This window comes from Pseudomonas sp. LBUM1643 (assembly GCF_059716215.1).
Window position 1 is genome coordinate 3,902,144 of the sequence record NZ_CP166813.1, and the last position, 56,636, is coordinate 3,958,779.

Consider the following 56,636-nt stretch of genomic DNA (forward strand, 5'->3'; position numbering starts at 1 on the left):
GGCATTCAGGTTATGAACCACCTTTCAAACAACACGAATCCACCTTTCAGCATCGTTCTGGTCAATTACAAAACACTCGACATCACCAAAGCCTGCCTCGAGCTTTTACACAAACACGTAGGTCACAGAAACATCCCGGTCTGGGTCGTTGATAACGACTCTGCGGATGAGAGCATTGAATACCTGCGCTCGCTGGCCTGGATCAACCTGATCGAACGCAAGCCGGCCGGTAAGGAAGCGGGTCACATGGCGCACGGCAGAGCGCTCGACATGGCACTGGCGCGCGTCTCGACCGACTACCTTTTCCTGCTGCACACCGACACCTTCATCTACGATGAATCCGTGTTCGACATGATGTTGAGCAAATGCATCAACGATCCGCAGGTAGCGGCCGTTGGCTGTGTCGAGCAACTGGATCGCGGGGTGATCAGGTCTTCCTGGCGTTACGCTTCGCGGCTGTTCAAGCACCATTACCGCCGTGTGAAACAGACCATGGGGCTGCGCTCCAAAGACCCGAAACCCTGGCGTGAAGTCCACCTGAAGAGTTTTTGCACCCTGTGGAACTGTGGGCTGATGAAGCAACACGACCTGCATTTCCAGCTGGATGATCGTGTGCCTGGGTACACGCTGCAAGACCGCATGGTGGGAATGGGATACAGCGTCGAATTCATTTCTCCCGGAACGATATTCAAGTACCTGGACCACATCCAGGCCGGCACAGTCTCTGCCGCCGGCGGCTACGAAAACACTCATCGCCGCAGCAAAATGTATAACGACATGCTCAAACGCATCGGTAAAACCGGCTATGCGCAATAAGCGCAGACCGACCTCATCAACGTACGCACTTCGGGATGATCCGACTCAAGTCGCCCACTCAAGCTCGCGGGTCACTTGGGAAACAGAAACGTCACCGCTGCTCGTACGCCCCAGCCCCGGGCGCCGTCTTCCGGGCTGTCGGCCCAGTAACGTGGGCCGACCTGAATCGTCAGCGGCTGGCCCGCGATCTTCAACAGTTGAGTGACCGTCGCATTCACCGGCACGGCCCATTCCTTTGACTGCCAGTTATAAACCGACTCGGTGTTGATCCCGAAGGTGGTGTAGGTGGAAGTGGTGTACGACAGGAACGGTTGCAGGAACGTCTGGTTGACCTTTTGCGCACCATTGGAGCCCTCTCCATCCAGACTCCAGATGTGATTGGCCAGGATCCCTCGGGTCCAGCCGTTGGATTGCTTCAACGCCACAACCGTGGGGCCCAATCCCCATTGGCGACTGCTCAGCAGTGCATCGCTTCCGGTGGGGATCAGCAGCGCCGGCCCGCCTCCGAGAATCCAGCCACTGGCCGTAGGCGCCTTGGGCGAAAAGAAGAAGCTCTGGGTAACGTCGCCGATGCCGGATTTATCCGCGACGCCATTCGGCGCCAGGCCATGCTGATCGATCACGGGCAAAATCGTCCGTGAAATGAGGTTCCACTCATTGTTCAATTCGAAAGGCAACACCGGTTGAATGTTGGTCACGCTGTGCATGCCCTCCCCCGTCGGCCCCATCTTCTGGTCCCAGGTGTACTGGATCGGCAGGCTGTACATTGCGGCAATCGGGTTGAGCGCCTTTTTCGCCAGCTCAGCGGAATCCTCGGCGAGGGCCAGTCCCGACGGAGCAAGGCACAGCGTGCAACTGAGCAACAGGTATTGAGGTGGATGCCTCGACATGCTTCAACTCCCGATGGAATCGACGCCAGCAATCGGTGCCCTCCGCGTGAGTGAAGGCACCTTGCGTTCACCGCTCAACCAGCGATGTCAATGCTGGCTGGTGACTTCAAGAATATCGGTGTAGGTAACCCGGATACTCTGACCTACTTTCAGATCCTTCAACTTCGCCTGGATTTCAGGTCTTTCGATGTCAATGACCTTGGACTGACCGGCAGGGTTTTCGAAGGTCAACTGTTTGTTCTCCAGGTCGATGTTAGTGATCTTCAACTGGACCCGCACCTGACGGTAAGCCTCGCCTTCGGGATTCGGATTGTTTGGGGTGGCGCGAACATCGCCGATGGTTTCGCTGTTCTCCGGCAGCCCCTGGTCCACGTCTGTGTCGAGGTAGGCCGCCACCGAATGCGTGACTTCGACGTTGACGCTGTCACCGACCTTGAGGTTGCCCAGGTCTTTGGCCCGATCGGTCAATTGCACATGGACCCGTCTACCGGCGGGGCCTTCAAGGACGACCTGATGTTTGGCGGCATCGACCGCCAGGACCTTGGTCACCATCTGATCGTCCAGCACCTCGGCGGCCAACGGAATTTGCGCGGCAATCACGCTGAAGCTGGCGACCGACAGCAAGGCAGTCAGCGTGATTGCTTTAGTCAGTAAATGTAGTTTCACCGCCTTTCCCCTCTCTATTAAAGTCCAAGCGGATTGCACAATTGCAATCCATGTCGCTGGAGTCTCCACAAACAAACCGAGCGTGCTTCCGCGCCGTCATACATCAAGGCTCGAACGCGAAGACACGCTTCCAGTCAGTCTTCATTTTTATGATCGTCCAACCCTGCTTTTCTGCCTGGTCATACAGGGACTGGGGGAAGGTGCCGACTTTGCTGTCTGGCAATCCTTGGGCGGGCCCGTAGGCGTACTCACGCTCCTTATCGTCGTGCAACAGCAACATGGCCAGGTGAGCCCCCTTACCCGCACTGGCGTACTCCAGCATTTGCTGATCACCTGTGGAGTTGCCGAAGGCCGCCTGAGGGCGGCGACCGATCATCAATTGGATGCCTTCGGGTTTGCCGGCGTCATTGTTGTTGAGCAACAACTTGGGCTCCTTGATCAGCTGGGGTCTGCCATCCGCGTCGTACCCGTAGGACGTAGTGCCCGCCGTGCCGATAACCTGTTCTGGGGGAATGCCGTAAACCTGCTCCGAGTAGACGCGAGTGAAATCCTGACCGCCTCCGGTCACGATGTAGGTTTTGTAGCCGTTCTCGCGTAAATAACTCAGTACTTCCTGCATGGGCAGGTAAGTCAGATCGGTGTATGGACGTTTCCAGCGGGGATCATGCGCTTTCGCCAACCATGCCTTGACCTGCGCCTGAAACGTTTCTTCCGACATTCCCGTCAGCGCGGCGGCGGCAATTTTGACGATGTCGGGCAGGGTGAGTTTGGTAAGCGCTTCACGGTTGCCGGACATGACTGTTTTGAAAGGCTCCACCTCTGCAAGCGCAGGCTTGGCCTTGACCAGCGCGGGCACCTGTTCGAGGCAATACATCAACAATGAGTAAACCGGTTGTTCTACCCACAAGGTGCCATCCTGATCGAACGTCGCTATGCGTTCTGAGACTGGCACGAACTCAGCTCCACCTTCGGTGGTTGTGGCCTTCACGAAATGGATGATCGCCTGCTTGGCCGCCCCCTCATTCCAGGAAGGCAACGGTTCGGCATGCACACCAGCCGCCGACAACAGCAGCACACCGATGAGACAGGTGCGGCGCAAGTGCACAAACACTGAAGCAACAGTCATGTTGAGCCCTCTCATGGAGGTAAAGGAACAATAGCGCCGTATCCGGCTGCTCTTACGGCGTTGGCACCACGGTGTAGTACACACCGTTGGCACCGTAGGCAGGTTTTACCCACGAATTTCCGCATTCATAGTAAGTACGGCTCGACACGGTTCTGAGCCCGCATCCCGTGGGAAGACTGACAAAGGTGGTGCCCATGGGCATTGTCGACGGCGCGGATGCTGTCATCCCTGCGTTGTAACCTGCGCCGTAGGCATTGTTGGCGGCATTGTTTGCGGCATTGTTACTGGCTGCTGTCGCGATAGCGGCACCGGCTACCATCCCTACAGCGGCTGCAGCGGCGGGATTCACGTCATTGTTATAACCACAGTTGTAGCAGCCGCTGCTGGCATAAACGGCAGTCGGCGGATGGTAGTAACTGGTGCCGTACGTCGCTGGATGGTAGGCGGTGGTGCCATACCCGTCCGCGTGATAGCCGCTGGCGGTTGCGCCATATTCGCCTTGGGCGTGCCACGCCCCTTCCCCGCCGGAAGCCGTGCCACCTTCGGCGCCTGTGCCATGCCACGAGCCCTCGCCACCCGAGGCTGTTCCGCCGTTTTCATCCTTGCCACTCCAGCTACCACCGCCACCGGAAGCCGAGCCGCCGCGATAGCCAGAACCGCTCCAGCTGCCGCCACCGCCAGAAGCCGATCCGCCACGGTTGCTTTCACCACTCCAACTGCCGCCACCGCCTGAAGCAGAGCCGTATTCGCCGGAATGGCTCCACGAGCCACCACCGCCAGATGAGCGCCCGAAGCTGGAAGCATGCGACCACGCCGCCGCTTGATTACAACCGAGCAACGCGACCAACAGGCCCGCGAACGTCACGATAGATCTGTTCATGGTTCAGCCTCCTCGCTCAGGGTTTTGTCACCGGATCTTTAACCCCATCCGGGGCTTGCAGTTCTGGCGGCGGAGCAAACTCGATGCGGTGCGCCGTCTCGGCATGTTCGGGTTTGAAGAAGTCTGCAGGTAACGCCGATTCGAGCTTCCAGTCATTGAATGCAACCTGATGCCGGGCTTGGGTCGGGTCATCACGGAAGACAGCACGCAACATGCGCGGCAACTTGTCCTGTGCGCCGACCCAGGCCTGGACGAACACGACATCGTTGGCGTACGCAATCACGTCCGTCGTCGTATTGCCGACCACCGTGGACTGACCAATGTAAAACGCCAGTCGCATGTCCCGCGCCAGATCCTTGTAGGGGTCGGCGACGATCACATCGGTGAAGGGAAAGTAGATAGCGGCACGCTGGTACGCGGCCTCAAGGGTTGCATCGATGGTAGGCGGTGCATCTGCCTGCGCCAGCAGGTTTTGCTTGGGCTCGAAGGCATAGGCTTGCTTGCCGTCATAGTAAAATTCGGTCGCCGGGCCATCGCCCGAGGTCAACACGCGCAGACGGTTTGGTCTCTGCACATTGACCAGCGCTACGGTGTTATAGGCCAAGGGTGGGCCGAGTCGACTGGGTTTTTCGTAGGTGGTGATGGCGGTGAAGCTCATGCCCTGGGCGCCGGCCAACGTGGTGCTCATGGTCTTCAGAATCTCCAGCGCCTTGGGCTCCAACTGGTTTTTTGGCGCATCAACAGCAGCGGGCTCGGCCGCCTGTAATGGAACAGCCACCACTCCCACGATCACACTGAGAGAGAACAATCGGACACGCTGCAACAGGTGCGACATCATTTGTTCTCCGTAGAGAGCCGGTCAGGTTTTAAAGCGTAGCAACGGATTCAGCAGTAACGCGGATTAATTACGCCGCACATTCCAATTTTATGACGCTCAACATTTGAATCGCTAACGCCTCTGTAAACCCTGTGAAACAACGGACACCCGCCGGCCAACTAATTACTGGATATTTCATAATTCATACCTACGCTCTTCCGCGGGGGATCCAATTTTCTGGGTGGCCGGGGGGCTGTCCTAATGGTGCTAACGCCAGTACGCAGGATGTCGACATGAACCGGACGAAGCTCTCCATGATGTTCGCTGTTCCCTTACTGTTGTCTGCAATGGCCGTCGTGGCACAGGCCGCCGACAAGCCCCCCCCAAACATTGTCGTGATCATGGGCGATGACATTGGCTGGTCCAATATCGGGGTCTATAACCAGGGGATGATGGCGGGTCGCACGCCCAATCTCGATCAGCTCGCCGCTGAGGGCATGCGCTTCACCGACTACTACGCTGAGGCCAGTTGTACCGCCGGGCGCGCCAACTTCATCACCGGCGAACTGCCGATTCGTACCGGCATGACTACGGTCGGCCAGGCGGGCTCGCCCATCGGGATCCCCAAAGAAGCGGTCACCATCGCCACCGCCCTCAAATCCATGGGGTACGCCACCGGCCAGTTCGGCAAAAATCACCTTGGCGACCTCAATCAGTTCCTGCCCACCGTTCATGGTTTTGACGAGTTCTTTGGCTACCTCTATCACCTCGATGCCATGGAAGACCCTGCGCACCCGAATTACCCGCAGGAGCTGCTCGCCACCGTAGGTCCGCGCAACATGGTGCACAGCTGGGCGACGACTACCGACGACACCACCGAAATGCCACGTTGGGGCAAGGTCGGAAAACAGAAGATCGAAGACGCTGGCACGCTCTATCCAGAACGGATGAAAACTGTCGACGACGAGATTCGCGACAAGGCATTCGCTTTCGTCGACAAGGCCAAGCAGGACAACAAACCCTTCTTCCTGTGGCTGAACCCAACCCGGATGCACATTGTCACTCACCTTTCCGATAAGTACGAGAAGATGCGCAATTCTGAAAATGGCTGGTCGGAACAGGAAGCGGGCATGGCGCAACTGGACGATATCGTCGGCGACGTCATGGCCAAGCTGAAAAAAGAGGGCATGGATGACAACACCATTGTGGTGTTCACCACCGACAACGGCGCGGAAAACTTCACTTGGCCAGATGGCGGTACCACCCCATTTGCCATGGGTAAAGGCACCATAATGGAAGGCGGCTTCCGGGTTCCGGCGATCGTTCGCTGGCCTGGCAAAGTACCGGCCAACACGATCGGTAACGGCATCATGTCCGGCATGGACTGGTTCCCGACCTTTGTTGCCGCGGCGGGTAACCCAAACATCACCCAAGAACTGCTCAAGGGCAAACAACTGGGTGATACCACCTACAAGGTTCACCTCGACGGCTACGACCAGACTCCGATGATCACCGGCACAGGTCCATCCAATCGCCATGAAATTTTTTACTTCGGCGAAAGTGCTTTGGGTGCGGTGCGCATTGACGACTACAAATATCGCTTTATTGACCAGCCAGGCGGCTGGATGGGTGCAAAAGTAGCCATGGATGTTCCGATCCTGACCAACTTGCGTCTCGACCCGTTCGAGCGCATGGGCTGGCCGGAAAATCAATCTGCTCAAGGTTCGCAGCAGTATTTTGACTGGTTCAAGTATCAATTCTGGCGCTTCGTGTTCGTGCAACAGCAGGTGGCCAAGCTGGCTGAAACCGCGATTGAATATCCGCCGATGCAAAAAGGCGCGAGCTTCAACCTCGACTCTGTCAAAGCCAAAATCGCAGCGGCTCGTGCAGAGATGGCCAAGTAGGTTCAGCGAATTACGGGTGGCTGAAACGGCCACCCGCTTTCGTCACGGACGATTTGCTGAGGTAACCATATGTTGAAAAAAACAGCGTCTTTGCCCGCCCTGACCCTGCTCGCACTTTGCTCGCAGCAGGCTCACGCCGGCGGCATCATGCTCTACGAAATCGGTACCGATAACGCCGGCCTGGCCAACGCCGGGGCTGCGGCCAGGGCTCAAGGCCCCTCGACCATTGCCAGCAACCCGGCGGGCATGAGTTACCTGCCCGGCACGCAAATCACTGGCGGCTTGCAGGTGCTGTACGGCAACCTCAAATTCAATCGAGACGACGACACCAACGTGGCCGGCAGCGGCAGTGGCAGTGCCCTGGACCCGACACCCGGAGGCAGCTTTTTCATCACCCATGAACTGGACGATCACTGGAGCGTCGGCTTCGGTCAGTACGGCGACTTCGGTCTGGCGGTCAATTACGACAACGACTGGTCGGGGCGTTACTTCGCGCAAAACTCGAGTCTGCTCGGTTTGTCGATGGTGCCCAGCGTGGCGTATCGCTTCGACGAGCAATGGTCGGTGGGTGTCGGCGTCAAAGCCATGTACGGCAAGATTCAAGCCCAGACCGCCATCGACCGCTCGCCGTTGGGCCTCACCGATCGCGCTGACGGTCAGTTCAAGTACAAGGACGAAGATTGGGGCTTCGGCGCCAACGTGGGGGTGATCTACGCCCCGCAGCCTGGCACGCGCATTGGCATGACCTACACCAGCAAAGTGGATCTGAAGTTTGAAGACGGGTTGGATGTCAAAGGCAACGGCCTCGTCCTCGATCGCTTGAATGGTCTCAATACCCAACTCGACATGACGGTGCCACAAACGGTCACCCTGAGCCTGTTCCAGCAACTTGACCGACAGTGGGCCGTGCTTGCCTCGGTCAATTGGCAGGACTGGTCGGAATTCGGCGATGTCGGGGTCCAGGTCGATACGGCGGCAGCCGGCGCGCAATCAACCACCATCGACGCCAATTACAAGGACACCTGGCAACTGGCGCTCGGCGCGCAATACCAGGCCACCCAGCAATTGTTATGGAATTTCGGCGTGGCTTACGACAGCAGCGCGGTCTCGGATAACGACCGCACCGTGACCGTGCCCATGGCCGAATCCTGGCGCCTGGCGACGGGGGCCACCTATGCGCTGAACAAGGACACCGACATCAATGTCAGTTGGGCCCTGGTGTGGCTGGGCGACATGCCGGCGGACCAGACCAAATCCCTCTCAGGCGATCGAATTTCCGGTCAATTCGACAGTGCCTGGATTCAAGCCGTGACCGGAAACATGACCTGGCGTTTCTGATGGTCTGCGAACAAAAAACGACTTAATCCAAGGAGCACACAGCACTATGAACCTGTCCCGAAATTTGCTGGTCGGCGCCGCGCTGACCGGGCTGCTGCTCGGTGGCTGTACCTCTAAAGTCACCGACAAGGAGCAGTACTCCGGCTTCCTGTCCAACTACAACAACCTGCAGGAAGTCTCCACGCCAAGCGGCGGCACGGCGATGCGCTGGGTGAGCCCGTCGTGGAATGCCAATGCGTATGACACCGTGGCCTTCAACAGGCTGGAACTGTATCCGGCCCCCCAACCCAACGAGCGGGTCAACCAGCAGACGCTTGATGACCTTCAAAACTACATGACCACCAAGGCCAAAGGCGTGCTGGGCCAGAAATACCGCGTGGTCTCAAGTCCGTCCGCGGCACCGGCCGGCTCGAAAACCCTGATCCTGCGCTCGGCCATCACCGGTGTGAACGCCTCCAACGAGGGCATGAAATGGTATGAAGTCGTGCCTGTCGCGGCGGTAGTCGGGGCTGCACAAGCGGCCAGCGGGCACCGGGATCAGGACACCAACCTGTTCATCGAAGCCGAGCTGATAGACGCCAAAACCAATCAGACCGTGGTCAAAGTGGTGCGCAAACTGTTCGGCAGCCAGTTGTCCAACGACAGCCAGAAGATCACCACCGCCGACTTCAAGGCTGCGATCGACAAACTCAACGCCGATATCTGGGCGTTCATCCGAAGCTGAGCCTCGCTTCAATCGCCAGCACTTGCCGGCGATTGAACACTCTTCAAGAAGAGGACATCCGACATGCAGATTTATTCTTCGAAATTACTGCGACCATTGATGGGCGCGGCGTTCGTGGCAAGCGTACTGGCGCTGACCGCGTGCGCAACGGTTGATGCACAGACAACCGCCTACGTCGGGGTTGAACACCCGGCACCTACATTGGCCAGCCAGGTCCAGGTATTACGGGTGGAACCCACGCGACCCAATGTGCGGCTGGGCGAAATCCTGATCGATGCCAGCATCGACCCTGCGCCCCCCATCACGGAAGTCGAACAGAAACTGCGCGAACAAGCCGCCACGCTCGGCGCCGATGCAGTGGTCGTCGTTTACGACCACATACAACCCGTCGCTGCCTACGTGACAGGCCCGCTGTGGAGTCGCGACATCGAAACGATCCAGGGCCGCAAGCTCAAAGGCATCGCCATTCGCTATCAATAAATGAGGTGCACAGAATGAAAACAATCCTGTCCTGGCTGACGCTTGTGTCGATGGCTGTGGTGATCAGTGCCTGCTCCGCGGTAGGCGCCAACAATGGCGGTGCCGGTGAAAGCGAGATTCGCGCGGGCAAGATCGAGCAGATATCGCTGACGCAGATGCAGACCAATCACGACAGCGGCGTCGGCGCGGTACTCGGCGGCCTTGGCGGCTTGGGTATCGGCAGCCTGATCGGTCGCGGCACCGGGCGCGATGTCGCCATGGTCGCCGGTGCGCTAGCGGGTGCCGCTGGCGGCAATTACATGGAAAAGAAAAAGTACGACCAGCCGGTGGAAGCGCAACAAGTCATCGTGCGGGTACACAGCGGTGTGCTGGTATCGGTGACCCAGCCGATCAATCCATCCTTGAGCAAAGGCATGAATGTTTACATCGAAGGCTCCGGTAATGAAGCCCGAGTGGTGCCGCAAGGCAGTTGAGCTTCGCCTGTGTCCCAAAGATTGGAGCTGCCGCCTGCTGTGATCTTTTGACTTGGCGTTTTCGATTATCTGACTACGCTTACGCAACTTACTCAAGGAGTACACCGCACCATGAACCTGTCCCGAAAACTGTTTATCGGCGTTGCATTGGCTACCCTGGTGCTCAGCGGTTGCACCTCAAAAGTTACCGAGCGCCAGCAGTACTCAGGCTTCCTGCCCAACTACAACAACCTGGAGGAAGTGACCACCACCAGCGGCGAAAAAGCCATGCGCTGGGTAAGTCCTTCGTGGAACCCGAATGCCTACGACACGGTGGTTTTCAACAAGCTGGAACTGTATCCGGCGCCGCAGCCGAGCGAGCGGGTCAACCGCCAGACACTGGATGACTTGCAGAACTACATGACCAATCAGGCCAAGGGCGTGCTCGGGCAGAAGTATCGTGTGGTGACGAACCCTGCTGCAGCCGCCGGTTCGAAGACCTTGATCCTGCGAGCCGCGATTACCGGAGTGAATGCCGAGAACGAGGGCATGAAGTGGTATGAAATAGTTCCGGTCGCGGCAGTGGTGGGCGGTGTTCAAGCGATAACGGGGCACCGTGATCAAGACACGGAACTGTTCATCGAGGCAGAGCTCATCGACGCCAGCAATAACCAGACCGTGGCGAAGGTGGTGCGCAAGGTGTTCGGCACCCAGCTGAAAAACGCCAGCCAAAACATCACCGCGAATGACTTCAAGGCGGCGATCAATAAATTGACCAGTGATCTGCAGGCATTTATCAGGTAGTTCGCCTTAAAGGAACGGCGAAGTGTTCGAGATCGCGCGCTGTGTAAACGTCCTTTTCCCCACGGGAGTGACGTATTCAATCGCACTGCGCGCGGCCTTGACGCCTTCCAGAGGAGCGAGCGGCAACCCTACTCCTTGAGCCGGGTTTTAACGGTCTTTTTATGCCCCTTGGAAACGACCTCTTTGTAGTTACCGGCATCGGGCTCTTTCGCGGAGCTTGCGAGCGCAGAGCTGCTGCGAACGCCATAACTGGAAGGGGTTTTCTTGACTGAGGAGCGAGCGGTTTCGATGTGAGCCGCCTCGGTCGGCGCCGAGGACACGAAAGCGCCCGGCTCCATCGCAAATCGATGAGCCAGGGCATAGGCCATCTTGTGACTGATGGGCCGATCCCCGTTCAGCACCTTGGATACCGCTGTTTTATCCCCTATTTCAGGGAGGTCAGAACCGGTGAGCCCAAGTGTCTCCATCAGATCCCTGATCAGTTGCACCGGCGAACACGTCGATTCAAAAGCGGCACTTGATTCACGAAACTGTTCGGAGTTTCGCTGGTAGGCGAGCATCTCGTCCTCGAGCTCAACGAGGATTTTCTCCTCCACCTTGCTCAGTTCGCGCCCGTCGGTGAGTTCATCGAGCAGGTCGGTCGCGCGCTTAAAGTCGGCGGGGGTCTTGATGCCGTGCACGAACTCGCTGCGCAGGCGCTCCAGCACCGCGGTCAACTCGCCAAGCGTGGCGATCACTGTTGGTATATCGGTGCGGCCTGCGCTCATCGTTTCATCCCTTTATTGCTTGCATACCAAACGTTGGCGGCGTCGTAATCAGCGTGCGTGTAAATGTGTTTGACGTAGAACTTCTGCCGGAAATAGTTAACGCCACCTATCACCCGCAGACTATTGCCGCCTACGTCAATCACGACCCAATTGGCCGCAGCTCTCGGCTTGAACAAGTCAATACCGCGCAGGCCGAACAGCTTTTGCAGGTCCGCGAACGATGTCGGCCGGGCCATCCTCAACAATCGCCGGCAACGTTCAAGGCCAGCCCTTTCGTTCGGGTATAAGATCGCCGCGTCGTCAAAACGCGATGGCGTGAGTATGTCCATGGGCTTCCTTGTCTATGGGTCGATGCTACTCTAGTTGTGTTTTTTGACAACCCCCTGTTTGTCGGTAGCATCGTTCAAAGATCATAGGTGAGCGTCAGGGCATGGATGGTGGTTGGCAACAGCCGCACATACGTTCCACATCCTCGGCGGGCCTGCCGGCGGGTTCGTCTGCTGTATCAAGCGGTGCGCAAAAAAGGCCACGGCCGCTGACGGCATGAGCGCGGCGCAAGCCTGATCATCGCCATGGACTGCCGGCAGAGGGATCGCGCAGCACGCCGATTCCTCTTTCGTTTTTGCTTGCCGGCGCGGGGACAAATCCCGCGTTTGTTACGGGTCGACTTGCAGCTCATGCAGCAAAAATTCAAGTGACTCCACGGCGGCGCAGTCACCTTTTTCAGAACGCAGTCCATCCCAGGGCATCGCATCGTCGGTGCAAAAATCGCCAATGCATTCCATGCTCAACGCGTCATCGAGCAGCCCGAGCGGTATCCAGAAATACGGCGACTGGCGAAGCACATTCGGCACGGTCGAGCCGCATTGGGAGCAAAAGTCATTTCGGTAGCCACTGGTTTTTTGCCAACTGCTGATCACGCCCTGCCCTGCTTCCCATCGAAAATCCCTCGCCCTGATCAGCGTGGCGAGATTGTGGCCGACACCCGTCTGCTTGCGGCACAGGGAGCAATGGCAGCGATAGAAAAATCGCGGTTCCACCTTCAGCGAAAAACGTACAGCGCCACAAAGACATTGCCCTGATGCCATGAATCTCTCCTTGAATGTTCACCGACATAAACCCTCCCCTGTGGGAGCGGGCTTGCCCGCGATGGACGTCAACGATACCGCGGATTGTCTGAATAACCACATCGCCCAGACATGTTTTGCCAAGGCGTAATGTCAGTCAGCGCAACAGGACTCCGGTCGGAAAAATCTTGCTTCAAACATATGGACATCCGTATATTCGACTATCCATATGCAATAGGTACCCGGGATGCTTACACCTCCAGAAGTCTTCAAATGCCTGGCTGACGAGACCCGCGCCCGCGCCACCTTGCTGATCGCCCACCAGGGAGAGCTGTGCGTCTGCGAATTGATGTGTGCCCTCGACGACAGCCAACCGAAGATCAGCCGCCACCTTGCCCAGTTGCGCAACAGTGGGCTGTTGCTGGACCGCCGTCAGGGACAGTGGGTCTATTACCGCCTCAATCCACAACTTCCCGCCTGGGTACACGAAATCCTGCAGGTGACGTTGCTGGCCAACGCCGACTGGCTGCAACACAACGCTGCACGTCTGCAGTCCATGGACGCACGGCCTGTCCGCGAAGTGGCCTGCTGCTGATTTTCTGTTGACCCCCTCTCGGCGCAAAAGCGAAGGAGCACCCCATGCGAGTCCTGTTCATGTGCACGGCCAATAGCTGCCGTAGCATCCTTTCAGAAGCCATGTTCAATCACCTGGCACCGCCGGGATTCGAAGCAGTGAGTTCCGGCAGCTTCCCCAAAGGGCACGTGCTGCCGCGTAGCCTGACCACACTGCAACAAGCCGGCATTTCCATCGAGGGTTTGAGCAGCAAAGGCAATGACGCGTTCGAGGACAACCTGCCGGACATCGTCATTACCGTGTGCGACAAGGCGGCCGGCGAAACCTGCCCGGTGTATTTCGGCCCGGCACTGAAAGCCCATTGGGGGCTGGAAGATCCCTCCGACGTGACGGGCGACGAAGCCGTGGTTGACGCCGCGTTCCGCGCCACGCTGGCGCACATCGAGCAACGCTGCATGGCGTTACTCGCCCTCCCCTTTAACAGCCTCAGCCGCGATGAGCTCAAGCACGAGCTGGATCGCATCGGCGCTCTCTAAGCAGGAAAAATAGATGTCAGAGCAACTGCCCCACCTTGATCTCTCCCTGTTCGATAACACACAGACCGCAGTGCGCCCGGACGGTCACAAGCCGCGCATCCTGTTGCTCTACGGGTCGACCCGAGAACGCTCGTTCAGCCGCCTGCTGGTCGAAGAAGCCGCGCGCCTGCTTGAGCAGTTCGGCGCAGAAACCCGCGTCTTCAATCCTTGCGGGCTGCCACTGCCCGACGAGGTACCGGTGGATCACCCAAAGGTGCAGGAACTGCGTGATCTGGTGGTGTGGTCGGAAGGTCAGGTCTGGTGTTCGCCGGAGCGCCACGGTGCGATGTCGGCCGTGTTCAAGGCGCAGATCGACTGGATTCCTTTGGAGCTGGGTGCGGTTCGTCCCACGCAAGGTAAAACGCTGGCGGTGATGCAGGTCTGCGGCGGCTCCCAGTCGTTCAACGTGGTCAATCAATTGCGCGTCTTGGGACGCTGGATGCGCATGTTCACCATCCCCAATCAGTCTTCGGTGCCGAAAGCCTACCTGGAGTTTGATGAAGCCGGCCGGATGAAACCGTCGCCGTTTTACGACCGCGTCGTCGACGTGATGGAAGAGTTGGTGAAGTTCACGGTACTGCTGCGCGACCGCCAGGGGTTTCTGACGGATCGCTATTCCGAGCGTAAAGAAACCGCCGAGCAACTGATGGCGCGTGTCAATCAGCGTTCAATTTGAGGCCCTGCATCCCCCCAACAACGAGCCAGATAATCTGGTTTTCTGTTGTTGGGTATATTCCCACTGATCTCCCTGGCGTCCGCCGTAGAACCCCTGCGCATGGCCAATCAATTATCGGGGCGGGCACTTGATGGAGAGCCTGTCTGGGCCAGTGACGGCGTGCGGATAACGCCGGATGCCTCGTGGAAAAACCCATCGGTGGCGGACACGGTCATCGTGTGCGGCGGCGTTGGCATCCAGAGCGTGATCACCCGCGAGCACATCACCTGGCTGCAATCCCTGGCGCGTCAATCCAAACGATTGGGCGGTGTGTGCACCGGCAGCTGGGCGCTCGCAAAAGCCGGGCTGCTCGACGGCTACGAATGCAGCGTGCATTGGGAATTTATGGCAGCCATGCAGGAAGCTTTCCCCCGCGTCAGCATCAGCGCAAGCCTGTTCACCCTCGACCGAAACCGCTTCACCAGCTCCGGGGGAACCGCGCCGCTGGACATGATGTTGCACCTGATTGGCCGCGATCATGGCCGTGAACTGTCCGCCGCCATCTCCGAGATGTTTGTCTACGAACGCATCCGCAACGAACAGGACCATCAGCGCGTTCCGCTCAAGCATGTGCTCGGTACTCATCAGCCCAAGCTGCAAGAGATCGTCGCGTTGATGGAGGCCAATCTCGAAGAACCGATCGACCTGGATAACCTGGCTGACTATGTGGATCTGTCACGTCGACAGCTGGAGCGGCTCTTTCAGAAATACCTGCACTGCACGCCGTCACGCTACTACTTGCGGTTACGTCTGGTTCGAGCGCGACAACTGCTTAAGCAAACATCCTTGTCGATGGTTGAGTTGGCGTTTGTCTGCGGTTTCGTGTCGACACCACACTTCTCCAAATGCTATCGCGAGTACTTTGGTGTGCCGCCGAGCGAGGAGCGTCCGGCGCAGAAATAAGTCGCAAGCCGGTAACGCTGGCGACGCTGCAGCAGTCATCTACCAAGCCGCTGACGGCACTCGACCAGGCACGAATCGAGTCGACGTTTGCCAGTGTCCGGATGATTGATCGCCGAGGACTATAAGCGGAACCGTTATTCGCGAACTCACGCTTACGAGTCCTCGGATCAATTTCTCAGGGCGGATCAATCTGATCCAGCACGCGATTCGCCGTGATCTCCGCCAACATGATGCTGTTGGAAATGCCCAGCAGCGTGTTGCGGTCGCCACCTTCCAGATGATCGACCAGTTGATGAACCATCACGTCGACCGAGGCCAGGGTTTCGACGAGGTAGACCATCAAGGTTTCGGTGGAGGTTTGCGGGTTTACGGTAAACAGGGTGCTGGGTGTGCGCGGGGTGGCTTTGATGTCGGCGGGTGAGGCGTAGTCGGCGTTGAGGGTGTGTTCGGGGGATTCGTTGAGGTTGTTAGAGGCGGGATTGGAGGGGGATGCCGAATCGGTTTCCGGGGGGTTGGGTGAATGCTTTTTCATGGCTGGAGTCCTAAATGGAGTGCCACCCCTCTTGCTGCTAAACGTAAAGGGAGGCAGCTGTACGCAGGTTAGCAGACCGGGGACCCAGCAAACCGGCGCGCCCGAAGGCGCCCTGCGCACAGCTACCATCAAGCGCGGCAATGCCTGCTGATAGAGCTTGTGCACTTCACTGGAAAACCACGAGCTGCTAAACCCGATCACTGATGAGCAGTGACGCGAATCAAGTTACCGATGGTCCCCAAAGCGCACAAGCCGGCGGATTCTGGCGTAACCGTAGGCAACGGCGCAAGGTTTCGTAGCTTTCATCTGGTAACTGTAGGAGCCGTTAAACAGGCGCTCTCAGGGGATGTTTAACGATCAGGTACGCACGGGATGGATATCGCTTGGATGGTCGTTGAAGCGCTCGAGAAACCAGTCGCTCTGACTGCGATGTTCAGCTTACATAAAGCGTTTCAAAAGTGGTTTCATCCTGATCACGTGGCATCGACCAATGCCTTCTCATGAGTCGCAAAATCATCTTGTACCGGCAGGAACCCGCAGCGAAGGTAAAACGCGGCGCCCTCTGGTGTATCCGTAGACAAGCGCACGACACGGAATCGCTGAGCCGCATATTCAAGGAGCTGCTGCACCAGCGCCCTACCCACGTTCTGCTCCCTTGCTGCGCGCGCGACATATACCCTGCGCAGCCTGCCGATGTCCGGTCCGGCATAGGGATCATATGAAAGACCACCGATGGCAATCAGTTGTCCGTTGCAGAACGTTCCCAAAAGGCATTCACCCGGCTGATCAAATCGAATGGAACCGTTTTCCCAATCGGCAACCAAGCGCGTCAGAAACCTGAAACCGTCCGCAATGGCCTCCGCTTCAAGTATCAGGATGTCGGGAGGCAGCGCTGAGAGTCGTCGTATTGCCAGTTCGTCCAATGACGTGACCTCTCGATGTCTCCTTGTTGACTTTGGAGCCCGTATAAAATCTCACCTGTACGCGCGGGGAACACTACGCCAGACCTGGAAGATTAGCGCTAGGGAGCATTTTTACAAACTGAGACCCCATTTGGAATCGCCCGTGACATATCACAATCAGCTAAAGACCGACGCTCGCCAATGTCTGATATCGGCCAATAATGGACCTTCGAAGCGTCCGCATCTTGGGAGTGATCTCACATTTCCAATCCAAAATCGCGGTAGTTCAATTCAACGATGCATGGGATTTAGAGTTCGTAAAAGTTACAGCGCCAGTACGTCCGTAAGCTTGTAGCATTGGCTTACGCTTCGACCTCTGTGGCCCCATCGAAGCCTCCATCCTGCGATACATCTCGGACGTACCATGCGTATAGAACCTCTTCCCCCGCTGCAAAACCTAATCGCATTCGAAGCCACCGTACGACACGGCAGCTTCACTCGCGCCGCGGCCGAGCTTCATCTGACACAAAGCGCGATAAGTCGGCAAGTTGCGCAACTGGAGGAGTTTCTTGGTCGTGCGCTGTTTCGGCGAGAGCACAAGCGTATTCATTTGACCGTGGCAGGTCAGATTTATGCTGAGGAGGTGCTCCGAGTACTGACGCATTGCGCAGAAGCAACAGCACAGGTCATTACACACACCGGAGAGCAGGAGTTGACCTTGGCCAGCTCAAGTGGTGTGGCTGCTTTGTGGCTCGGGCCTTTACTGGGTCGTTACTCTGATGAATTCCCCTCAGTGGAGATTCGGTTACGTGTTGTAGACGGTCTGGATTCACTTGTTCGTGCCGAATTCGACTTGGCTCTGTATTTCCTGCGCAAGCCATCACCGCCAGGGTTCGACAGCCGGTTACTGTTCGTCGAATCCGTGGGGGCCTATTGCTCGCCGGATTTTCTGAAGGGCGAAGTACTGGAACCGGAGCAGTTGACTGAGCACCGTTTGTTGATGCTGGAAGACGGGCAGCGCCAATGGCTTTCCTGGGCTGACTGGTTTAGTTACTACGGTGTTGATGCGTCGCTGATCCGCCAGCGCATGAGCGTCAACCACTATCCGGTATTGGTGGATTTGGCCATTGCCGGACATGGGATCGTATTAGGCTGGCGCCCGATGATCGACCGTCATCTGCGCTCCGGCGCGCTGGTTCCTGCGTGCAACGTGCATGCGGGTGCAGCCGGTGGCGGTTATTACCTGCTCAATCCCCAGGGACAGGTTCCCAGCCGCGCTGCGCGCGCGTTCGAGAAGTGGATGATGAGCACAATTGCAACTTAGCCCTTAACGTTTGCATGCGTCTGGCGCATGCAAATCTGCGTAATAAGCGTTTTCCGTCTTTTGAGGCTCCCTTTATTCTCAATCAAAGGGCACGAGACTCGATTGATCCACACCTATATCGACTCTCCTCCAATACTGCAGGGTCAATCCCTGCGCGTGATGCATGCAGGAGCCATTCGTGAACACTATAAAAATAAACACATCGACTACACACAACAAACAGGCGCGTCGCGCCATTGTTGCCACCGTAATCGGCAACGGTCTGGAGTGGTTTGACTTCACCGTTTACAGTTTTTTTTCGGTCATTATTGCTAAGGTATTCTTCCCCACCGATAACGAACTCACTTCTTACCTGATTGCCCTGGCCACATTCGGCGTCGGATTTTTCATGCGCCCTGTTGGCGGCATTGTCATCGGTGTTTACGGTGACAAGCACGGGCGCAAAGCCGCCTTGTCTCTGACCATCCTGCTGATGGCTCTCGGCACACTGATCATCGCGATAACCCCCAGCTATGCGCAGATTGGCCTCATGGCCCCCATACTGATCGTGTTGGCGCGATTACTACAGGGCTTTTCTGCCGGTGGCGAGATGGGGAGTGCCACGGCCTTCTTGATCGAGCATGCACCCGCCGGCCGCAAGGCATACTACTCCAGCTGGATTCAGGCGAGCATCGGTGTCGCGGTGCTGCTCGGCTCTGCGCTGGGCGCAGCGCTGTCGAGCTACCTGACGCAGGCACAACTGGAAAGTTGGGGTTGGCGCGTACCGTTTATCATTGGCACCTTGATCGGTCCAATCGGGTTCTACATCCGCAGCCGGATTGAGGAAACTCCCGCCTACAACGAATCCAAGCCTGTCGATTCTCCTCTGCGTGAGATATTGCGCACGTACCCGCGCCAGACCTTGATCAGCTTTTCGCTCGTGGTGCTTTGGACTGTCTGTACCTACGCCATTCTGTTTTACATTCCGTCGTACTCCACAAGAGTGCTGCAGCTGCCTTCCTGGATGGGGTTTTGTGCCGGAATGATGGGAGGCGCAGTGTTGATTATCGTCACTCCGATCGTCGGCGCGCTGGCAGACCGGTATGGCCGTCGTCCGTGGCTGCTGTGGTCGGCCTTGGCCATCTTCGTCACGGTATATCCGATGTTTGTCTACATCAACCAGATGCCTGGGCTGATTTCGTTACTGGTGTTCGAGTTAGTACTCGGCGTGCTAATCGCTGGTTACATCGGTTCGATACTCGCAGCCTTCGGAGAATTGCTTCCGACCCACGTGCTTTCAACAGGACTTTCGGTGGCATACAACGTCGCAGTGACGATCTTTGGCGGCTTTGCGACCTTCACCATCACCTGGCTGATCGCCCATACGGGCTCAAATGTCTCACCGGCCTTCTACATCATGTTTGCGGCGCTCATCAGCAGTATCGGCGCGATGCTATACCGCGACCATGAGCCTGCATTGCGCTCTACCCTGACGGGAGCTTACTAGTGAATACTCATACCTCTAACCGCTTGATTCTGCGCAACGGCCAACTACTCGACTTGCAGCAAGGCCGATTGATTGCCGGCCAGGAAGTGCTGATCGAGGGCGATCGGATTATCGCTGTACGCCCCCAAAGCAGGGTGCCCGAGGCTGGCGTACAAACCTATGACCTGAACGGCAAGACCCTCATGCCTGGCATGATCGATTGTCACGTACATGTGCTGGCGTCCAACGCTAATCTGGGCCTCAATGCACTACAACCGAATGCCATCATCATGTACCGAGCCCTGCCGATTCTCGAGGCGATGCTTGGCCGAGGCTTCACCACCGTGCGTGATGCCGGAGGCGCCGATTGGGCACTTGCCCGCTCAATCGAGCTTGGACTGGTTCCCGGGCCGCGGATTTTCGCTTCAGGCAAGGCGCTATCGCAGACGGGTGGTCACGGCGACATGCGCGCTCGGGGCTCGTTACTGCTTAACGAACCCTGCTCGTGCTGCTTCCGGGCCGGAGCCATCGCACGGATTGTGGACGGTGTCGACAACGTCCGCCTGGCTGTTCGCGAAGAGCTTCAGCAAGGGGCCAGCCAGATCAAGATCATGGCGTCTGGCGGCGTGGCTTCTCCCACGGACCCCATCGCCAATACGCAATACAGTGAGGCAGAAATCCGCGCAATCGTCGATGAAGCTGAAGCCGCCAACACCTATGTAATGGCTCATGCCTACACTCCCCGTGCGATTCGACGCGCCATTGAATGCGGCGTACGGACCATCGAACACGGCAATCTGGTTGACGCTGACACCGCCCGCCTGATGGCGGAGCGAAACGCCTTCGCAGTACCGACTCAAGTCACTTACGAAATGCTGGCGGAGCACGGTGCACGCTTCGGATTGGCGCAAGAGTCTGTCGCCAAGATCGAAGAAGTGCGCCTGGCCGGGCGCAATGCTTTGCGGCTTTTCGCCGAAGCGAACGTGCCGATGGGTTATGGCTCCGACTTGCTGGGTGAGATGCATGAGTACCAAACGCATGAACTGAAAATACGCGCCGAAATCCTGGGCAATCTTGCCGCCTTGCGAAGCGCCACAACCGTGGCTGCACAGATATTACAACGCGAAGGGGAACTGGGCTGTATCGCCCCAGGAGCGCTGGCCGACTTGCTGGTAGTCAACGGCAATCCGCTTACGGATATCGATTGCCTGATCGGTCAGGGTGAAAACCTGGTGATGATTATCCAGGACGGCAGTATTAAGAAAAACACACTTACGTAGTAGTTGCGAACCTGGGGGCTCCCCCCATGCAACGGATGCCAACAATATCGCAGCCATTGTGAGCTGCTACAGAACTCAGTGCATTCAGGAAATCAGTTAATGAAAAAGCAACTACAGAGTTTTGCTTTGGGTACGGCTGTGCTCGGCTCATTGTTGGGAACTGCGAATGGCGCCGGTTTCATTGAGGACAGCAAGGCAACTCTCGACCTGAGAAACTTTTATTACAACAGCGACACCCGTGATACACATAAGGCTACCGTCGATGAATGGGGGCAGGCATTCGTACTCAACGTAAAGTCTGGCTTCACAGCAGGCACCATTGGCCTGGGGCTGGATGTCATTGGCACCTATGCAGTCAAGCTCGATGCTTCCGGCCCTGGTGCTCTCTTTCCCCGTAAACAAGATGGCGAAGCGGTCGACGACTTCAGCCGTGGGGGCTTAACCGGCAAACTGCTCTTTGCCAAAACCGAAGCTCGTGTCGGAACGCTTCTACCGTCTTTGCCAGTGATCACCGCCAACGATGGCCGGCTTATGCCGCAGCTCTTTGAAGGCGCCATGGTTACATCAAAGGATATTGACAACCTTACCCTTACGGCCGGGCAGATCGAGCATGCTACCGGCCGGATGTCTAGTGATAGCACCGGCCTCGCAGTCGCAGGCGGTACACGCCAGAGCAATAAATTCCGCTTTGTCGGAGGGAACTACACCCCATTCGACAACGTGTTGCTACAGTACTATTTCGCCAATCTGGAAGACTATTACAACCAAAACTTTCTCGGCGCCATGCACAACCTGAAATTTGAAAGTGGGCAGTCACTCAAAACCGATTTGCGCTGGTTCAGGACACGTGGCGATGGGGCGAACGCCATGGGTACTACCGGTTACAGAACTTCGGGCTTCACAAAGAACGGCGACGGGGAGATTGACAACAATACCTGGAGTTCGATGTTTACCTATGGCGTGGGCGGCCATGCTTTTAGCCTCGGCTATCAGGAGGTCTCGGACAACAGCAACTTTGTCCAACTCAACCAAGGCAGTTTGGTTGATAAGGACGCGGGCGGCACTTCGCTGTACTTGATTACCGACCGCATGACGGCAAGCTTCAATTATGCGGGTGAACGCACGGTCCTGGGCCAGTACGGCTATGACTTCGCATCACTCGGCATGCCAGGCCTGACCGCCAACCTCGCGTACCTCAAGGGTGATCAAATCAAACAGATACGCGGTGCCGAAGAATGGGAGCGTGACTTTATTGTCGGTTATGTCGTGCAAAGTGGGGGGTTCAAAGGCGTTGGTGTTGCGTGGCGCAACTCCAGTTTGCGCAGCGACATAGGAGGCGATGTCGACCAAAACCGGATGACGGTAAGCTATTCCCTACCTCTTTGGTAAACATCGGTCGGCACGCTCAACTATTGACTTAAATCTATAGCGAACCAGTCATGCCTGTGGGTCGATTTAGTCGTAGTCTTCAGGTGCAGTTCCACTTCGCTGACAGCTTCCCTTCAACCGTTACCAGCATCGGTGAAGGTGGGACGGACTATCTATATTGGGTCGATTGCCGCCCTTCGCGATAGACCGCTTTTGGCCGATTTCTGCCTGTCGCTACCGGCCGCTATTGGCAGATTTCTGCCTTTCCGTCACTGGCAGCTATGGGTCGTTTTCAGCCAGTCGCGACAGGCAGAAATCGGCCAAAAGCGGTCAGTGGCTTAGGCTTAGGCTTAGGCGATAAGCTCCTCCGGATTAGTCCAAAGCACGCACACCAAAGGCCACGGCGACTGCTGCTGGGCAATCTCTAAACCCGAATGGCGAAGTGGTGCACGACGTGGCCTATGTCTAGGCGTTGCCGCATACGGCGACGGGCAAACTGCAAAAAAATAGGTTGCGTGAGCAATTCTGGGACTATCGTTTAGCCGAGAAGAGATGAGCCGTCGCGTGTTGGGCAACCTTGCTTGCGGTCGACTACGCTGAGAAGCGTCGCAAAATGCTTGCCCCGTCTGTTGCAGACCTCATCTTTTAGACAGAAGGATGAGCGGCGAGTACCCACTTCAACACTGTTGGGGTACACGAAATGTTGAACATCAATACACTTAAATCCATTACATCCGCTTTGGCATTACTCGCTCTTGCCCCATTGTCGACGGTGCATGCCCAATCAGCGATTACTGCTGAACAAGCGCACGCCATCGGCATCGATGCATACACCTATTTCTACCCGCTGTTGTCCATGGACATAACCCGTAAGCAGTTCACCAATATCGAACCTGGCAAGGAGTTTGGTAAAGGCCCGATGAATATGTTCGTGAGTGTGCCGGAATATCCGCCCGCCGATTTCAAGGGCGTAGTGCGCTCGAACTTCGACACGCTCTATTCCATCGCCTGGCTGGACCTGACCAGGGAAGCGCTGGTGATCTCCGCACCGGACACCGACGGGCGCTATTACCTCCTGCCGATGCTCGACATGTGGACAGATGTCTTTGCTTCGCCCGGCTGGCGGACAACCGGCACCGAGGCGGGCAACTTCCTGGTGACCCCACCTGGCTGGAGCGGAACCGTCCCGCAGGGCTTCACCCATCTGCCAGCACCAACGCCTTATGTCTGGGTCATCGGCCGCACCAAGACCGATGGGGCTGCGGACTACCCGGCAGTGCATAAGATTCAGGCTGGCTACAAGGTAACACCGCTCTCGCGCTGGGGTAAAAATACAGAGCCGGTGACGGTACAGATCGACCCAAGCGTCGACATGAAGACACCGCCAAAGACTCAGATCGACTCTATGCCTGCGGCCAAGTACTTTGCCTATGCCGCCGAACTTCTCAAGCTGCAGCCGCCTCACATCACCGACCAGCCAATCATCGCGCAGATGAAGAGGATTGGTATCGAGCCCGGCAAAAGCTTTGATATCGACAAGCTCGACCCGGCTGTGAAGCAAGCGCTTGAGGCTGTGCCCGCCGAAGCTCAGGCACTCATGAATTGGAAGCTGGCGACACTCGCCCGAGTCGCCAACGGCTGGTCAATGAACACCGATACTATGGGTGTTTACGGCAACTACTACCTCAAGCGTGCCATCGTCTCGCAGCAAGGACTCGGAGCCAACGTCCCCGAGGATGCGATCTATCCGCTCAATCTCGCCGACGACACGGGCAAGCCGCTCGAGGGTGCAAACAAGTACACGCTCCACTTCGACAAGGGCGCCACTCCACCGGTAAACGCTTTCTGGTCTGTCACGCTCTACGATAGTGAGGGCTTCCAGGTAGGGAACGTGCTCAATCGCTTTGCCGTCAGCAGCTGGATGCCGTTCAAGAGCAACGCAGACGGGTCTCTTGACCTGTACTTCCAACACGAGAGCCCTGGCAAAGACAAGGAAACCAATTGGTTGCCTGCGCCCAAAGGGGCGTTCAATCTGACGATGCGTCTTTATGGCCCGAAGGCAGACGCGCTCACTGGAAAATGGAATCCGCCTGCGGTTAAGCGGATGTAGATTAGAAGTGGTTCGATCCGATCAATTGCATAAAAGCGCATGTAGGGGGGGACAACAGGGGCCCAGCGACTTCATTACTCGCCCCCTCATGTGATCGCGACGGGAGCCCGACTCCCGTTCGCGACTCAAGAGGGCAGGATGCCTCCCGCTAAAAAATACCTACTATCTTCTGAATCGCCCCTGATATCGCCAACACCTTTGAGCGTCAGCTTCGGGTCGATTGCTACCGACGTTCACGCCCCGGACAGGCCCTGGGGCGGTGAAGCGCTTCTGGAGACATTGAATAAGCTGATGAGAAACGCGCGGGAGGCCGGCGCCCCCATCTTTCTTGCCCGCCACCTGGGTCCGGCCGGATCCCCTATCGAGCCGGGCAGTCCGATCAACGAGCTTGTCCAGCAATTGCAGCTAATGGGTGACGAAGTGATTTTCGAGAAACATCGTTCCAACGCCTTTGCGGCGACTGAGTTGGCCGGCCAGCTACCCGAGCGCGGCTGTGAAGGCATCGTCGTGACCGGAATAAAAACGCAATATTGCGTAGGCGCGTCAATCAGCCTTCAATCCGAGGACGCGCTGCGCCATTGGTTCAGGTTCGAGCACCGTGATGATCACCCCCGCCACAGGTGCACGCCCAGGCCGACGATTGCGCAGGCGACCAACACCTGAATAACCCCCCGCTTGAAGCGAAACAAGGCAATGGCCGCCGCGATGGCGATCAGTGCAGAGGGCCAGTCCAGGTTACCGCTCAACCCCTTCGGCCAAAGCACGTGATAACCGAAGAAACAGGCCAGATTGAGGATCACGCCCACCACTGCGGCTGTAATGGCCGTCAGCGGTGCCGTGAACCTGAGTTCGTTGTGGGTCGACTCCACCAGCGGGCCTCCCGCGAGGATGAACAGGAACGAGGGCAGAAAGGTGAACCACGTCACCAGGGAGGCGGCGACCGCCCCCGCCAGAAACAGTTGATCGGCGCCGAACACCTGCGAAACATAGGCCCCGATAAACCCGACGAAAGCCACTACCATGATCAGCGGCCCTGGCGTGGTTTCCCCCAGCGCCAGCCCGTCGATCATCTGTGTCGGCGTTAACCAGCCGTAGTGCCCCACCGCACCTTGGTAGACATACGGGAGCACCGCGTAGGCTCCGCCAAAGGTCAGCAGCGCGGCCTTGGTAAAGAACCAGCTCATTTGGGTCAAGGTGCCGTCCCAGCCAAAGAGTGCGGTCAGAATCCCCATCGGCAATGCCCAGAGTGCGGCGCCAATCAAGGCGAGCGATGCCGTTTTCGACCCGCTGAACCGGGCATGATCCGGTGGCGGTGTGTCGTCATCGATCAAGGCCGGACCGAAGGTTTTTCTGGCGGCGCCATGGCCACCGGTTGTGAATTGCTCGGGCGCGAGACGCCCACCGAAATAGCCGATCAGTGCGGCGCCCAGAACGATCAGCGGGAACGGAACATTGAAAGCGAAGATCGCAGTAAACGACGCTGCCGCTATCGCCCATAGCCAATTATTCTTCAGTGCCCGAGAGCCGATTCGATGGGCCGCCTGCACCACGATGGCGGTCACGGCAGGCTTGATGCCATAGAAGAGCCCGGCCACCACCGGCATTTCGCCGAAGGCGATGTACATCCACGACAACGCGATCAGGATGAACAACGACGGCAGTACAAACAGTACGCCAGCCATCACCCCGCCCCAGGTTCGATGCATCAGCCAGCCGATATAGGTCGCCAACTGCTGAGCCTCTGGCCCAGGAAGCAACATGCAGTAGTTGAGGGCATGCAGGAATCTGCGTTCGGAGATCCATCGCCGCCGCTCGACCAATTCCTGGTGCATGATCGAGATCTGCCCCGCAGGCCCGCCGAAACTGATGAAGCCGAGCTTCAACCAGAACCAGAACGCCTCACGCAAACCGATCGCTTGCGGCCTCGACAGCTCTTCTTCAACCATGGGTGCCGCCACCTTACTCATAGGGTTGTCCCTGTTTCACACCAGCCTGCCTACGGTAACGCCGTCACGCCTGCCCCATCGCCTCGACCACTCCGCATGGCCAGCTGTTCATGACTGTCTCGCGTATATCACCAAGCGCAGGTGGCGGTCTGCGTCGATCGTCAGTGTCGTGTGCTCGAACAATACGGCACTGCCGTTGATATTCAGGTGACACTCTCCTTTGCAGGGCTCTTGTACGTCATGCCGACGCCACCAACGATTGAAATCGGGCGATGCTTTTTGCAGTTCGTCCACCAGCGTCTGAATGTCGACTTCTTGCGTGGCGCGTGCAAAGTCTCGCTGGAAACCGGACAACATCTGTGACGCCTGCTGTTCCCAATCGGCAAAACGTTCATGCAAGGTCGGATCGGTGAATAGCATCCACAGCAAATTGCGCCGCGCAGGGAGATGACGCTCGAAACCAAAAATCTGCCCGGCCGGCTCGTTGTAAGTCAATACATCCCAACGCAGATTCAGAACAAAGGCGGCGTGTGGTGCCAGGTCGTGCATGAGGCGCACTACCAGCGGCGGCACGATGCAAAACGTTTTACCCGGTTCTGCGGGCGGCCTGTCGTGGGCCAAGAGGAACAGATGCCGACGCTCGGCGGCATCCAGTTTCAGTACCCGTGCCAGACTGTCCAGAAAAGCCGCTGAGACCCCAATGTCGCGTCCCTGTTCGAGCCATGTGTACCAGGTCAGTCCGACGCCTGCGAGGGCGGCGACTTCTTCGCGGCGCAGTCCTGGTGTGCGCCTGCGCCCTCCGCTGGGCAGGCCCACATCAGCCGGTGACAACTGTTCGCGGCGCGCCTTCAAGAAAGCCGCCAGATCAGAGCGTGTCCGTTCCATGGTTCGCATTGTTTATCTCATTACTTTCAGTAACAGCATAAATGGTTAGATTGTAAGCGTCTAAGAAAGCGGTCGAGAATCAATATTCACTGATTCGGATACGCCTGATGAACACACCTTTATCCTCTGCTGCCTTGCCCGTCGCGACCTCCCGCGGCACTCCCTGGCTCGGCCTGTCTGTACTGCTGCTGGCTGGTTTCGTGACCGTCTTCGATCTGTTCGTGGTCAATGTGGCCATCCCCAGCCTGCAGGTGCGGCTCAATGCCAGTTTCTCGCAGATTGGCTTCATCGTCGCCGGTTATGAATTGGCGTTCGGGGTCCTGCTGATTATGGGGGGCCGACTGGGCGACTTGTTCGGTCGGCGCCGTTTATTCGTGATCGGCATGGCCGGCTTCACGGTGGCATCGGCGTTGTGCGGGTTGGCCCCCACCCCTGGTTTTCTGATTGGCGCGCGAGTGCTGCAAGGACTGATGGCCGCCCTGCTGTTCCCCCAGGTGTATGCCTCCATTCGCGTTAATTTCAATGGCGACGACAGCCGCCGAGCCTTCGGTTTGCTGGGGATGACGTTAGGCCTGGCGGCCATCGCGGGTCAGGTAGTGGGTGGATGGCTGGTGCATGCCGATCTGTTCGGGTTGGGCTGGCGCAACATCTTTCTGATCAACGTTCCCATCGGGCTATGCGCCGTGGCGGCCGCGCGTTACATACCAGAATCTCGCGCGCCGCAGCGCCCCACGCTGGACTGGACAGGCGCCGTATTAGTGAGCGTCGCACTGGTGTTGCTGCTGGTGCCGTTGATCGAGGGACCCGCGCAAGACTGGCCGGCCTGGAGTTTGTGGTCACTGGGTACAGCACTGGCAATGCTTGCACTGTTCCATCGCCAGCAAGAACGACGCCGGGCAGCGGGTGGCTTGCCACTGGTGGATATGCAACTGCTGGCCCAGCCTCGCTTCGCGCTGGGTACGCTGTTGATATTGGTGGTTTATTCCACGTCCAGTTCGTTTTTCTTGTGCTTTGCTTTGTTAATGCAAACAGGACTGGGACTCGACCCCTTCACCGCAGGCAGCATTTTCGCACCCTGCAGTGTGGGCTTTGTTCTGGCATCGCTATCTGCACCGTACCTGGTGAGACGGTGGGGATCGCAGGCCATCGTCGCGGGTGCGCTGGTTTACGCGATCTCGATCGGTGTACTGATTGCACAGGTACAGATGGCCGGCGCCGCCCTGGCGCCAATGCGGCTGATTCCCGTGTTGATGGTGGTCGGCGCTGGCCAGGGTCTCATCATGACGCCGCTGCTCAATCTGGTGCTGGGTTTTGTCGATGAAGCCAGGGCCGGAATGGCCTCGGGTTTGATTTCAACCGTCCAGCAGATCGGCGCGGCGCTGGGGGTTGCAGTGGTTGGCATTCTTTTCCGTACAGGACTTGCTGCAGGCGATGAAACGATTGTGCGAGAGGGACACTACGTTTCTGCCTTTATCTCGGGAATGCTCTACAACCTGAGTGCGGCGTTATTGGCATGCTTGCTGTTGTTGGTGCTGGCAAAAGCACAGAAACCGGCAGGTCACTGAAGACCCACTCTGATCAATTTCCCCTTGTCGATAATCAAAGGGGAGCCCCAGCAACCCCGCAATGTCATAAGCCCGGAGGTTGCCAAAAGTATTCTGGAGATGCTGGTGGGTGCAGTCGATGGCGCTGGAGCAGGCGGAAAGCGCGCAGCGATCGACGGTTATGTCATTGCGGGTAAAAGCGGGACCTCTCGCAAGGCCTCCGGAGGCGGGTATCAAAGCAATAAATACAGAGCCATGTTCGTGGGTATCGCGCCGGCCAACGCGCCTGAGTTCATTATGGCTGTACTGGTAGACGAGCCCTCTGCCAAGGGTTACTTCGGGGGAGCGATTGCAGCACCGATCTTCAAGGAGGTACTTGAAGATGTCCTTCGTGTCAGAAATGTACCGAGTAGCCGAAGTCAGGCTTTACCAGCAGCCCTAGGCACAGTTGGCGCAGAAACTACCGGCCCGGTCTAGAGCCCCGTCAGCTCAGAGCAGCAACTGCTGGACAGACCAGCGTCGACCTTCTGTACTGATCTTGCCTCAAGGCAACAGTCAGGCGTATCCATTGGAGCAGTCGCAATGACAACAATCGATGTGAAGCTTCGATTCGTAGCAAAGCTTCTTCGTCCGGCAAAGCCTGGTGATGATACGTCGTGGGCGTTCGTGGTTCTGCCAAAAGACGCCAGTGAACGGCTTCCGAGGCGAGGAAGGACGACAGTTGAAGGCACAATCAATGGGCACCCTTTTCTGGCAACCCTTGAGCCGGACGGTCAGCTGAGCCATTGGCTGCAGGTCAGTAAAGAGTTACTCGAAGCCGCAGGCATCGCCGTCGGCGATATCGTTACGCTAGCGCTAACCCCTGTGAAAAAGGAACCCGACCCTGCCATCCCACCCGATTTCCAGGAGGCACTGGCCGCCACACCTGAGGCGCATAAAGTCTGGAACACGACGACGACCCTCGCACGAGTCGACTGGATTCACTGGATGACTTCAGCCAAGCAACTCAAGACACGCGCAAAACGAGTAAGTGATGCCTGCGACATGCTGGCATCCGGCAAGAAGCAGGTTTGCTGTTTCGACTCGTCCGGCTACTACAGCAAAGCCTTCCGTGCGCCCGAGGCAGAAAATTCTTAAATGGACCCTACAGAGCAACCGTCATGGCGAAGCTCAGTCGCGACGACAGACCGGGCGCCGATCAGAAGCGTTTAGGCAGCATTCTGGTTAACGTGTTGTCCCGAACCCAATAGTGATGAAACAAACCCGCCGCCGCGTGTAAGCCAATCAGCCAGTAGCCGCTGCTGCCGAGCAATTCGTGCCAGTACTTGAATTGCTTGGCCATGTCCGGGTCAACCGCCACGGGCGACGGGAGGTAGAACCCGAAGTATGGCATCGGCTTGCCCCCTGCCGACAGCATCAGCCAGGCCAGCAGCGGCGTGGCGATCATCAGCCCATACAACGCCAGGTGCATCAAGTGAGAAAGCCCTGTCTGCCATGCGGGCAAGGCTGGAGTAATTGGAGGGCGGGGCGTCAAGCGCCCGAGCAAACGCACCCAGACCAGGATAAAAATGCTCATCCCGAAGAGCCCGTGCAGCCCAAGAAACAAACCCTTCAAGGCGTGCCCGCGCGGCAAGAGCCCTTTGATTTCGATACAGGCATAGACGCCGATAAACAGCACCAGCATCAGCCAGTGCAAGGTGATCGACAGTTTTCCATAACGATGTGCTATCGGGTCGGGGGTCATACAGAGCCTCAAGGAAACATTACAGCGGACGAGTTGTTCGCCCGGCCACAATCCGGCGAGTTACCGAATCAAGTGTGCACCCTGCCCGCCCAGCCTTAAGGCAATCTGAAGAGACTCCAGCGATGTCTTTTGCGATCTTCAGACTTCGTTAAGAAACGCCCTCGATACTCCTCCCAAACTGACTGGGGAGGCGATTTTCAATGCCCAATTTTGACTGGCACATTCCTTTACCGCTGCACTTTGGCCAAGCCGAGACCCCACCGATAAGTCTGGTCAGGGCCTTGCCGGACGAAACTCGACGCCCCGTTTTCGAAGCCTATATCCAACAACGCTTTCGCAAGGCACACGGCGCCGACATTCGTCATTTCATGCCAGAACTGTTTGGTCTGAACAACGCGTCGGGTGAACTCTGCGCGGTAGCCGGCGTGCGTCTGGCCAATACCGAAGAGCTGTTTCTGGAGCGTTACCTGGATGAGCCAATTGATCCACTCATCAGCGCTGCGGCCAACCAGACCGTAGACCGCACCGGCATCGTTGAGGTGGGCAACCTGGCCGCCAGCGATACCGGCAGTGCGCGCCTTAGCATCATTGCCATCACTTATCTGCTGGCCATGGGCGGACTGGAATGGGTGGCCTTCACCGGCAACATCGGACTGGTTAACAGCTTCCACCGGCTCGGGTTAAAACCCGTGACCCTCTGCGCTGCCGATCCAGCACGGCTCGGTGATGACCGCCACAGTTGGGGGAGTTACTACGACAGCAAACCGTGGGTGCATGTCGGCAACATCCGCGCCGGCTTCATCCATCTGCGCAACATCGGTTTGTTCAATCGTCTGGGGTTGCCAACGTCCATCGAGGAGGCCAGTCATGTCGCCTGAAATGACGCATTTTAAAAAGACGCTACGTGACCATGCCGAACGCAAGACCAACGCCATTGCCTTGTGGGGCGATCGACTGAAAATCGACTACGCCACGCTTTACGCTGAGGTCATGTATCGCCAACAGCGGCTGCGCGATGAGGACATCAAGGTCGTTGCGCTGGCCTTGGACAATGGTGTCGAAACGATGCTTTGGGATTTGGCGGCGCTGTTCGAAGGCCTGACCTGCCTGATGCTGCCAGCTTTTTTCAGCCCGGCTCAGCGCCAGCACTGTCTGGAACTGAGCCAGGCGGAACGGGTGATTGCGGAACCGGAACTGGATGCCGAACTGCAAACGGTCGGCTACGAAAAAACCGGTGAGTTCTGGTGCAAGACCTTCAGTGGTCCGACCCAGATGCCTGAGGGCACTGCCAAGCTGACCTTCACTTCTGGCACCACAGGCACACCAAAAGGCGTATGCCTCAGCGCCGAGAGCCTGTTGCGCGTCGCTCGCGAGTTGCATCAGGCCAGCCAACCCACCGATCCTCGGCATCATCTGGCGGTGCTGCCGTTGGCGATTCTGTTGGAAAACCTGGGTTCTTACGCCGCGCTTTACGCCGGCGCAACACTGAGTCTGCCCAGTCAGAAAACCCTCGGTATCCGCGGGGCGAGCGGCGTTGATGTACCGACGTTGCTCGGTTGCCTTGCCACACGCGCGCCCGAGAGCCTGATTCTGGTGCCGCAATTGCTGCTGATGCTGGTCGGCGCGGCTGAACAGAAACTCTTTAATCCGCACACGTTGCGCTTTGCCGCTGTGGGTGGCGCAAGGGTTTCGAAAAAATTACTGGAACGTGCCCAGCGGATTGGTGTTCCCGTTTATGAAGGTTACGGATTGTCCGAGTGCGCCTCGGTGGTCTGCCTCAATCGACCAGGGGCACGCCGCCCCGGCAGTGTCGGCAGGGCTTTGCCCCACGTGGAAATTCGACTCGCTGACGATGGCGAGGTGCTGATCAAGGGTTCAGCGTTACTGGGCTATTTGGGAGAGCCACCGCACACCGACGATTGGTGGCCCAGCGGTGACCTCGGCGAATTCGACCCTGAAGGTTTTCTCTACCTGACGGGACGCAAAAAGCACCAGTTCGTCTCCAGTTTCGGCCGCAACGTGAACCCGGAGTGGGTAGAGGCGGAACTGTCTCAACGCAGGCATATCGCCCAGGCGTTCGTTTATGGCGAAGCCATGCCAGGCAACCACGCGCTGCTCTGGCCCCACCGAGCGGACTGCACCGACGAAGAATTGGCCGCTGCCGTGGCCGAGGTTAACGAGTCTTTGCCCAATTACGCCCAAGTCCATCACTGGACCCGGCTGGGTCAACCCTTCACGCCCGCCAACGGCTTGTTGACTGCCAATGGCCGACCACGCCGCGACGCGATCATCGAGCGTTACCGGGCGCAACTGACTGAATCGGGACTTTCCGAGGAATCCGCATCATGAGTTTTTTCGACACCTTGCAAGAAGCCACGCAACAGGAACGGCGCGAACTGTTCAACCTGCCCATTATCCGCGATGCCCTGGGTGGCAATGTCAGCCTGGAAAGCTACCGGGCCTTTCTGGCGCAGGCTTACTACCACGTGCGTCATACCGTACCGTTGATGATGGCCTGTGGCGCGCGACTGCCCTTGCGCCTGGAGTGGCTACGTGAAGCGGTATGCGAGTACATAGAAGACGAATACGGTCACGAACAATGGGTACTCAATGACATACAGGCCTGCGGCGGCGATAAAGCTGCCGTGCGCGATGGTCGTCCATCGCTGCCGATCGAACTAATGGTCAGTTTTCTCTACGACCTGATCGCGCGGGATAACCCGGTGGGCCTGTTCGGCATGGTCAACGTGCTGGAAGGCACCAGCATCGCCCTCGCCACCCACGCGGCCGACAGCATTCGTGAACGGCTGGACTTGCCGGAAACTGCCTTCACCTACCTCAGCTCTCACGGCTCCCTTGATATCGAACACATGCAGACCTATCGCCGGCTGATGGACAAGCTCGAAGATCCGGACGATCAGGCGGCGGTCATTCACGCATCCCGTGTGGTGTACACACTTTACGCCGACATGTTCCGTGGCTTGCCGCGTGAAGCGGAGAACCTGCATGCGTCTGACTGAGGCTCGCGTAGTACTGACCGGTGCCAGCGGCGGAATCGGCCTGGCCATCGCAGAAGCCCTGTGCGCCAGGGGTGCCCGCGTGCTGGCGGTGGCTCGACATCGAGAATCCCTGGAGCCGTTGCTGACACGCTACCCGCAGCATCTGTGCTGGGTCGGTGCTGACCTGACGTTTCGCTCCGACCGATGCAAAGTACTCAGCGCCGCCGAAGAAATCGGCGGTATCAACCTGCTGATCAACGCTGCCGGGGTCAATCACTTCGCCATGCTTGATCAACTGGATGACAGTGACATCAACGCGATGCTGGCGGTGAACATCAGCGTGCCGATATGCCTGACTAAAATCTTCCTGCCGATGCTCAAGCAAGCAGAGAGTGCAATGGTGGTTAACGTCGGCTCGACCTACGGCTCCATCGGCTATCCCGGCTACGCCAGCTATTGCGCCACCAAGTTTGCCTTGCGCGGTTTCTCCGAGGCCCTGCGCCGGGAACTGGCAGACACCCGCGTCGGCGTCTTGTACGTCGCGCCACGCGCCACCCGCACGAGCATGAACAGCCCGGCGGCGCAGGCGTTGAATGACGCGCTCAAATCCAATGTCGACGATCCGCAAACCGTTGCCTCGGCGGTCATCCACGCCATCGCCAGCGACCATCGCAACGTGTACCTGGGCTGGCCGGAGCGTTTCTTTGTGCGCCTGAATAACCTGTTACCCAACCTGGTGGACCGCAGCTTGCGCAAGCATTTGCCGCTGATCCGCCGCTTGAGTCAGAAGAACGACAACGAGAACCACAAGCCATGAAGAAAATCGCCGCTTGCCTTCTATTGGGTGCCTTGAGCCAAAGCGTTTGGGCTTTGGATTCCGCTGACCAGCAACGCCTCTCCGGCATCCAGCAAAGCTGGGCGCATATTCAGTACGAACTGCCTGAGGGCCAGCGCACGGCAGCATTCGAGAAACTTGCCAGCCAGGCCTCAACCTTCACTCAGGAGCGTCCAACGGTGGCCGAAGCCTGGATCTGGTCCGGCATCGTCACCAGCAGTTGGGCCGGAGCCCAAGGCGGGCTGGGTGCGCTGAGCAAGGTCAAGGACGCGAAGGTCGATCTGGAGAAAGCCCTGACCCTGGACCCCAAAGCCTTGCAAGGCTCGGCTTATACCAGCCTCGGCGCGTTGTACGACCGGGTTCCCGGCTGGCCCATCGGTTTCGGCGATTCGGACAAAGCCGAGCAGCTACTCAAACAGGCCTTGCAACTGAACCCGAACGGCATCGATAGTCTGTACTTCTGGGGGGATCATCTCGACCGCCAAAAACACTACGCCGACGCCAGACAAGTGCTGCAAAAAGCGCTGCAAGCTGCACCACGGCCAGGCCGGGAAACGGCTGATGCCGGGCGCCGCAAAGAGATCGAAAGTTTGCTGGTGGACGTGAACAAGAAACTCGACTGACAGGAGTCCGTGTGCGCTTATTACTGATCGAGGATGACATCGCCCTGGGTGAAGGTATCCATCAGGCGCTCGACCGAGAGGGTTACACCGTCGACTGGTTACGCGATGGCAACAGTGCGCTGCATTCGCTGCTTAGCGAAACCTTCGATTTGGCAGTGCTGGATCTCGGGCTGCCACGTATGGACGGGCTGGAGGTCCTGCGCCGCCTGCGCGACAGTGGCTCCAACCTGCCGGTGTTGATCCTTACTGCGCGTGACGCTACCGAAGATCGCATCGCCGGGCTGGATGCCGGCGCCGACGACTACCTGATCAAACCGTTCGACCTGGCTGAACTCAAGGCTCGCCTGCGTGCCTTGTTGCGACGTAGCGCAGGTCGCGCCCAAGTGCTGATTGAACACGCGGGCATCAGCTTGAACCCCACTACGCAGCAAGTGAGCTATAACGGCGAATCCGTAGCCTTGACCCCCAAGGAGTATCAGTTGCTCCATGAACTGCTTTCGCCTCCGGGCCGGGTGATGACGCGCGATCACCTGATGCAGTTACTCTACGGCTGGAGCGAGGAGGCAGAAAGCAACACACTGGAAGTGCACATCCATCACTTGCGCAAGAAGTTCTCCAGTGACCTGATCCGCACCATTCGCGGCGTCGGCTACCTGGTGCAGGAGCGCCGATGAACTCTATCCGGCGCCGCACCCTCACGCTCATCCTCGTACTTTTGTTTCTCGGTCTATTGATCATGACTGCGTTCAATCTACACGACAGCAATCATGAAATTGATGAGGTGTACGACGCTCAACTGGCGCAGAACGCTCGTCTGTTGCAGGGCGTCATGCGCATGCCCATGGCCAGCGAAGAACACGCCGAGTTGTATCGGGCTTTCAATCAGGCGTTGAGCCAGGCGGCGCCGAAAGTGGATGGCCATCCGTATGAAAGTAAAATCGCTTTTCAAGTCTGGAACTCACAAGGAGCGCTACTGGTTCACACGACCAGTGCGCCTTCCTTTACCGCCCCGCCGGTCAAACCGGGTTTCAGTGACGTTACTGACGTCACCAGCCGAAAGTGGCGCGCGTTTGTACTGGATGACCCGCAATATGGTCTGAAGATCTGGGTGGGAGAACGTGACGACGTACGAGCCGATCTTGTGGATCGGATTGTCCGTCACACGGTAGTGCCCAACCTGATAGGCAGCCTGGTGCTTGCGGTGGTGATCTGGATGGCAATCGGGTGGGGGCTGAAACCGCTGATCGATATGGCGAAAACCCTGCGAGCCAGGCATTCGGGTTCTCTTGAGCCATTGCAATTGACGCCCTTGCCCACTGAACTCGAACCCATGCAGGCGGCCCTCAATCGTGTGTTGGCGCAGATTCAAGAGGTCATGGGTCGCGAGCGACGCTTCATCGCCGACGCCGCCCATGAGATGCGTACACCACTGGCGGTGCTCCGGGTACATGCGCAAAACCTGATGGAGGCACGGAACGAGGAAGATCGGCTCGAATCGCTTGAGCACCTTATCGACGGTGTGGACCGTACCACTCGGCTGGTCAATCAACTGCTGACGATGGCGCGTATTGAACCGCAGTCTGAAACACAGGAGGCCCCGAGCATCGATCTGGTGGCAACGGTTCGAGAGAGTCTGGTTCAACTGACACCCTGGATATTGAGCAAGGGACTTGAACTGGCGTTCGATACTGTCGACGAAGTCAGCCATGTCAAAGTCGACGCCGGAGCCATCCACATCGCCTTGAACAATCTGGTGACCAATGCCGCAAACTTCTCCCCGCCTCAAGGACTGATCACCGTGAGGCTGATGAAAAAAGAGGATCACTACGCGTTAAGTGTGGAGGACGAGGGGCCAGGCATTGACGAGTCAGAGCGTGATCGACTCTTCGAGCGATTCTATAGCCGTGGGAATGCCCAGGGAGCAGGTCTGGGATTGACCATCGTCCAGGCCATCGCATTTCGCCTGGGTGGGCAGATTCGACTGGAGAATCGTCCGTCCGGTGGATTGCGCGCGACATTGGACATTCGTCGTTTTTAAGGCAACCCGTTCATTTTTCAGAGGATCACGTACGGCGAGTTATTGGCTTTTGCGAACGACTGCAATGGGTAAGGCGCGTTCATGAGGAGACTCCATTCCACGGCAATCTAATTGCATTTGCAATTATGTTGAGGCGTGCAGTATGGTGCAGGCATGAAGGAACGCATGGAGATTTGTGGAACATGATCGGCTTTTCCAGCTTCAGCAAAACACCGGATACCTGCCTTGCTGCTCAGGCCTGCATCGATAAAATCCGAACCCTGGCCCATCAACACACCGCCGGCTTCTCCTCTCCGCTTTACACCATGATCGATATCGCCAACCGACTGGAAAGGGATCCGGGAACGGCCCGGCATGTCTGGGTCATCCGGTCCGACACGCAGTCTCAAGTCGAAACCTGTCACACACGTATCAGCGCCTGGCCTCTGCGCTTCAGCCCGACTGCCTGCGCCAGCGAAAAACCGCTGTTGTACCTGACCCGTTCTGCGACATCAGCCGAACTTTGCGCACTTTCAAACGAGTCTGCCCGCCGGGGCATCCTGTGCAATGACATAGAAACCCTGCCCTCCCGCTGGCCTAAAGGCGCTCACCCCTGGGTTCCGCTTTGGCTGGCCGCCAACCCGCACTGCCTGCCCTTCGACCCCGCCAGCGGTGCCGAAGCGCACGCCATTGCGCTAGCGGCATTGCAAAGTTTGTATGTGGAAGGCAATGCGGGCTTCTACTACATGGCGCTTCACGATGAACCCGATGATTTCGTCGCCCCCATCAGCCGCCTGAGTGCGAGCCAGGCCTTCAAGGGCATGTACAAGCTCAACGAGTTTGATACAGATGCCGGGCAACCTCGAGTCCGCTTGTTGGGCGCAGGGCTGGCCTTGCAGTCGGTGGCCTCAGCGGCGCAGATGTTGCGTGATGACTGGGGCGTCGAAAGCGAACTCTGGAGCTGCCCCAGCTACACCCGCCTGGCCCGTGATGCGGACAAGGCACAACGCTGGAACCGGATGCATCCCGGCTTGCCACGGCGGTCGTCGCATCTGCTCGACTGCCTGAGTGCCGATGATTGCCCGGTGGTGGCGGTGACCGGTTATGCCCAGCATGTCGCCGATCAGATCGGTGGGCATATCCAGTCACGGTTCGTGGCGATCGGCGCGGATTCAACCGACACATCTTCGGGCAACTCGGTGGATAAACGCTGGATCGTGGCACTCGCTCTGCGAGCTCTGGCCCAGGAAGGTGTTATCGCACAGGCGTGTGTCGAACAGGCCATGGAGCGTTATCTGCTGCAGTGACAGGACAACGCTCAGCCCGCTCGCCCACTGTTGCGCGCTGCCATTGCGGCCCGCTCAAGCGCGTCACTGAGGAATCGCTGTTGCTCGTCGTCGAATTGCGACAAAAACAGCTCGTCCACTGCCGCTTCATAGATTTCCCACATTTTTTTACGCAGCACTTTCCCGCTCTCGGTAATGGCAGCAAACGCACCCCGGCCGTCATCGCTGGCACGGCTGCGTGTGACCAGGCCTTCGGCCTCCAGACGATCCACCAAGCGGGTGAGGTTGTAGCGCTCGATCGCCATCACGTCAGCCAATTCGCTCATGCGTCTGGTGCCCTCGGGGCCGCTTTCCAGGCCCCATAACGCGTCGTACCACGCGTACGCCGGCAGCCCGGCGGCCGCCAGTCGACGCTCGATTTCCCGGATCAGGCAGCGGTGGGCCCTGACGAATCTGAACCAGGTATCCGGATCGTTTGAAGACATGCATCACCTTTTTCATGACATCGATTTAGTTGCAATTGTAGCGCGCGGCGGGCTAAGTTCTCGCATGTAGTTGCAACTGCAACTACAAATACTCTTTTTGGTTGGCGTCTACCCACGCCCCTTAGCCAGGCACCCAACGACTCGGTGCTGCTGCACTGTCCAGGAGACGACGATGGCACAACAACCCCTGTTTCTCGACGAGGATCCACAAGAAACTCGCGAATGGCTCGATTCCATCGAATCGGTGGCGAGCGTCGAAGGGCGTACCCGCGCTCACTACCTGATCGATCAGATGCTGGATTTCGATGCCAGCCGCCATGGTAATTTTTACGGGCGCGTCACCACGCCCTACGTCAACACCATCCCGGTCGACCGTCAGCAACCCTACCCTGGCGACCTGACCATAGAGCGCCGGATCAATGCCTACATCCGTTGGAATGCTTTGGCCATGGTGCTGCGCGCCGGCAAACATTCGAACGTGGGCGGGCACATCGCTTCCTATGCCTCGGCAGCCGTTCTGTACGACGTCGGCTTCGAGCATTTCTTCCGTGGGCGCACCGAGCAGTTTGGTGGCGACATGGTGTATATCCAGGGCCACTCTTCACCGGGCATCTACGGGCGCACCTATCTGGAAGGTCGCCTGAGCGAAGAGCAGCTGGACAACTTCCGCCGCGAGACTGACCGCGACGGTGTCTCGTCCTATCCGCACCCAAGGCTCATGCCGGACTTCTGGCAATTTCCGACGGTGTCCATGGGACTCGGACCGATCACCGCCGCGTACCAGGCCAGATTCATGCGCTACCTCGAAGACCGTGGCCTGAAAGAACATCAAGGCCGAAAAGTCTGGGCGTTTCTCGGTGACGGAGAAATGGACCAGCCGGAATCCCTGGCGGCGATTTCCCTGGCGGGTCGAGAGAAGCTCGACAATATTATTTTTGTCGTCAACTGCAACCTCCAGCGTCTGGACGGACCGGTGCGCGGCAACAGCAAGGTCATTCAGGAGTTTGAAAGCCTGTATCGGGCGGCCGGCTGGAACGTGATCAAGGTGATCTGGGGCAGCGGTTGGGATGCCCTGCTGGAAAAGGACAAAAGCGGCCTGCTACGCCAGCGGATGATGGAATGCGTGGACGGCGACTATCAAAACTACAAATCCCAAAACGGCGCTTACGTCCGTGAGCATTTTTTTGGCAAATACCCCGAATTGCTGGAGCTGGTCAGCGACCTGAGCGACGAAGAAATCTGGAAGCTCTCTCGCGGCGGCCATGACCCGGAAAAAGTCTACAACGCCTACGCCGCCGCGATGCGCCACACTGGCGGGCCAACGGTCATTCTGGCGAAGACCGTGAAAGGCTTCGGCATGGGCGAAGCAGGCGAAGGCCAGAACATCAACCATCAGCTCAAGAAGATGGGCGAGGACGCGGTCAAAGCGTTCCGTGATCGTTTCGCGCTGGAACTCACCGACGATCAACTGGGCGACATGCCTTACCTCAAACCGGCAGCGGACAGTGTCGAGGCCCTTTATCTGCAAGCCAGGCGTACCCAACTGGGCGGTTACGTGCCTGCCCGCTTCAGCGCGGTCGAGCCGTTGCAGATCCCGCCATTGTCGGCCCTGGACACCCAGCTCAAAGGCACTGGCGAACGCGGTATTTCCACCACCATGGCGTTTGTGCGCATCCTCGGCACGCTGCTCAAAGACCCGAATATCGGCAAGCTGATCGTGCCCATTGTCCCGGACGAATCACGCACCTTCGGCATGGAAAGCCTGTTCCGCCAGATCGGCATCCATTCCCACGTCGGCCAGTTGTATACCCCTCAGGACGCCGGTCAACTGAGTTACTACAAGGAGGCGCGGGATGGGCAGATCATGCAGGAGGGACTGAACGAGTCCGGCGGGATTTCTTCGTGGATCGCGGCAAGTACTTCGTACAGTACGCACGGCGTGGCGACTGTGCCCTTCTACATCTTTTATTCAATGTTCGGTTTCCAGCGCGTCGGCGATCTGGCCTGGGCGGCTGGCGATGCACGCGCCCGAGGTTTTCTGCTGGGCGCTACGTCCGGCAGAACCACGCTGATGGGCGAAGGCCTGCAACATGACGATGGTCACAGCCATGTGCTGTCCTCCACCGTACCGTGCTGCGTGTCCTACGACCCGACGTTCGCCTATGAACTGGCCGTGATCATCCAGGATGGCATGCGGCGCATGTATGTCGAAAACGAAGACATCTACTACTACATCACGTTGTTGAACGAAAACTACGCCCATCCGCCCATGCCCGAAGGTGTCGAGCAGGACATTCTCAAAGGCATGTATCGGCTCTCGGCCCCGACGCAGCCAAACGAAGGCAAGCACGTACAACTGATGGGCTGCGGTTCAATCCTGCAAGAAGTCATCGCCGCCGCGCAGTTGCTGGAGCAGGACTTCGATGTCAGCAGCGAAGTGTGGAGCGTCACCAGCCTGACCGAACTGCGTCGGGACGGCCAGGAGGCCGAACGCTGGAATTTGCTGCACCCGCATGAGGCACCTCGTATCGGTCACGTTGAACGTTGCCTGCAAGATAAACAGGGTCCGGTGGTGGTCGCGACTGATTACATGAAGATATTCGCCGACCAGATCCGCCCGTTCGTGCCCATGCGGCGCTTCGTGGCATTGGGCACCGACGGCTTCGGCCAATCGGATACCCGGGAATCGCTGCGCAGGTTTTTCGAAGTGGATCGCCACTTCATCGCGTTGTCGGCCTTGAAAGCGCTGGCCGACGACGGAGGGGTGCCAAGGGAAAAAGTAGCTGAGGCAATTGCGCTTTATGGGATTGACCCGGAGAAACAGAACCCGGCGAAAGTTTGAGTCTTATCGGGTGTAACGGCCTCCCGCTGTAAAACGGTAGACGGCTTCTGGCCGCTGTGTGTGCAGCGGCCTTTTTTATGGCTATTCAGCTGATATCGACGTTCAAGGCGATGTCCCAGGTGCCGGCGCCCTTTTTCGCCAGGCCGATCATCATCAGGCCGAGGGGGCAATCTCCCGTGCTCCAGAACTGCCGTCCGGACCATGATTCAGCTCGACGTATCGTCAGTGAATTCATGTCATCCAAGGGTGCTTTAGTGGTCCGCAGCGTAAATGATGGTTTGCGTACCGTTGGACGCAGCAGACCGGCGGGTGAAGTAGATATCGCCTTCATCCGTCAGGATTTCGTATTCAGCCTTGTTGTCGCCATGGCCCGATGCACCGACATGTTTGATGATTTTCAGCACCCGCTGAAACTTCACACTTTGGGTACCGTTCTTGGCAGGACCGGTGAGGACGTTGACTGTTTGAAACCAGCCTTTTTGCTTTTTGTTCGACATGAGAGTGCCGGTCAGCGCCTCAAAACGTTCCAGACGGGTAAAGCCCCAGAGTGTCTGTTCATCGACCGCTTTGTCCTGGGCGGCAGAGCCTGTAAACACGAACAGATTGATCGCCGGATTATCTTCGCAAAAGAAGTCATACGGGACGAGACCATCCACCCGTTTCTGACCGCTAACCAATCCTTTTTTATGCACCATGGTACAGCGCTTTGGGCCCCTTGAGCTTTAACCTGGCGCTGCCGGTTCGAACACCTGACGATGCCGACACGCAAGTGTTCCAGTTTTCCCTGGGACAGACGTTCTGACCCGGTACTGTTTTCCTGAAGGTCTTCGCAAGACACCTCAGCCCCGAGGGACCAGGCAAGGCCTGCTCCCTCGGGGTTGAAAAGTTTGATTATCATTTCATTTGGCGACGGTTTTTTCTCGCTTCAACCCAAATCAACATACCCGCCCCAACCATGATCGCAACATCCGCAATATTGAAAACACCGGTATGCACCGCCCCGAGGTTAAGCACCATGTAATCCACCACATGCCCCTCCCGAAACACGCGATCAATCAAGTTGGACGCACCACCCAAAGCGATCAGATAGACCGCTGCCGCTCTCATCGGAGCGCTGGCAAAACGCGAAAACGACCACCAGGTGGCCCAGCACACCACAGCGGCCACACCGACGATGAAAATCAGCTGCTTCACGCCCGGCGCCAACCCTGCACCCAGGCTCAGGAAGGCGCCAGGGTTCATGCTCAACGCGATATCAAGCCAGGCGAAATTGCCCCCCAGTTTGAAACTGTCCGATTGCAACCTGACTAACGCCTGCACCTTGACCCATTGGTCCAGCGCGATAAATACCAAGCCCATCAGCACCGCAAAAAGCCGACTTCTCATCATGAGTTCCACGATCATTCCTTACATTCCTGACATTCATTCATAACGAGTACCGAGCACAGGGCGATAGCTTACCTGTTGCCAGCGAGGGCTCGATAGGTCTCACTTGATCCTGAAATGAAAGGTATTGCGCACCGACGGCACTGCAACGGCGACACCGTCGACGATGCGCGGCTGATAACGGAAGGTTTGCGCGGCCGCCAGCGACGGTCGAATGAACAAGGGGTGACAGCCATCCAGCACCTTGGGGTTTTCGATCTGGCCCTTCGGGTTGACGGTGTATTCCACGGAACAGTCGCCCTCGATATTTTTGTCCAGCGCCCGTGCCGGATACTCCGGCGCCTCCTTGCTCAGAGGCAGGTACTGACGGCTGTCCGCAGCGGCTTGTTGCCGGGCGCGCTCGGCGCTCAGTCGGGCCTGCTCTGCTTGCTGCGCTTGTTGTTGCGCCTGACGCTGTTGTTCGGCGGCCTGCTCGCGCTCCCGAGAGGCCAGTTGCTGACGTTGCTGCTCGGCCTGTTGTTCGCGCTGGCGCTCTTCCACCCGTTTGCGCGCCAGGGCTGCCTGCTCGAGCTTGCGTGCCTGGATCTGCGGGTCGATCTGCGGCTTGGCCGGTTCAACCGGCACACTCGGCGTCACGGCTGCCGGGGCTGCGACCACAGGCTCGGACACCGGCATGGGTGCTGGTTCAGGCGCAGGTGGCTGCACCGTCGGCGCCAACATCACCAACTGTGTGGTCATGACGTTCGGTGGTTTTACCGCCGGCACTTCGGGGGACCAGTTGTTGATCAACAACAGTACCACGACGCCATGCAGCGCCACCGCCAGTCCTGCCGCAAAGCTGTGCTGCCAGAGGTCGCTGCGCTTCATCGAGGTCCACCTCCCGGTCGCCAGCGGTGCCGAGTCGTGCAGGATCATCGTGGTCATTGCGGGGCCTCGGTCACCAGCCCGAGGTTGCTGACGCCGCCCTGTTGCAACGCCGCCATGGCCGCCACGACGCTACCGTATCCGGCGTCCTGGTCCGCTCGGATATACACCTGCGTGTCCTGTCGCTGGGCGATGATCTGTTCGACCTTGGCGCGCAGTTCATCGAGGCCCACGGCGCTGTCGGTCTGGTGCTGGGTGTCAAGTTCACCGCCGAGGTTCCAGTAATAACCGCCCTCGGCTTTCACCGACAGCGTGAGGATCTGCTGGCGCGTGTCGTTGGCCAGGGCCTCACTGGCGACCTTGGGCAGCTCGATTTTTACCCCTTGGGTCAGCATCGGCGCGGTCACCATGAAGATCACCAACAGCACCAGCATCACGTCGATGTAGGGCACTACGTTCATCTCGGCCTTTGGCCCATGTTTGCGTTGCGGCCTGACTAGCATCTTGCCTCTCCTTGAATTCCGTTCAGGCCGCAGCGGCCAGGTTCAATGGCGCACCGTGCAACGTGCGGTGCAGGCGCACTTGCAGCTCATTGCCGAAGGCGTAGTACCGCGTGAGCAGGGTCTGGCTACGCGCCGCGAAGCGGTTGTAGGCGATCACAGCCGGGATCGCCGCGAACAGGCCAATCGCTGTCGCAATCAATGCCTCGGCGATGCCGGGCGCGACGGTCGAGAGCGTCGCCTGCTGCACTTGCGACAGGCCGATGAACGAATTCATGATCCCCCACACCGTGCCGAACAGACCGATGTAAGGACTCACCGAGCCGACCGTGGCGAGAAACTGCAGACCCTTTTCCAGGCGCACTTCCTCCTCGCTGATGGCGACGTACAGCGCCCGCTCGACGCCCTCCTGCACCACATCGGGGTGGTGACCGGCTTGCTGTTTCAGGTGGCAAAACTCTTGATAACCTGCGCGAAAAATCGGCTCGATCCCGGCGTCCACGTCCTTGACCTGTGCCGTTTCACGCAGCAACGGCAGCAGCTCCGGTGCACTGCGAAAACGCTGCATGAAGCTGTTCAACCCGCGCTCGCGGCGGTGCAGCACACGGCTGCGCTGGATGATCAGGTACCAGCTGAGCAACGAGGCCAGCAACAGCGTGAGCATCACGGCTTTGACCAATAGGCTGGCGTCGCTGATCAGCCCCCAGATCGTCATGTGTTCGAGCGTGGCCTGCATGGTGAAACTCCTTGTGGGGTGCCGCGTGACCGTTGATGCGCAACGGTCGCGAGGCTATTCGATGGAAAATTGATGACCGAATGATGACGGTTCGGATCAGGGCAGCTTCAGGGCCTGGACGACCTCGGCCCAGGGCACGAATTTGAAATTCTGGGCTTGCTCGGGCATGCGCTTGCGGCCGTCCTGCACCACCAGCATGCCGTGACTCCAGGGGCCGCCGAGGTTGACCGAGGTCACCTCCAGGCCATCGGTTTCCGACGCGCCGTCGATGCCAGCCGCTGCGTTCAAACCGACCCGGAACGCGCCGTGACTGGCGAACGGTGGCTCGGCGTCGAGCACCAGGTAGCTGTCGTTGCCCTGGCTCGACACCACCAGATAATCCCGCCCCGCGCTTTGATACAGCGCCAGGCCTTCGACATCCGCCTGCAACTGCGCGCCGACCTTGATCACGCTGGTCAACGTCGCCGGTTGATCGGCGCGGGCGTCCACGGCCCAGACCCCGACATCCTCCTCACCCAGAAACAGTCGCTGGCGCTGGTCGTCGGCGACGCAGCCTTCCGGCTGGCTGTCGACCTTGAACTGGCGCACCAGCTCACCCTGGGCCCGGCCATTTGCCGCACTGAGGCGGTATTGCAGGAAGGTGCCGTCCTTGTCGTTGGCAATCGCGTAGATCTCACCGCTGGCCGGTTGAAACAGGCAGATGCCGTAGATGTCTTTGAGCGGCGTGGCCACTTCGCCGATGTCGCGCAGCTCGCCACTGCTACGGTCGATGGCGAACAGGCTGAGGCTGTTGTGATCGCGGTGACTGGCCACCGCCAGGTCCACTGTCTGCTCACCGAGCTTGAAGTTGGGTCGAACATCGACGTTGTTCAAGCGCCCGACCGGCAACTCCTGAAGCAGTTTTCCCTGCAGGTCATACGCCAACAGGCCTTGTTTTTTATTGGTGCCCAGCACCCGACTTAGGGACGGTTGTTGCGGGTGAATCCAGATCGCCGGATCGTCCGCAGCATCACCCTGGCGGGCCACCGGATCGGTCTGAACACGCGCCGCCACGTTCGGCAACACTGGCGCCAGCGCAACCGCTTTGGCTTGCCAGTCGATCTGACCCTGGTACACACGCCCGTCGGCATCGTCACGGATCAACACCTGCAAACCTTTGTCGGTGTTACGCAGGGCGAGGCTTTCCGGTTCCTTGAGCCCGGCCAACGGCAAGGTTGCCTGAGCCGTCCAGCGTTCGCCCTGCTGCTGATACAGGTGCAGTTGCGCCGCTTCCGGATCGAGCCCGACGACGCCACCGGGGACCAGCGCCAGCGCACCGGCGGCACCCTTGATGTCGCCGAAGGGTTCACGCATCGCCACGGGCGTGCGGGTCACATCAGCTTCAGCGTGTGCCGGGTACGCCCACCAACCGACGTTTTCTTCGTTGACCACCAGTTGGTGCGCAGCGTCGTCGACCTGACAAAATTGCGCGGACGGCGGCAGCGGCACACTGCGGACCTTTTGCGCCTGGGCGTTCAGGACGTTGCCGTTGCCCAGCAGCCATTGCTCACCCTTGCCCTCCTCGCCCACCAGAAATACAAACAGATTGCTCGCGTCGTCACGGTACAGGCACAGGCCATTCACCCCGAAGTCCCGCGTCGGCAAATACAGCGGCGTACCCCACGTGCGCTTGGCCGAATCGAGGCCGACCACCAGCGCTTGCTGGCGGCTGGTGTCGAGGCTGGCAACGAACACCTGCTGCGCGGTGGCACGGCTGTCGAGGCTGCTGAATGCACCGTTCATGCGTGCCAGTTCGACGCCTTTGGCGTCCAGCAACAGCAAGCCATCACGGGGGCTGACCGCCAGGCGTTGATCGGCGGACAGGAACGCCAGTTCCTCGACCTTGAGGTTCGGCGCCCACGGCGTGAGCGTCAGGCCAGGCGTCGCCGCCAGGGTCGGGCCAGCGGCCAGGCTGATCATCGCGGCCAGCAGCCAGTGTGTGTGTCGCAAAGAAATAGTCATGAACAGGCAAAGTCCTTGTCGTGCATCCATCGCGACGGCAGCACTGGGCTGCCGTCCCGGCACTTAGAAATGGGTGAAAGTCAGGCCGAGCTTGTAGGTCGGGCCGTACTCTTCGTATTGGCCGTTGTAGGAACGGTTGCCGGTGTAGACGAAGTACGACTCGTCGGTGAGGTTTTGCGCCTCGAAGCTCACTTGCAGGTTTTTCGTCAGCGAGTAGCGCGCGCTGAAATCAACGAAGGTCTGGGCATCGACGTGCAGGTCGTGGGCCTTGTCGTTGATCGGGGCCAGTTCGTAGAGGTAGTCCGACTTGTAGTTGGCCGACAGGCGCAGGCTCAGCTTGTCGTCTTCCCAACCGAGCATCAGGTTGCCGACCGTGTCCGACTGGTTCGGCAAATCGATGCTGCGTTTGAGGTTCGTGCCACTGGCGGCGTCGAAGCCTTCGATCTCGGCATCGGAACGACTAAAGGTGGCGTTGGCCCCGACCAGCAAGCCGTTCCACGGCGCCGGCAGCCAGTCGAACTGCTGCGAATAGGCCAGCTCCAGCCCGTAGAGTTTTGCGCTGTCACCGTTGGCAAACGTGTGGGCTTCAGCGAAGTCCACCCAGGCACCGGTGCCGGCCAGATCGGTGTTGTAGACGAAGTTTTTGATGTCCTTGTAGAACACGAAAGCCGAGACCGTGCCGGCACGTCCCATGAAGTGCTCGATACCGAGGTCGAGGTTGCTCGACTCCAGCGGATTGAGATCAGGATTGCCAAAGGTCGCCTCGTCGCCGTCGATGACAAACCCCGGCGCCAATTGACCGAAGGTCGGGCGCACCACGGTCTTGGTCCAGGCCGCTCGCACCTGGGTGTTTTTGTCCAGTTGGTAACGCGCATGCAAGCCCGGCAACCAGTGGTGATATTTACGTTTGGTGTCGGTGGCCTCGAACTCGCCATCGCTGACGCCGGTGCCTTTGGCATCAAACTCGGTACCCTCGTAGCGCAAGCCGGCAATGAACCGCCAATCGTCGATGTCGAAGGTGTTCATCAGGTAACCGGCGTTGATGTCCTCGCTCATCTTGAAGTCGTTGACCGCCGATTCCACGGGATCGTAGAAATCGTCCCGGTTCAGCCCGCCGATCAACTGCTTGATCGCACTGCCACTGATGCCCGGCCCGAACTGACCGAGACGGTAATCCACCGAGCCTTTGCGGAACTGGCTGAGGTTGAGCTGTTCATCGTTGAACCCCAGGTCGTCGAAGTCTTCGTAGACCCAGGCGTCGAGGTCGTTGTCCTTGTTGCGCCGGCTGACCTTGCCGCCGAACTTGACCTGCGAGGCGTACCCGTTGAGATCGTAATCCCGGGCCAGGTCCAGGCGCAGGTTTTTCTCGGTGTCGGTGGTGTTCTGTTTTTCCCAGTCGACTTTATCGAGGGTGAAATTGTTCGGGTCGTAGAAGCCCTGGCCAATGATCGGCCGTGGTTTGTCGTTGCTATAGAAGCCGCTGTCGGTGAAATCGTCATTGGCATCGAAGGCGGCGTTGGCGATGTGCCCGGGGCTGTCTTCACTGGAGCGGCTGTAACCGGCCTGACCGCTGAGGGTCCAGAGGCCGAACAGGCGTTCACCGCCCAACACGTAGGACTGAATTTCCTGGGTCTCTTCGCGCTGTTTGAGCTTGCGCTTGCCTTCGGCATCGCCAAGTTCGCCAGCCGCCTGCGGGTCGGCAAACGCGATGCTGGTGGAGTTGCGGGTCTCGCTGTCCTTGTAGCGGCTGTACAGGGTGCGCAGGTAATAACTGCTCAGGTCATCGGGCTTGTAATCGAAGTTCAGGCCCCCGCCGGTGCGTTCCCGGCTGATGTCGTAGTCGCGCTGCTCGAACTCCTCCAGCCGCGCACCACGCTGGAAATCCCAAGCGCCACCGGTTTCGACGTTGTCCGAACCGAAGTCACGCTTCTGCCAGCTCAGGGCTGCCGCCACGCCGAAGTTATCGATGCCGTCGCCCAGGCTGAAACGGTCGCTGGCCGCGCCGGAGAATTTCGGGCTGGTCTGGTGGGTGTTCTTGTCGTAACTGGCCTCGCTACTGCCGGTGTAGAACAAACCAGGGTGATCGAAGGCCGACAGGCTGCGAACATCGACCGTACCGCCCAGGGAGTTGGCGTCCATATCCGGCGTCAGGGTCTTGATCACCGACAGCGATTGCACCAGCTCCGAAGGCAATACATCGAGGGCCACGGCGCGGCGTTCGCTTTCCGGCGAAGGCACCAGCGTGCCGTTGATGGTGACGCTGTTCAGGTCCGGGCCCAAGCCACGCACGCTGACAAACCGCCCCTCGCCCTGATCACGTTCGACACTGACACCCGGCAGGCGCTGCACCGCTTCGGCGACGTTCTCGTCCGGCAACTGCGCCATGCCGTCGGCATGCACCACGCTTTCGATGTTGTCGGAGCGGCGCTGCTCCTTGAGCGCCGAATCGATGCTCGCCGCCTGACCGACCACTTCGACATGCTCGACATTGGCCGTGGCGTCTGCGGCGCTCAACCGCTCACTGGCCAACGCCATGGTCAACGCCGTGAGCGTGAAACTGAAGATCCCGACGGTGCCGCGGCGCGGATGACTGCTGCGCTGGTACATGAATGTCCTCCCCCAAAGAGTCCGTTAACGCCAGGCAAGTGGCCCGGCAACTGGGAGGGCAAGCTAGGCACGGAGCGTGACGGTTCTGTGACAGCACCGGGCGGCAAGCCCTTTAAACCGCCTGTTTGCCGGGTATTGGGGGTGGGAATGAGCTGAAATGACCTGTTGGCAATAACGGCAAGTCAGCCAGGCTCGCGGTTGGATGTGCTGACCCCCTCGTCGGAACGCCGTTCGAAGCACTCGAGCGCTCATGGGAACGCGCGGCGCGGCGCTGAAAAAACAATTCACGGTGAGCTGATTCGACCTCCCCCACCCGTTCGTGCCTCGTCACCCGACTGTCACAAACATCTGCTGTGCTGGCGCGCATCGCTTCCTCATCCAAGGACCGCAGTCATGTTCTCAGTGCTCAAGCCCCACCGTTGGAAACTCACCGCCCTGCTGCTGGCGGCCAACCTCGGGTTGCTGCTGCACCTGGCCTGCGGCGATCTGAAAGCCGTCAGTGAGTGGGTCTGGCTGGACATCATCGGCGAAGGCGGCTCGGCGCTGCTGGCCCTAGTCTGGCTGGGGCTGGTGCTCAAGAGCCGCCCCGCCGGACGGGTCACCAACTACCTGGCGCTTGGGCTCGGTTGCATCTTTTTCTCCTGGTGGATCGACAGCCTCGACGAGTTCATCCGCCTGCCCGACAGCATCACCTGGGACCACTGGCTGGAGTCCGGACCGATGCCGGTCGGCATGATTCTGTTGACCATCGGCATCTATCACTGGCATCGCGAACAACTGGCGATCAGCGCGCAGATGGAGAAACGCGAGCGGCTGTTTCGCGAACATCGACTGTTCGACAAACTCACGCCGCTGGGCAGTGCCGACTACCTCAAACGGCAACTGACCGACAGCCTCGCCGACAGCATCAGGCAACAACAACCGCTGTCACTGCTGGTGCTGGACCTGGACAACTTCGCCTCCATCAACCAGAACTTCGGACACGCCGAGGGCGACGCCGTGCTGCAAGCCCTGAGTCATTTGCTGATGCTCAACTTGCGCCGCCAGGACCTGCTCTGCCGTCTGGCTGGCGACCGTTTTGTGGTGCTGCTGCCCAACACCGGCGAGCGTCAGGCGCAGCTCCTGGCGCAAGAGCTGCAACACGCCGTGCATAGCCTCGCGCATAAGACCCGCCAACATGGCGAGCGCGTGCAACTGGCGGCCAGTACGGCGGTGGTGATGGCCCTGGACGAGACGCCTGAAACCCTTCTCAAGCGCCTCAACCTGGCGCTGGCACGGGCCAAGCAACCACTCGCCAAAAGCGCCTGAGGCCCGGCGATGACCGTCAAAACCACCTGGTACGAAGCCGACAGCCGTTTCATCCCCGGGCATTACCAACCCGCCACCCTGATCGATCTGGCGTTGTCCCGGGACATCGACAGCCATCGCCTGCTACGCGGCACCGGGCTCTTTCATGAAGACATTCTGGCGGGTCAGACTCGCCTCAGCCCGCAGCAGTTTCTTCAACTGATCGGCAATAGCCGGCGCCTGCTGGACGCCGACGACAGCAGTTTCCTGTTCGGCCAGCGATTACTGCCCGGACACTACGGCGCCGTCAGCCACGCCTTGCGCCACGCACAAAACCTGCACCAGGCCCTCGACTCGCTGGTGCAGCAACAGGCATTGCTCAGCCCGTTGGCCACGCCGCGCCTGTTGCTGGATGAGCAGTTCGCCTACGTCTATTGGCTGGACAGTTGCGGCGCGGGCGAGCAATGGCGATTCCTGCTGGAAGCGAGCATGACCTCGCTGGTGGCCATGAGTCAGTGGCTCAGCGGCCGCCGCCTGCCGTGGGTGTGCAGCCTCAGCCATGCCGAGCCGCGGTACGTCGAACAGTATTGGGTGCACCTGGGCGAAGACACCCAGTTCAAACGTCCGCTGGACCTGATGCGCATCCCCCGGGAATACCTCGCCCAACCCTGGCCCAACGCCTCAGCCACCGCCGGCCAGGTCGCCCGCCTGGAAGCCGTGGGGCAAATCGAACAGCTTGGCTTTACCGCGAGCTTCACCGACTGCCTCTACACCTACCTGCTGGAACAGGTGCGCCAACCCCCGAGCCTGGAACAAGCCGCCCAAGCCTTCGCCATGAGCCCCGCCACCCTCAAACGAAAACTGCAAAAACATGACACGGGTTTTCAGCAGCAAGTGGATCGCGTGCGCAAACAGGTGGCGCTGTATCTGTATCAAGTCAAAGGGCTCAGCAATGAGGAAGTGGCGGGCTATCTGAGTTTTAGTGATGCCGCCAACTTTCGTCGGTCATTTAAACGCTGGACGGGTAGTACGCCGAATTTGATTCGGCAGTTGTTTAGTATGGGTTGACTTGCGAGTCACTGGTGCGGACTGCGGGTTCATCGCTTGCGACGGCTTGGCGGATTTTGGTGGGTTCACTCATGGCGAGTCCTGGGGATGATTTGTGGGGCGTTGATTGGAAAACTATAGGGCCTTCGTCGACGTGAGGACATGGGCGCTTGTGACTGCAAATTTTTTGGCCGAGATGCTCTGAGAAATGGGCGAGCGCGCCTGAAGAAGGCGGACCGCTATCGGCCATTTGCTGCCTGTCGATGAAAGAACGGTTGAGTTCACCCTGCGCTCGCTAGTCGGAACGCAAGGAGAGTGCCGAGCAACTCATGGCGCGGGTAAACCAGCGTTCAATTTGAGGTCGGCACGCTTCTCCAGAGCAAGCAGTCAGTAGAGGCCTGTGGCGCTATCAGGTTCGCATACCGGAACCTGATGCGCGCTGACCATGTTGTAGTTAAGCATGAAGCCGACGCCGCCCTCGGACTTCATCACTTCAGCCACCCAGCCAATAGGGTTGATGAACAATGAGTTGTCGTGGTTCAGCACTCCGACAGCCGCAGTGGTCTCATCAAAATCCCAAACCACATCGCCCCAGTGCCAGCCTTGCCCTTCTACGTATTGGCGACCCAGCAACGCTCCAAGTGCAAATATTTCGCCCTCGGGCAGCGTTGTGCCACGCGCTTTGCAATTACGCACCCGCTCCGTAATCGCCGCAACCACATCAACCGAAGCGTGATCCTGAGTAAGGCTCAGTAAGTCGAGCCCCTGATGGCTCAATACTTTGAGCTCCTCTGCCAACTCGGCAGGCACCTTGCTGATCTCAGCCATTTTTATTCCTTCGTTTAAAAAACTGTGTCCAAAATCAATATTGGCACAACGTATTGGCTTTGACTTGTCAGCCTCATCAGCGTGTCGAAGGTTATGTCATGCACCGAGGTCCGGTCCGTTCATCGAACGTGCGAGCATTGAACCTTAATTGGAAAAAGTGATCGCACAATGACTACACATCTGTCTCTGTGGTTCAAGGAAGAACAGGTCCATGAAGTCAAGCCAGGGGAAAGGAACTCATAGATGATTGTCGGAATTGACCTGGGTACCACCAACAGCCTGGTGGCTGTCTGGCATAACGATGCCAGTGTGCTGGTGCCGAACGCCCTAGGTCAGGTGCTGACCCCTTCGGTCGTTGGGCTGGACGACGAAGGCCGGATTCTGGTCGGCCAGGCTGCCCGCGAGCGCTTGCACACCCATTCCACCCTGACCACCGCATTGTTCAAGCGTCATATGGGCAGTGCGCACACCGTGAGACTGGGTATGCAGTCGTTGCGCCCTGAAGAACTGTCGGCACTGGTACTCAAGAGCCTGAAGGAAGATGTCGAGCGTGCCTACGGCGAACCGGTGACCGAGGCGGTCATTAGCGTCCCCGCGTACTTCAGCGATGCGCAGCGCAAGGCAACCCGTATCGCTGGCGAACTGGCCGGGCTGAAAGTCGACAAACTCATCAATGAACCGACCGCTGCCGCGCTGGCCTACGGCTTGCCTCAGCACGGCAAGGAAACCTCGTTCCTGGTCTTCGACCTGGGCGGCGGCACCTTCGACGTATCAGTCCTCGAACTGTTCGACGGAGTCATGGAGGTACGGGCCAGCGCCGGCGACAACTATCTGGGCGGCGAGGATTTCGACCAGGTGCTGGCCGAACGCTTTATTCAGACCCAGCGCGACCAGCCAGGATTTCCGCCGACACCCTCCATTGCCCACGCGTTGCGCCGCGAAGCCGAGCGAGTCCGCCAAGCGCTGGGGCAGGAAACGACGAGTGAGTTTGTGTTGCGGGTGGACGGGCAGCAATGGAAGCACGTCTTTCCGCAGGACGAGATGGCCACATTGTTCGCGCCCTTGCTCGAACGCCTGCGCAATCCGGTTGAACGCGCGCTGCGCGATGCCAGAATTCGCATCAACGAGCTCGACGAAGTACTGCTGGTGGGTGGCACCACACGCATGCCGCTAGTGCGCAAACTAGCCGCGGGGCTGTTTGGCCGCTTCCCCTCCTTCCACATCAACCCTGACGAAGCCGTGGCTCACGGCGCAGCGATACAAGCCGCGCTGAAGTCCCGCAGTGCCGCCCTGGAAGAAGTGGTATTGACCGACGTCTGCTCCTACACCCTGGGTATCTCAACCTCGGTACGGGTGGGCCAACACTATGAGGACGGGCACTACCTACCGATCATCGAGCGCAACAGTACGGTCCCCGTCAGCCGGGTAAAGACCGTGTGTACCGTCCATGAACTGCAGGAAAGCGTGTTGGTGAAGATCTACCAGGGTGAGAGTCGTCTGGTGCGTGACAACATCGCCTTGGGTGAACTGGAGATTCCGGTCCCGGCGAACACGGGTGGCGTCGTCGATCTGGACGTGCGCTTCACCTACGACATCAACGGCATTCTCGAGTGTCAGGTGCGCATCCCCATGACCGGTGAACAGCATGCACTGGTCATCGAAAACAACCCGGGGGTGCTCGGCAGCGAAGAAATTGCCCAGCGCCTGCTCGCACTGGCCGAACTCAAGGTGCACCCCCGCGAACAGCAGATCAATACGGTGCTGGTGGCGCGCCTGGAGCGTTTGTATCAGGAAAGCCTGGGCGAGCTGCGTGAAAAGATCGCCCATTGGGCCAACCTGTTTCAACAAGCACTGGCAAGCCAGGACGAGCGCCTGATCCGCCAGGCTCGCCATGATCTGAGCGGGCGCATCAGTCTGCTCGAATCCGGTGGCGGGTACTGAGCATGGCGTCTGATTTCGATTGCTGGGAGGTCCTTGACCTGCCCGCCCAGTCCGATGAGCGCAGCATCAAGCGCCAATATGCCAAACTGCTCAAGGTCAGACGTCCGGACGAGGATCCTGGCGCCTTCCAGGAGCTGCGTGAAGCCTACGAGCAGGCCTTGCACAGTCTGCGCGAGGGCTGGGACGAGGTCGATCGGGGTACTGCTGACGTTTCACGGCCCACTGGAGAAAACCGGACACACCCGCGCCTGGCGCCCACGCTGTCCCTGCACGAGCAGGCCGTCGGGCTCCTGAGCGGATTTGATGACCGGGCGGTTAATCGGTACTGGACCGAGGCATCGGCCAGAGGCTGCGATGCCGAGTTCGAACGGCTGCTGTTCCAACGTTGCGTGAACGATCCTGAAGCGCATCCGCACCTTCTGACATGGGGCATTGAACAGCGCCAATGGTTGACGCCCTGGCAACGGATCCCCGCCAGTGAATTTGAGCAGCATTGTCTTGCCCGCGCCCTTACGGCAGCGCTTTACCGCAAGCTCGACCAGCACTTGGCAACCGGAGAGGAACAGCGGTTCTTCGACTGTCTGGAACACCACAGCCAACAAGCCTGGCTCGGTGATTTCGCTCGTCGTCAGGCGTTGCAGGTGCATGTCCTCACGCTGTTGTTGAATACCGAGGACTGGTCACCCCCCCTGTTTCAACGGGTGTGTCGATTGTTCGCCTGGGACGTTGAAGCGGCGGTGGTGCCCATTGCCCAAGAGCAGTGGCAAGCGCTGCACCGACGCTGCGAGCAGCAAACCTGGCTTGGCGAACTGCGTTCCTTGATTCAGCAGCGCCAGCCACACCCCAGTGCGCGCGCCAACGCCGCCACGCTGTTCTTGCTGGCGACCCAACCGACGCAGCAGGCGGAGCTGGCTGCAAGTTTCGTCGAGGCTGACTGGCAGGCCTGTGAACAACTGGAAGAGAGCTTTGCCACGCGTTTCCCCGACCTGCTGGGGATGTTCCCCAACCATGATCCCGGGTTCTGGAAGGCACTCATCGGGCACAAGGACTCGCCCCATGGCGTGAAACGTGCGGCCTGCGTCTTGACCCTGACCCTTGCACTGAACAACCTGCCCGGTTCCGGACCCATGCTGACGCTGCTCATGCTGCCTCTCTATGCACTGGGTGGTCTGTTGGCGGCACAGGTCGGCAAATGGCTGCTCAGCCATTGGACCTCCTTGACGGACAACCTGCAGGACCTCGACCAGCGCGCCAGCGCATGGTGTGTACAACACAAACTGACCGCGGATCGTGGTTACCGGGTTATCCGCAATGGCGGCCCGTTACTGGCACTTGCCGTTGTCATCTGGCACTGGCTTGGGGTACTGGGGCTGGCGACTTATCTGATCAACGGGGCGATCGGCCTGCTGCAGCCCGCCAGCGCAGTCCCGGCGGACCGCCAGTACCGCTGGCGAAGGCCACTGCAGGCGATCTATCGGATTGCCGGGCTCAGTCGGCTGCAATGGGTGTTCTGCGTGTCGATGGTGGTTGTGATTGGCTACGTGCAATTGCATATGCCGGGCACCCTGCTCACTCAAGGTCGATTGCGCTAAATATCGTGCGGTTGATTCATCAAATCAGGAGACATGGAATGTTCGAAAACATCAACGTGATGGGCGAACCAAGGGTGCTGTCAACAGACGCCGAAGTCGATCAGGCGCAACATGCGCTGGGTAGCAGATTTCCCACCGGTTACCGTGAATACGTGACGCAAT

General features: G+C 58.7%; 56 protein-coding genes and 2 pseudogenes (1 of these 58 cut by a window edge). 35 read left to right on the forward strand and 23 right to left on the reverse strand.

Features of this window, described 5'->3' with window-relative positions:
* Positions 1-12 precede the first annotated feature (12 nt).
* Positions 13-816, forward strand: a complete 804-nt coding sequence (locus ACA063_RS17445) for a glycosyltransferase (RefSeq protein ID WP_497662669.1) — start codon at positions 13-15, stop codon at positions 814-816.
* Between the two features lie 71 nt (positions 817-887).
* Here the strand turns inward: ACA063_RS17445 and ACA063_RS17450 are convergent, their stop codons facing one another.
* From ACA063_RS17450 to ACA063_RS17470, 5 genes are all read right to left on the reverse strand, one after another.
* Positions 888-1,706, reverse strand: coding sequence for a transporter (locus tag ACA063_RS17450; protein ID WP_497662670.1), 819 nt, complete (start codon positions 1,704-1,706; stop codon positions 888-890).
* A gap of 87 nt (positions 1,707-1,793) precedes the next feature.
* On the reverse strand, positions 1,794-2,372 hold the full coding sequence (locus ACA063_RS17455; RefSeq protein ID WP_497662671.1) for a hypothetical protein: 579 nt from the start codon (positions 2,370-2,372) through the stop codon (positions 1,794-1,796).
* A gap of 103 nt (positions 2,373-2,475) precedes the next feature.
* Complete coding sequence (locus ACA063_RS17460; protein ID WP_497662672.1) at positions 2,476-3,498, reverse strand: HAD family hydrolase; 1,023 nt, start codon at positions 3,496-3,498, stop codon at positions 2,476-2,478.
* Between the two features lie 52 nt (positions 3,499-3,550).
* The gene (locus tag ACA063_RS17465) at positions 3,551-4,378 is read right to left on the reverse strand and encodes a hypothetical protein (RefSeq protein WP_497662673.1); all 828 of its coding nucleotides are present in this window, start codon (positions 4,376-4,378) and stop codon (positions 3,551-3,553) included.
* Positions 4,379-4,394: 16 nt separating this feature from the next.
* Positions 4,395-5,213, reverse strand: a complete 819-nt coding sequence (locus ACA063_RS17470; RefSeq protein ID WP_497662674.1) for a DUF2092 domain-containing protein — start codon at positions 5,211-5,213, stop codon at positions 4,395-4,397.
* 275 nt (positions 5,214-5,488) lie between these two features.
* Here ACA063_RS17470 and ACA063_RS17475 point away from each other — a divergent pair, with 275 nt between their 5' ends.
* From ACA063_RS17475 to ACA063_RS17500, 6 genes are all read left to right on the forward strand, one after another.
* On the forward strand, positions 5,489-7,099 hold the full coding sequence (locus ACA063_RS17475; RefSeq protein WP_497662675.1) for an arylsulfatase: 1,611 nt from the start codon (positions 5,489-5,491) through the stop codon (positions 7,097-7,099).
* A 69-nt stretch (positions 7,100-7,168) separates the two neighbouring features.
* The gene (locus ACA063_RS17480; protein ID WP_497662676.1) at positions 7,169-8,437 is read left to right on the forward strand and encodes an OmpP1/FadL family transporter; all 1,269 of its coding nucleotides are present in this window, start codon (positions 7,169-7,171) and stop codon (positions 8,435-8,437) included.
* A gap of 46 nt (positions 8,438-8,483) precedes the next feature.
* The gene (locus ACA063_RS17485; RefSeq protein ID WP_497662677.1) at positions 8,484-9,161 is read left to right on the forward strand and encodes a DUF3313 domain-containing protein; all 678 of its coding nucleotides are present in this window, start codon (positions 8,484-8,486) and stop codon (positions 9,159-9,161) included.
* 99 nt (positions 9,162-9,260) lie between these two features.
* Positions 9,261-9,641 (forward strand): hypothetical protein, encoded by a 381-nt coding sequence (locus ACA063_RS17490; RefSeq protein ID WP_497666543.1) that lies wholly within the window; start codon positions 9,261-9,263, stop codon positions 9,639-9,641.
* Positions 9,642-9,655: 14 nt separating this feature from the next.
* Positions 9,656-10,114, forward strand: coding sequence for a glycine zipper 2TM domain-containing protein (locus ACA063_RS17495; RefSeq protein ID WP_497662678.1), 459 nt, complete (start codon positions 9,656-9,658; stop codon positions 10,112-10,114).
* Positions 10,115-10,225: 111 nt separating this feature from the next.
* The gene (locus ACA063_RS17500; RefSeq protein ID WP_497662679.1) at positions 10,226-10,897 is read left to right on the forward strand and encodes a DUF3313 domain-containing protein; all 672 of its coding nucleotides are present in this window, start codon (positions 10,226-10,228) and stop codon (positions 10,895-10,897) included.
* Positions 10,898-11,025: 128 nt separating this feature from the next.
* On the opposite strand, the gene ACA063_RS17505 is transcribed toward ACA063_RS17500, so the two are convergent.
* The 3 genes from ACA063_RS17505 to ACA063_RS17515 form a co-directional block, all read right to left on the reverse strand.
* Positions 11,026-11,664, reverse strand: a complete 639-nt coding sequence (locus tag ACA063_RS17505) for a helix-turn-helix domain-containing protein (RefSeq protein ID WP_497662680.1) — start codon at positions 11,662-11,664, stop codon at positions 11,026-11,028.
* Entirely contained in the window at positions 11,661-11,993 is a 333-nt protein-coding gene (locus tag ACA063_RS17510) for a type II toxin-antitoxin system HigB family toxin (protein WP_497662681.1), read from the reverse strand. Before ACA063_RS17510 ends, ACA063_RS17505 begins: the two co-directional genes overlap by 4 nt.
* Before the next feature lie 327 nt (positions 11,994-12,320).
* Positions 12,321-12,752, reverse strand: coding sequence for a GFA family protein (locus ACA063_RS17515; protein ID WP_497662682.1), 432 nt, complete (start codon positions 12,750-12,752; stop codon positions 12,321-12,323).
* Between the two features lie 226 nt (positions 12,753-12,978).
* Between ACA063_RS17515 and ACA063_RS17520 the strand changes: the two genes are divergently transcribed.
* The 4 genes and pseudogenes from ACA063_RS17520 to gbdR form a co-directional block, all read left to right on the forward strand.
* The gene (locus ACA063_RS17520; RefSeq protein ID WP_497662683.1) at positions 12,979-13,326 is read left to right on the forward strand and encodes a metalloregulator ArsR/SmtB family transcription factor; all 348 of its coding nucleotides are present in this window, start codon (positions 12,979-12,981) and stop codon (positions 13,324-13,326) included.
* Between the two features lie 44 nt (positions 13,327-13,370).
* Positions 13,371-13,841 carry an arsenate reductase ArsC gene (locus ACA063_RS17525; RefSeq protein WP_497662684.1) on the forward strand — a complete coding sequence of 157 codons (471 nt, stop codon included), beginning with the start codon at positions 13,371-13,373 and terminating at the stop codon, positions 13,839-13,841.
* A 13-nt stretch (positions 13,842-13,854) separates the two neighbouring features.
* On the forward strand, positions 13,855-14,556 hold the full coding sequence (arsH, locus tag ACA063_RS17530) for an arsenical resistance protein ArsH (RefSeq protein WP_497662685.1): 702 nt from the start codon (positions 13,855-13,857) through the stop codon (positions 14,554-14,556).
* A 42-nt stretch (positions 14,557-14,598) separates the two neighbouring features.
* Positions 14,599-15,493, forward strand: a pseudogene (gene gbdR / locus ACA063_RS17535) (choline metabolism transcriptional regulator GbdR); the annotation flags it as partial.
* 180 nt (positions 15,494-15,673) lie between these two features.
* Here the strand turns inward: gbdR and ACA063_RS17540 are convergent.
* Complete coding sequence (locus ACA063_RS17540) at positions 15,674-16,030, reverse strand: DUF6124 family protein (RefSeq protein ID WP_497662686.1); 357 nt, start codon at positions 16,028-16,030, stop codon at positions 15,674-15,676.
* A gap of 473 nt (positions 16,031-16,503) precedes the next feature.
* Positions 16,504-16,953, reverse strand: a complete 450-nt coding sequence (locus tag ACA063_RS17545) for a GNAT family N-acetyltransferase (RefSeq protein ID WP_497662687.1) — start codon at positions 16,951-16,953, stop codon at positions 16,504-16,506.
* Positions 16,954-17,356: 403 nt separating this feature from the next.
* Here ACA063_RS17545 and ACA063_RS17550 point away from each other — a divergent pair, with 403 nt between their 5' ends.
* The 6 genes from ACA063_RS17550 (at position 17,357) to ACA063_RS17575 (ending at position 25,142) form a co-directional block, all read left to right on the forward strand.
* On the forward strand, positions 17,357-18,256 hold the full coding sequence (locus tag ACA063_RS17550; RefSeq protein ID WP_497630437.1) for a LysR substrate-binding domain-containing protein: 900 nt from the start codon (positions 17,357-17,359) through the stop codon (positions 18,254-18,256).
* Between the two features lie 163 nt (positions 18,257-18,419).
* Positions 18,420-19,742 (forward strand): MFS transporter, encoded by a 1,323-nt coding sequence (locus ACA063_RS17555; RefSeq protein ID WP_497662688.1) that lies wholly within the window; start codon positions 18,420-18,422, stop codon positions 19,740-19,742.
* Positions 19,742-21,001, forward strand: coding sequence for a metal-dependent hydrolase family protein (locus ACA063_RS17560; protein ID WP_497630439.1), 1,260 nt, complete (start codon positions 19,742-19,744; stop codon positions 20,999-21,001). The genes ACA063_RS17555 and ACA063_RS17560 overlap by 1 nt, the downstream gene beginning before the upstream one ends.
* A 99-nt stretch (positions 21,002-21,100) precedes the next feature.
* Entirely contained in the window at positions 21,101-22,390 is a 1,290-nt protein-coding gene (locus ACA063_RS17565; RefSeq protein ID WP_497662689.1) for an OprD family porin, read from the forward strand.
* 679 nt (positions 22,391-23,069) lie between these two features.
* Positions 23,070-24,479: a DUF1254 domain-containing protein gene (locus tag ACA063_RS17570; RefSeq protein WP_497662690.1), complete on the forward strand. Its 1,410-nt coding sequence runs from the start codon at positions 23,070-23,072 to the stop codon at positions 24,477-24,479.
* Between the two features lie 138 nt (positions 24,480-24,617).
* On the forward strand, positions 24,618-25,142 hold the full coding sequence (locus ACA063_RS17575) for an isochorismatase family protein (protein ID WP_497662691.1): 525 nt from the start codon (positions 24,618-24,620) through the stop codon (positions 25,140-25,142).
* Here ACA063_RS17575 and chrA read toward each other — a convergent pair.
* Together chrA and ACA063_RS17585 are read right to left on the reverse strand one after the other, a co-directional pair.
* Complete coding sequence (gene chrA / locus ACA063_RS17580) at positions 25,085-26,446, reverse strand: chromate efflux transporter (RefSeq protein WP_497662692.1); 1,362 nt, start codon at positions 26,444-26,446, stop codon at positions 25,085-25,087. The genes ACA063_RS17575 and chrA overlap by 58 nt on opposite strands.
* Positions 26,447-26,533: 87 nt before the next feature.
* Entirely contained in the window at positions 26,534-27,319 is a 786-nt protein-coding gene (locus tag ACA063_RS17585) for a helix-turn-helix transcriptional regulator (protein WP_497662693.1), read from the reverse strand.
* Positions 27,320-27,417: 98 nt separating this feature from the next.
* On the opposite strand from ACA063_RS17585, the gene ACA063_RS17590 reads away from it, so the two are divergent.
* From ACA063_RS17590 to ACA063_RS17600, 3 genes are all read left to right on the forward strand, one after another.
* Positions 27,418-28,875 carry an MFS transporter gene (locus ACA063_RS17590; protein WP_497662694.1) on the forward strand — a complete coding sequence of 486 codons (1,458 nt, stop codon included), beginning with the start codon at positions 27,418-27,420 and terminating at the stop codon, positions 28,873-28,875.
* A gap of 24 nt (positions 28,876-28,899) precedes the next feature.
* Positions 28,900-29,331: a penicillin-binding transpeptidase domain-containing protein gene (locus tag ACA063_RS17595; protein ID WP_497662695.1), complete on the forward strand. Its 432-nt coding sequence runs from the start codon at positions 28,900-28,902 to the stop codon at positions 29,329-29,331.
* A gap of 105 nt (positions 29,332-29,436) precedes the next feature.
* Positions 29,437-29,991, forward strand: a complete 555-nt coding sequence (locus ACA063_RS17600) for a YdeI/OmpD-associated family protein (RefSeq protein WP_497662696.1) — start codon at positions 29,437-29,439, stop codon at positions 29,989-29,991.
* Positions 29,992-30,052: 61 nt separating this feature from the next.
* On the opposite strand, the gene ACA063_RS17605 is transcribed toward ACA063_RS17600, so the two are convergent.
* Positions 30,053-30,598 carry a cytochrome b gene (locus ACA063_RS17605; protein WP_497662697.1) on the reverse strand — a complete coding sequence of 182 codons (546 nt, stop codon included), beginning with the start codon at positions 30,596-30,598 and terminating at the stop codon, positions 30,053-30,055.
* Between the two features lie 200 nt (positions 30,599-30,798).
* Here ACA063_RS17605 and ACA063_RS17610 point away from each other — a divergent pair, with 200 nt between their 5' ends.
* The 8 genes from ACA063_RS17610 to ACA063_RS17645 all read left to right on the forward strand — a co-directional run bounded on the left by ACA063_RS17610 (position 30,799) and on the right by ACA063_RS17645 (position 38,379).
* Positions 30,799-31,476, forward strand: coding sequence for a thermostable hemolysin (locus ACA063_RS17610; RefSeq protein ID WP_497662698.1), 678 nt, complete (start codon positions 30,799-30,801; stop codon positions 31,474-31,476).
* Positions 31,466-32,947, forward strand: coding sequence for an AMP-binding protein (locus ACA063_RS17615; protein WP_497662699.1), 1,482 nt, complete (start codon positions 31,466-31,468; stop codon positions 32,945-32,947). The genes ACA063_RS17610 and ACA063_RS17615 overlap by 11 nt, the downstream gene beginning before the upstream one ends.
* Positions 32,944-33,618: an iron-containing redox enzyme family protein gene (locus tag ACA063_RS17620; protein WP_497662700.1), complete on the forward strand. Its 675-nt coding sequence runs from the start codon at positions 32,944-32,946 to the stop codon at positions 33,616-33,618. The genes ACA063_RS17615 and ACA063_RS17620 overlap by 4 nt, the downstream gene beginning before the upstream one ends.
* Positions 33,605-34,414 carry an SDR family oxidoreductase gene (locus ACA063_RS17625; RefSeq protein WP_497662701.1) on the forward strand — a complete coding sequence of 270 codons (810 nt, stop codon included), beginning with the start codon at positions 33,605-33,607 and terminating at the stop codon, positions 34,412-34,414. Before ACA063_RS17620 ends, ACA063_RS17625 begins: the two co-directional genes overlap by 14 nt.
* On the forward strand, positions 34,411-35,055 hold the full coding sequence (locus ACA063_RS17630) for a tetratricopeptide repeat protein (protein WP_497662702.1): 645 nt from the start codon (positions 34,411-34,413) through the stop codon (positions 35,053-35,055). The genes ACA063_RS17625 and ACA063_RS17630 overlap by 4 nt, the downstream gene beginning before the upstream one ends.
* An 11-nt stretch (positions 35,056-35,066) precedes the next feature.
* Positions 35,067-35,729 (forward strand): response regulator, encoded by a 663-nt coding sequence (locus ACA063_RS17635; RefSeq protein WP_497662703.1) that lies wholly within the window; start codon positions 35,067-35,069, stop codon positions 35,727-35,729.
* Complete coding sequence (locus ACA063_RS17640; RefSeq protein WP_497662704.1) at positions 35,726-37,093, forward strand: sensor histidine kinase; 1,368 nt, start codon at positions 35,726-35,728, stop codon at positions 37,091-37,093. The genes ACA063_RS17635 and ACA063_RS17640 overlap by 4 nt, the downstream gene beginning before the upstream one ends.
* A 182-nt stretch (positions 37,094-37,275) precedes the next feature.
* The gene (locus ACA063_RS17645) at positions 37,276-38,379 is read left to right on the forward strand and encodes a transketolase-like TK C-terminal-containing protein (RefSeq protein WP_497662705.1); all 1,104 of its coding nucleotides are present in this window, start codon (positions 37,276-37,278) and stop codon (positions 38,377-38,379) included.
* A gap of 11 nt (positions 38,380-38,390) precedes the next feature.
* On the opposite strand, the gene ACA063_RS17650 is transcribed toward ACA063_RS17645, so the two are convergent.
* Positions 38,391-38,843 (reverse strand): MarR family winged helix-turn-helix transcriptional regulator, encoded by a 453-nt coding sequence (locus ACA063_RS17650; protein ID WP_497662706.1) that lies wholly within the window; start codon positions 38,841-38,843, stop codon positions 38,391-38,393.
* Positions 38,844-39,015: 172 nt separating this feature from the next.
* Between ACA063_RS17650 and aceE the strand changes: the two genes are divergently transcribed.
* Entirely contained in the window at positions 39,016-41,685 is a 2,670-nt protein-coding gene (gene aceE / locus ACA063_RS17655) for a pyruvate dehydrogenase (acetyl-transferring), homodimeric type (protein ID WP_497662707.1), read from the forward strand.
* An 85-nt stretch (positions 41,686-41,770) separates the two neighbouring features.
* Here aceE and ACA063_RS17660 read toward each other — a convergent pair whose 3' ends face one another.
* Both ACA063_RS17660 and ACA063_RS17665 read right to left on the reverse strand, forming a co-directional pair.
* Positions 41,771-41,920, reverse strand: coding sequence for a hypothetical protein (locus ACA063_RS17660; protein ID WP_497662708.1), 150 nt, complete (start codon positions 41,918-41,920; stop codon positions 41,771-41,773).
* 16 nt (positions 41,921-41,936) lie between these two features.
* Positions 41,937-42,380 (reverse strand): hypothetical protein, encoded by a 444-nt coding sequence (locus tag ACA063_RS17665; RefSeq protein WP_497662709.1) that lies wholly within the window; start codon positions 42,378-42,380, stop codon positions 41,937-41,939.
* On the opposite strand from ACA063_RS17665, the pseudogene ACA063_RS17670 reads away from it, so the two are divergent.
* Positions 42,380-42,487: pseudogene (locus ACA063_RS17670) on the forward strand (BamA/TamA family outer membrane protein); the annotation flags it as partial. The gene ACA063_RS17665 and the pseudogene ACA063_RS17670 overlap by 1 nt on opposite strands.
* Positions 42,488-42,579: 92 nt before the next feature.
* On the opposite strand, the gene ACA063_RS17675 reads toward ACA063_RS17670, so the two are convergent.
* The 6 genes from ACA063_RS17675 to ACA063_RS17700 all read right to left on the reverse strand — a co-directional run bounded on the left by ACA063_RS17675 (position 42,580) and on the right by ACA063_RS17700 (position 49,779).
* Entirely contained in the window at positions 42,580-43,089 is a 510-nt protein-coding gene (locus ACA063_RS17675; protein ID WP_497662710.1) for a signal peptidase II, read from the reverse strand.
* 84 nt (positions 43,090-43,173) lie between these two features.
* A complete protein-coding gene (locus ACA063_RS17680; RefSeq protein ID WP_497662711.1) occupies positions 43,174-43,995 on the reverse strand; it encodes an energy transducer TonB in 822 nt (273 codons plus the stop codon).
* Positions 43,992-44,438: a protein TolR gene (gene tolR, locus ACA063_RS17685; RefSeq protein ID WP_194693607.1), complete on the reverse strand. Its 447-nt coding sequence runs from the start codon at positions 44,436-44,438 to the stop codon at positions 43,992-43,994. Before tolR ends, ACA063_RS17680 begins: the two co-directional genes overlap by 4 nt.
* 22 nt (positions 44,439-44,460) lie before the next feature.
* Entirely contained in the window at positions 44,461-45,171 is a 711-nt protein-coding gene (gene tolQ / locus ACA063_RS17690) for a protein TolQ (RefSeq protein ID WP_497662712.1), read from the reverse strand.
* Between the two features lie 96 nt (positions 45,172-45,267).
* Positions 45,268-47,130: a phytase gene (locus tag ACA063_RS17695; RefSeq protein WP_497666544.1), complete on the reverse strand. Its 1,863-nt coding sequence runs from the start codon at positions 47,128-47,130 to the stop codon at positions 45,268-45,270.
* Between the two features lie 105 nt (positions 47,131-47,235).
* Positions 47,236-49,779: a TonB-dependent receptor gene (locus ACA063_RS17700; protein WP_497662713.1), complete on the reverse strand. Its 2,544-nt coding sequence runs from the start codon at positions 49,777-49,779 to the stop codon at positions 47,236-47,238.
* Positions 49,780-50,172: 393 nt separating this feature from the next.
* Here ACA063_RS17700 and ACA063_RS17705 point away from each other — a divergent pair, with 393 nt between their 5' ends.
* Positions 50,173-51,087, forward strand: a complete 915-nt coding sequence (locus ACA063_RS17705) for a GGDEF domain-containing protein (protein ID WP_497662714.1) — start codon at positions 50,173-50,175, stop codon at positions 51,085-51,087.
* A gap of 9 nt (positions 51,088-51,096) precedes the next feature.
* On the forward strand, positions 51,097-52,134 hold the full coding sequence (locus ACA063_RS17710; RefSeq protein WP_497662715.1) for an AraC family transcriptional regulator ligand-binding domain-containing protein: 1,038 nt from the start codon (positions 51,097-51,099) through the stop codon (positions 52,132-52,134).
* A gap of 366 nt (positions 52,135-52,500) precedes the next feature.
* Here ACA063_RS17710 and ACA063_RS17715 read toward each other — a convergent pair whose 3' ends face one another.
* Complete coding sequence (locus ACA063_RS17715) at positions 52,501-52,941, reverse strand: hypothetical protein (RefSeq protein WP_497662716.1); 441 nt, start codon at positions 52,939-52,941, stop codon at positions 52,501-52,503.
* Between the two features lie 243 nt (positions 52,942-53,184).
* Here ACA063_RS17715 and ACA063_RS17720 point away from each other — a divergent pair, with 243 nt between their 5' ends.
* The 3 genes in view from ACA063_RS17720 to ACA063_RS17730 are tightly spaced (at most 38 nt apart) and all read left to right on the forward strand, a layout consistent with a single transcriptional unit that may run on beyond the window.
* Positions 53,185-54,882: a molecular chaperone HscC gene (locus tag ACA063_RS17720; RefSeq protein WP_497662717.1), complete on the forward strand. Its 1,698-nt coding sequence runs from the start codon at positions 53,185-53,187 to the stop codon at positions 54,880-54,882.
* A 2-nt stretch (positions 54,883-54,884) separates the two neighbouring features.
* Positions 54,885-56,474 (forward strand): J domain-containing protein, encoded by a 1,590-nt coding sequence (locus ACA063_RS17725; protein WP_497662718.1) that lies wholly within the window; start codon positions 54,885-54,887, stop codon positions 56,472-56,474.
* Positions 56,475-56,512: 38 nt separating this feature from the next.
* Positions 56,513-56,636 carry the 5' end (the start) of an SMI1/KNR4 family protein gene (locus tag ACA063_RS17730; protein WP_497662719.1) on the forward strand. Its footprint extends 377 nt past the window's final position, so only the first 124 of its 501 coding nucleotides appear in the window; the start codon lies at positions 56,513-56,515; its stop codon lies off the right edge, out of view.

Coding starts and splice junctions, on each gene's coding strand:
- ACA063_RS17705 (WP_497662714.1), top strand. CDS start 50,173: ATGTTCTCAGTGCTCAAGCCCCACCGTTGGAAACTCACCGCCCTGCTG.
- ACA063_RS17480 (WP_497662676.1), top strand. CDS start 7,169: ATGTTGAAAAAAACAGCGTCTTTGCCCGCCCTGACCCTGCTCGCACTT.
- ACA063_RS17600 (WP_497662696.1), top strand. CDS start 29,437: ATGACAACAATCGATGTGAAGCTTCGATTCGTAGCAAAGCTTCTTCGT.
- ACA063_RS17610 (WP_497662698.1), top strand. CDS start 30,799: ATGCCCAATTTTGACTGGCACATTCCTTTACCGCTGCACTTTGGCCAA.
- ACA063_RS17500 (WP_497662679.1), top strand. CDS start 10,226: ATGAACCTGTCCCGAAAACTGTTTATCGGCGTTGCATTGGCTACCCTG.
- ACA063_RS17555 (WP_497662688.1), top strand. CDS start 18,420: ATGCAGGAGCCATTCGTGAACACTATAAAAATAAACACATCGACTACA.
- ACA063_RS17470 (WP_497662674.1), bottom strand. CDS start 5,213: ATGTCGCACCTGTTGCAGCGTGTCCGATTGTTCTCTCTCAGTGTGATC.
- ACA063_RS17460 (WP_497662672.1), bottom strand. CDS start 3,498: ATGACTGTTGCTTCAGTGTTTGTGCACTTGCGCCGCACCTGTCTCATC.
- ACA063_RS17445 (WP_497662669.1), top strand. CDS start 13: ATGAACCACCTTTCAAACAACACGAATCCACCTTTCAGCATCGTTCTG.
- arsH (WP_497662685.1), top strand. CDS start 13,855: ATGTCAGAGCAACTGCCCCACCTTGATCTCTCCCTGTTCGATAACACA.
- ACA063_RS17715 (WP_497662716.1), bottom strand. CDS start 52,941: ATGGCTGAGATCAGCAAGGTGCCTGCCGAGTTGGCAGAGGAGCTCAAA.
- ACA063_RS17625 (WP_497662701.1), top strand. CDS start 33,605: ATGCGTCTGACTGAGGCTCGCGTAGTACTGACCGGTGCCAGCGGCGGA.
- ACA063_RS17505 (WP_497662680.1), bottom strand. CDS start 11,664: ATGAGCGCAGGCCGCACCGATATACCAACAGTGATCGCCACGCTTGGC.
- ACA063_RS17475 (WP_497662675.1), top strand. CDS start 5,489: ATGAACCGGACGAAGCTCTCCATGATGTTCGCTGTTCCCTTACTGTTG.
- ACA063_RS17650 (WP_497662706.1), bottom strand. CDS start 38,843: ATGTCTTCAAACGATCCGGATACCTGGTTCAGATTCGTCAGGGCCCAC.
- ACA063_RS17565 (WP_497662689.1), top strand. CDS start 21,101: ATGAAAAAGCAACTACAGAGTTTTGCTTTGGGTACGGCTGTGCTCGGC.
- ACA063_RS17525 (WP_497662684.1), top strand. CDS start 13,371: ATGCGAGTCCTGTTCATGTGCACGGCCAATAGCTGCCGTAGCATCCTT.
- ACA063_RS17720 (WP_497662717.1), top strand. CDS start 53,185: ATGATTGTCGGAATTGACCTGGGTACCACCAACAGCCTGGTGGCTGTC.
- ACA063_RS17510 (WP_497662681.1), bottom strand. CDS start 11,993: ATGGACATACTCACGCCATCGCGTTTTGACGACGCGGCGATCTTATAC.
- ACA063_RS17495 (WP_497662678.1), top strand. CDS start 9,656: ATGAAAACAATCCTGTCCTGGCTGACGCTTGTGTCGATGGCTGTGGTG.
- tolR (WP_194693607.1), bottom strand. CDS start 44,438: ATGCTAGTCAGGCCGCAACGCAAACATGGGCCAAAGGCCGAGATGAAC.
- ACA063_RS17520 (WP_497662683.1), top strand. CDS start 12,979: ATGCTTACACCTCCAGAAGTCTTCAAATGCCTGGCTGACGAGACCCGC.
- ACA063_RS17540 (WP_497662686.1), bottom strand. CDS start 16,030: ATGAAAAAGCATTCACCCAACCCCCCGGAAACCGATTCGGCATCCCCC.
- ACA063_RS17590 (WP_497662694.1), top strand. CDS start 27,418: ATGAACACACCTTTATCCTCTGCTGCCTTGCCCGTCGCGACCTCCCGC.
- ACA063_RS17665 (WP_497662709.1), bottom strand. CDS start 42,380: ATGGTGCATAAAAAAGGATTGGTTAGCGGTCAGAAACGGGTGGATGGT.
- ACA063_RS17640 (WP_497662704.1), top strand. CDS start 35,726: ATGAACTCTATCCGGCGCCGCACCCTCACGCTCATCCTCGTACTTTTG.
- ACA063_RS17645 (WP_497662705.1), top strand. CDS start 37,276: ATGATCGGCTTTTCCAGCTTCAGCAAAACACCGGATACCTGCCTTGCT.
- ACA063_RS17615 (WP_497662699.1), top strand. CDS start 31,466: ATGTCGCCTGAAATGACGCATTTTAAAAAGACGCTACGTGACCATGCC.
- ACA063_RS17660 (WP_497662708.1), bottom strand. CDS start 41,920: ATGAATTCACTGACGATACGTCGAGCTGAATCATGGTCCGGACGGCAG.
- tolQ (WP_497662712.1), bottom strand. CDS start 45,171: ATGCAGGCCACGCTCGAACACATGACGATCTGGGGGCTGATCAGCGAC.
- ACA063_RS17550 (WP_497630437.1), top strand. CDS start 17,357: ATGCGTATAGAACCTCTTCCCCCGCTGCAAAACCTAATCGCATTCGAA.
- ACA063_RS17515 (WP_497662682.1), bottom strand. CDS start 12,752: ATGGCATCAGGGCAATGTCTTTGTGGCGCTGTACGTTTTTCGCTGAAG.
- ACA063_RS17675 (WP_497662710.1), bottom strand. CDS start 43,089: ATGATCGTGGAACTCATGATGAGAAGTCGGCTTTTTGCGGTGCTGATG.
- ACA063_RS17630 (WP_497662702.1), top strand. CDS start 34,411: ATGAAGAAAATCGCCGCTTGCCTTCTATTGGGTGCCTTGAGCCAAAGC.
- ACA063_RS17680 (WP_497662711.1), bottom strand. CDS start 43,995: ATGACCACGATGATCCTGCACGACTCGGCACCGCTGGCGACCGGGAGG.
- ACA063_RS17620 (WP_497662700.1), top strand. CDS start 32,944: ATGAGTTTTTTCGACACCTTGCAAGAAGCCACGCAACAGGAACGGCGC.
- ACA063_RS17725 (WP_497662718.1), top strand. CDS start 54,885: ATGGCGTCTGATTTCGATTGCTGGGAGGTCCTTGACCTGCCCGCCCAG.
- aceE (WP_497662707.1), top strand. CDS start 39,016: ATGGCACAACAACCCCTGTTTCTCGACGAGGATCCACAAGAAACTCGC.
- ACA063_RS17710 (WP_497662715.1), top strand. CDS start 51,097: ATGACCGTCAAAACCACCTGGTACGAAGCCGACAGCCGTTTCATCCCC.
- ACA063_RS17465 (WP_497662673.1), bottom strand. CDS start 4,378: ATGAACAGATCTATCGTGACGTTCGCGGGCCTGTTGGTCGCGTTGCTC.
- ACA063_RS17700 (WP_497662713.1), bottom strand. CDS start 49,779: ATGTACCAGCGCAGCAGTCATCCGCGCCGCGGCACCGTCGGGATCTTC.
- ACA063_RS17695 (WP_497666544.1), bottom strand. CDS start 47,130: ATGATCAGCCTGGCCGCTGGCCCGACCCTGGCGGCGACGCCTGGCCTG.
- ACA063_RS17450 (WP_497662670.1), bottom strand. CDS start 1,706: ATGTCGAGGCATCCACCTCAATACCTGTTGCTCAGTTGCACGCTGTGC.
- ACA063_RS17570 (WP_497662690.1), top strand. CDS start 23,070: ATGTTGAACATCAATACACTTAAATCCATTACATCCGCTTTGGCATTA.
- chrA (WP_497662692.1), bottom strand. CDS start 26,446: ATGAGTAAGGTGGCGGCACCCATGGTTGAAGAAGAGCTGTCGAGGCCG.
- ACA063_RS17605 (WP_497662697.1), bottom strand. CDS start 30,598: ATGACCCCCGACCCGATAGCACATCGTTATGGAAAACTGTCGATCACC.
- ACA063_RS17485 (WP_497662677.1), top strand. CDS start 8,484: ATGAACCTGTCCCGAAATTTGCTGGTCGGCGCCGCGCTGACCGGGCTG.
- ACA063_RS17490 (WP_497666543.1), top strand. CDS start 9,261: ATGGGCGCGGCGTTCGTGGCAAGCGTACTGGCGCTGACCGCGTGCGCA.
- ACA063_RS17585 (WP_497662693.1), bottom strand. CDS start 27,319: ATGCGAACCATGGAACGGACACGCTCTGATCTGGCGGCTTTCTTGAAG.
- ACA063_RS17575 (WP_497662691.1), top strand. CDS start 24,618: ATGCCTCCCGCTAAAAAATACCTACTATCTTCTGAATCGCCCCTGATA.